This is a genomic window from Bacillus sp. ISL-7 (assembly GCF_018613065.1).
Window position 1 is genome coordinate 1 of the sequence record NZ_JAGGQW010000050.1, and the last position, 57,671, is coordinate 57,671.

The 57,671-nt window shown below is 38.3% G+C and carries 56 protein-coding genes, 1 pseudogene and 1 other annotated feature (1 of these 58 running past the window's edge); of the genes and pseudogenes, 16 read left to right on the forward strand and 41 right to left on the reverse strand.

Features of this window, described 5'->3' with window-relative positions; genetic code table 11:
* Window positions 1-187: 187 nt before the first annotated feature.
* The gene (gene corA, locus J7E66_RS20520) at window positions 188-1,138 is read left to right on the forward strand and encodes a magnesium/cobalt transporter CorA (protein ID WP_215003247.1); all 951 of its coding nucleotides are present in this window, start codon (window positions 188-190) and stop codon (window positions 1,136-1,138) included.
* A gap of 36 nt (window positions 1,139-1,174) precedes the next feature.
* On the opposite strand, the gene J7E66_RS20525 is transcribed toward corA, so the two are convergent.
* Window positions 1,175-1,486 (reverse strand): hypothetical protein, encoded by a 312-nt coding sequence (locus J7E66_RS20525; RefSeq protein WP_215003249.1) that lies wholly within the window; start codon window positions 1,484-1,486, stop codon window positions 1,175-1,177.
* 229 nt (window positions 1,487-1,715) lie between these two features.
* Here J7E66_RS20525 and J7E66_RS20530 point away from each other — a divergent pair, with 229 nt between their 5' ends.
* Both J7E66_RS20530 and J7E66_RS20535 read left to right on the forward strand, forming a co-directional pair.
* Window positions 1,716-2,756, forward strand: coding sequence for a M42 family metallopeptidase (locus J7E66_RS20530; protein WP_215003587.1), 1,041 nt, complete (start codon window positions 1,716-1,718; stop codon window positions 2,754-2,756).
* Between the two features lie 130 nt (window positions 2,757-2,886).
* A complete protein-coding gene (locus J7E66_RS20535; RefSeq protein ID WP_215003252.1) occupies window positions 2,887-3,102 on the forward strand; it encodes a twin-arginine translocase TatA/TatE family subunit in 216 nt (71 codons plus the stop codon).
* A gap of 389 nt (window positions 3,103-3,491) precedes the next feature.
* Here J7E66_RS20535 and J7E66_RS20540 read toward each other — a convergent pair whose 3' ends face one another.
* From J7E66_RS20540 to hmpA, 7 genes are all read right to left on the reverse strand, one after another.
* On the reverse strand, window positions 3,492-4,055 hold the full coding sequence (locus tag J7E66_RS20540; protein ID WP_215003254.1) for a hypothetical protein: 564 nt from the start codon (window positions 4,053-4,055) through the stop codon (window positions 3,492-3,494).
* A 332-nt stretch (window positions 4,056-4,387) separates the two neighbouring features.
* Window positions 4,388-4,756: a VOC family protein gene (locus J7E66_RS20545; protein WP_215003255.1), complete on the reverse strand. Its 369-nt coding sequence runs from the start codon at window positions 4,754-4,756 to the stop codon at window positions 4,388-4,390.
* 162 nt (window positions 4,757-4,918) lie between these two features.
* Window positions 4,919-5,899 (reverse strand): ABC transporter permease, encoded by a 981-nt coding sequence (locus J7E66_RS20550; RefSeq protein ID WP_088086820.1) that lies wholly within the window; start codon window positions 5,897-5,899, stop codon window positions 4,919-4,921.
* Window positions 5,892-6,806, reverse strand: a complete 915-nt coding sequence (locus J7E66_RS20555) for an ABC transporter ATP-binding protein (protein ID WP_215003257.1) — start codon at window positions 6,804-6,806, stop codon at window positions 5,892-5,894. Before J7E66_RS20555 ends, J7E66_RS20550 begins: the two co-directional genes overlap by 8 nt.
* Window positions 6,807-6,819: 13 nt before the next feature.
* The gene (locus J7E66_RS20560; RefSeq protein WP_215003259.1) at window positions 6,820-7,593 is read right to left on the reverse strand and encodes an SGNH/GDSL hydrolase family protein; all 774 of its coding nucleotides are present in this window, start codon (window positions 7,591-7,593) and stop codon (window positions 6,820-6,822) included.
* Window positions 7,594-7,781: 188 nt separating this feature from the next.
* Window positions 7,782-8,390: a DedA family protein gene (locus J7E66_RS20565; protein ID WP_215003261.1), complete on the reverse strand. Its 609-nt coding sequence runs from the start codon at window positions 8,388-8,390 to the stop codon at window positions 7,782-7,784.
* Between the two features lie 189 nt (window positions 8,391-8,579).
* Window positions 8,580-9,794, reverse strand: a complete 1,215-nt coding sequence (gene hmpA, locus J7E66_RS20570; protein ID WP_215003263.1) for an NO-inducible flavohemoprotein — start codon at window positions 9,792-9,794, stop codon at window positions 8,580-8,582.
* 304 nt (window positions 9,795-10,098) lie between these two features.
* Here hmpA and J7E66_RS20575 point away from each other — a divergent pair, with 304 nt between their 5' ends.
* Together J7E66_RS20575 and J7E66_RS20580 are read left to right on the forward strand one after the other, a co-directional pair.
* Window positions 10,099-10,947, forward strand: coding sequence for a DegV family protein (locus tag J7E66_RS20575; protein ID WP_215003265.1), 849 nt, complete (start codon window positions 10,099-10,101; stop codon window positions 10,945-10,947).
* Window positions 10,947-11,534 carry a YdcF family protein gene (locus J7E66_RS20580; protein ID WP_215003267.1) on the forward strand — a complete coding sequence of 196 codons (588 nt, stop codon included), beginning with the start codon at window positions 10,947-10,949 and terminating at the stop codon, window positions 11,532-11,534. The genes J7E66_RS20575 and J7E66_RS20580 overlap by 1 nt, the downstream gene beginning before the upstream one ends.
* Before the next feature lie 95 nt (window positions 11,535-11,629).
* On the opposite strand, the gene J7E66_RS20585 is transcribed toward J7E66_RS20580, so the two are convergent.
* Both J7E66_RS20585 and proS read right to left on the reverse strand, forming a co-directional pair.
* Window positions 11,630-12,196, reverse strand: a complete 567-nt coding sequence (locus J7E66_RS20585) for a GNAT family N-acetyltransferase (protein ID WP_215003269.1) — start codon at window positions 12,194-12,196, stop codon at window positions 11,630-11,632.
* 322 nt (window positions 12,197-12,518) lie between these two features.
* A complete protein-coding gene (gene proS / locus J7E66_RS20590) occupies window positions 12,519-13,949 on the reverse strand; it encodes a proline--tRNA ligase (RefSeq protein ID WP_215003271.1) in 1,431 nt (476 codons plus the stop codon).
* 78 nt (window positions 13,950-14,027) lie between these two features.
* Window positions 14,028-14,244 (reverse strand) — a binding site (T-box leader).
* Window positions 14,245-14,397: 153 nt separating this feature from the next.
* Here proS and J7E66_RS32345 point away from each other — a divergent pair.
* Both J7E66_RS32345 and J7E66_RS20595 read left to right on the forward strand, forming a co-directional pair.
* Entirely contained in the window at window positions 14,398-14,529 is a 132-nt protein-coding gene (locus tag J7E66_RS32345; protein ID WP_285289238.1) for a hypothetical protein, read from the forward strand.
* A 166-nt stretch (window positions 14,530-14,695) separates the two neighbouring features.
* Window positions 14,696-15,589: a cupredoxin domain-containing protein gene (locus tag J7E66_RS20595; protein WP_215003273.1), complete on the forward strand. Its 894-nt coding sequence runs from the start codon at window positions 14,696-14,698 to the stop codon at window positions 15,587-15,589.
* A 60-nt stretch (window positions 15,590-15,649) separates the two neighbouring features.
* Here the strand turns inward: J7E66_RS20595 and J7E66_RS20600 are convergent, their stop codons facing one another.
* The 3 genes from J7E66_RS20600 to J7E66_RS20610 form a co-directional block, all read right to left on the reverse strand.
* Window positions 15,650-16,912, reverse strand: coding sequence for a sensor histidine kinase (locus J7E66_RS20600; protein ID WP_215003275.1), 1,263 nt, complete (start codon window positions 16,910-16,912; stop codon window positions 15,650-15,652).
* Window positions 16,913-16,921: 9 nt separating this feature from the next.
* Window positions 16,922-17,593, reverse strand: a complete 672-nt coding sequence (locus J7E66_RS20605) for a response regulator transcription factor (protein ID WP_215003277.1) — start codon at window positions 17,591-17,593, stop codon at window positions 16,922-16,924.
* Between the two features lie 127 nt (window positions 17,594-17,720).
* Window positions 17,721-18,686 carry an efflux RND transporter periplasmic adaptor subunit gene (locus tag J7E66_RS20610; protein ID WP_215003279.1) on the reverse strand — a complete coding sequence of 322 codons (966 nt, stop codon included), beginning with the start codon at window positions 18,684-18,686 and terminating at the stop codon, window positions 17,721-17,723.
* Between the two features lie 515 nt (window positions 18,687-19,201).
* Between J7E66_RS20610 and J7E66_RS20615 the strand changes: the two genes are divergently transcribed.
* A complete protein-coding gene (locus J7E66_RS20615; RefSeq protein ID WP_215003281.1) occupies window positions 19,202-20,686 on the forward strand; it encodes a TerD family protein in 1,485 nt (494 codons plus the stop codon).
* A 44-nt stretch (window positions 20,687-20,730) separates the two neighbouring features.
* On the opposite strand, the gene selB is transcribed toward J7E66_RS20615, so the two are convergent.
* Window positions 20,731-22,614 (reverse strand): selenocysteine-specific translation elongation factor, encoded by a 1,884-nt coding sequence (selB, locus tag J7E66_RS20620; protein ID WP_215003283.1) that lies wholly within the window; start codon window positions 22,612-22,614, stop codon window positions 20,731-20,733.
* 379 nt (window positions 22,615-22,993) lie between these two features.
* Here selB and J7E66_RS20625 point away from each other — a divergent pair, with 379 nt between their 5' ends.
* The 4 genes from J7E66_RS20625 (at window position 22,994) to J7E66_RS20640 (ending at window position 27,180) form a co-directional block, all read left to right on the forward strand.
* Complete coding sequence (locus tag J7E66_RS20625) at window positions 22,994-24,298, forward strand: Nramp family divalent metal transporter (RefSeq protein ID WP_215003285.1); 1,305 nt, start codon at window positions 22,994-22,996, stop codon at window positions 24,296-24,298.
* Window positions 24,299-24,526: 228 nt separating this feature from the next.
* Window positions 24,527-24,973 (forward strand): hypothetical protein, encoded by a 447-nt coding sequence (locus J7E66_RS20630; RefSeq protein WP_215003287.1) that lies wholly within the window; start codon window positions 24,527-24,529, stop codon window positions 24,971-24,973.
* 199 nt (window positions 24,974-25,172) lie between these two features.
* Window positions 25,173-26,828 carry an FAD-binding dehydrogenase gene (locus J7E66_RS20635; protein ID WP_215003288.1) on the forward strand — a complete coding sequence of 552 codons (1,656 nt, stop codon included), beginning with the start codon at window positions 25,173-25,175 and terminating at the stop codon, window positions 26,826-26,828.
* 34 nt (window positions 26,829-26,862) lie between these two features.
* Window positions 26,863-27,180: a putative quinol monooxygenase gene (locus J7E66_RS20640; protein WP_088086802.1), complete on the forward strand. Its 318-nt coding sequence runs from the start codon at window positions 26,863-26,865 to the stop codon at window positions 27,178-27,180.
* Window positions 27,181-27,285: 105 nt separating this feature from the next.
* Here J7E66_RS20640 and J7E66_RS20645 read toward each other — a convergent pair whose 3' ends face one another.
* The 7 genes and pseudogenes from J7E66_RS20645 to J7E66_RS31900 all read right to left on the reverse strand — a co-directional run.
* Window positions 27,286-30,423 carry an AAA family ATPase gene (locus J7E66_RS20645; RefSeq protein WP_215003290.1) on the reverse strand — a complete coding sequence of 1,046 codons (3,138 nt, stop codon included), beginning with the start codon at window positions 30,421-30,423 and terminating at the stop codon, window positions 27,286-27,288.
* Window positions 30,420-31,565: an exonuclease SbcCD subunit D gene (locus J7E66_RS20650; protein ID WP_215003292.1), complete on the reverse strand. Its 1,146-nt coding sequence runs from the start codon at window positions 31,563-31,565 to the stop codon at window positions 30,420-30,422. The genes J7E66_RS20645 and J7E66_RS20650 overlap by 4 nt, the downstream gene beginning before the upstream one ends.
* A gap of 197 nt (window positions 31,566-31,762) precedes the next feature.
* Window positions 31,763-31,963 (reverse strand): cold-shock protein, encoded by a 201-nt coding sequence (locus J7E66_RS20655; protein ID WP_007083969.1) that lies wholly within the window; start codon window positions 31,961-31,963, stop codon window positions 31,763-31,765.
* A 449-nt stretch (window positions 31,964-32,412) separates the two neighbouring features.
* Window positions 32,413-32,766, reverse strand: coding sequence for an ArsR/SmtB family transcription factor (locus tag J7E66_RS20660; RefSeq protein ID WP_088086799.1), 354 nt, complete (start codon window positions 32,764-32,766; stop codon window positions 32,413-32,415).
* Between the two features lie 20 nt (window positions 32,767-32,786).
* Complete coding sequence (locus J7E66_RS31890; RefSeq protein WP_251033041.1) at window positions 32,787-33,203, reverse strand: STAS domain-containing protein; 417 nt, start codon at window positions 33,201-33,203, stop codon at window positions 32,787-32,789.
* Window positions 33,169-33,303 carry a SulP family inorganic anion transporter gene (locus J7E66_RS31895; protein WP_251033042.1) on the reverse strand — a complete coding sequence of 45 codons (135 nt, stop codon included), beginning with the start codon at window positions 33,301-33,303 and terminating at the stop codon, window positions 33,169-33,171. Before J7E66_RS31895 ends, J7E66_RS31890 begins: the two co-directional genes overlap by 35 nt.
* Before the next feature lie 7 nt (window positions 33,304-33,310).
* Window positions 33,311-33,539: pseudogene (locus J7E66_RS31900) on the reverse strand (SulP family inorganic anion transporter); the annotation flags it as partial.
* A 1,117-nt stretch (window positions 33,540-34,656) separates the two neighbouring features.
* Here J7E66_RS31900 and J7E66_RS20670 point away from each other — a divergent pair.
* On the forward strand, window positions 34,657-35,451 hold the full coding sequence (locus J7E66_RS20670; RefSeq protein ID WP_215003294.1) for a TIGR00266 family protein: 795 nt from the start codon (window positions 34,657-34,659) through the stop codon (window positions 35,449-35,451).
* A gap of 59 nt (window positions 35,452-35,510) precedes the next feature.
* On the opposite strand, the gene J7E66_RS20675 is transcribed toward J7E66_RS20670, so the two are convergent.
* The 7 genes from J7E66_RS20675 to J7E66_RS20705 form a co-directional block, all read right to left on the reverse strand.
* Complete coding sequence (locus J7E66_RS20675; protein ID WP_215003296.1) at window positions 35,511-36,503, reverse strand: hypothetical protein; 993 nt, start codon at window positions 36,501-36,503, stop codon at window positions 35,511-35,513.
* The gene (locus J7E66_RS20680; protein ID WP_215003297.1) at window positions 36,500-37,375 is read right to left on the reverse strand and encodes an ABC transporter permease subunit; all 876 of its coding nucleotides are present in this window, start codon (window positions 37,373-37,375) and stop codon (window positions 36,500-36,502) included. Before J7E66_RS20680 ends, J7E66_RS20675 begins: the two co-directional genes overlap by 4 nt.
* A 148-nt stretch (window positions 37,376-37,523) precedes the next feature.
* Window positions 37,524-38,984 (reverse strand): DUF4153 domain-containing protein, encoded by a 1,461-nt coding sequence (locus tag J7E66_RS20685; protein ID WP_215003299.1) that lies wholly within the window; start codon window positions 38,982-38,984, stop codon window positions 37,524-37,526.
* Window positions 38,985-39,054: 70 nt separating this feature from the next.
* A complete protein-coding gene (locus J7E66_RS20690; RefSeq protein ID WP_215003301.1) occupies window positions 39,055-39,690 on the reverse strand; it encodes a DUF1700 domain-containing protein in 636 nt (211 codons plus the stop codon).
* Window positions 39,671-40,018 (reverse strand): PadR family transcriptional regulator, encoded by a 348-nt coding sequence (locus J7E66_RS20695; protein WP_168243163.1) that lies wholly within the window; start codon window positions 40,016-40,018, stop codon window positions 39,671-39,673. Before J7E66_RS20695 ends, J7E66_RS20690 begins: the two co-directional genes overlap by 20 nt.
* A 118-nt stretch (window positions 40,019-40,136) precedes the next feature.
* The gene (locus tag J7E66_RS20700) at window positions 40,137-40,310 is read right to left on the reverse strand and encodes a hypothetical protein (protein WP_215003303.1); all 174 of its coding nucleotides are present in this window, start codon (window positions 40,308-40,310) and stop codon (window positions 40,137-40,139) included.
* A 149-nt stretch (window positions 40,311-40,459) separates the two neighbouring features.
* The gene (locus J7E66_RS20705; protein ID WP_215003305.1) at window positions 40,460-41,902 is read right to left on the reverse strand and encodes an amino acid permease; all 1,443 of its coding nucleotides are present in this window, start codon (window positions 41,900-41,902) and stop codon (window positions 40,460-40,462) included.
* A 498-nt stretch (window positions 41,903-42,400) separates the two neighbouring features.
* Between J7E66_RS20705 and J7E66_RS20710 the strand changes: the two genes are divergently transcribed.
* The gene (locus J7E66_RS20710; protein ID WP_215003307.1) at window positions 42,401-43,819 is read left to right on the forward strand and encodes a sigma-54 interaction domain-containing protein; all 1,419 of its coding nucleotides are present in this window, start codon (window positions 42,401-42,403) and stop codon (window positions 43,817-43,819) included.
* Window positions 43,820-44,395: 576 nt separating this feature from the next.
* Here the strand turns inward: J7E66_RS20710 and J7E66_RS20715 are convergent.
* Entirely contained in the window at window positions 44,396-45,427 is a 1,032-nt protein-coding gene (locus tag J7E66_RS20715; protein ID WP_215003309.1) for a VanW family protein, read from the reverse strand.
* A gap of 361 nt (window positions 45,428-45,788) precedes the next feature.
* Here J7E66_RS20715 and J7E66_RS20720 point away from each other — a divergent pair, with 361 nt between their 5' ends.
* A complete protein-coding gene (locus J7E66_RS20720; RefSeq protein ID WP_215003311.1) occupies window positions 45,789-46,955 on the forward strand; it encodes a polysaccharide deacetylase family protein in 1,167 nt (388 codons plus the stop codon).
* 87 nt (window positions 46,956-47,042) lie between these two features.
* On the opposite strand, the gene aspA is transcribed toward J7E66_RS20720, so the two are convergent.
* Together aspA and J7E66_RS20730 are read right to left on the reverse strand one after the other, a co-directional pair.
* Window positions 47,043-48,461 carry an aspartate ammonia-lyase gene (gene aspA / locus J7E66_RS20725; RefSeq protein WP_215003313.1) on the reverse strand — a complete coding sequence of 473 codons (1,419 nt, stop codon included), beginning with the start codon at window positions 48,459-48,461 and terminating at the stop codon, window positions 47,043-47,045.
* Between the two features lie 42 nt (window positions 48,462-48,503).
* The gene (locus J7E66_RS20730) at window positions 48,504-48,929 is read right to left on the reverse strand and encodes a MarR family winged helix-turn-helix transcriptional regulator (protein ID WP_215003315.1); all 426 of its coding nucleotides are present in this window, start codon (window positions 48,927-48,929) and stop codon (window positions 48,504-48,506) included.
* A gap of 228 nt (window positions 48,930-49,157) precedes the next feature.
* On the opposite strand from J7E66_RS20730, the gene J7E66_RS20735 reads away from it, so the two are divergent.
* Window positions 49,158-50,372: an MFS transporter gene (locus J7E66_RS20735; RefSeq protein ID WP_215003589.1), complete on the forward strand. Its 1,215-nt coding sequence runs from the start codon at window positions 49,158-49,160 to the stop codon at window positions 50,370-50,372.
* Between the two features lie 48 nt (window positions 50,373-50,420).
* Here the strand turns inward: J7E66_RS20735 and J7E66_RS20740 are convergent, their stop codons facing one another.
* From J7E66_RS20740 to J7E66_RS20785, 10 genes are all read right to left on the reverse strand, one after another.
* Window positions 50,421-51,305, reverse strand: a complete 885-nt coding sequence (locus J7E66_RS20740) for a YitT family protein (protein WP_215003318.1) — start codon at window positions 51,303-51,305, stop codon at window positions 50,421-50,423.
* A 239-nt stretch (window positions 51,306-51,544) separates the two neighbouring features.
* A complete protein-coding gene (locus J7E66_RS20745; RefSeq protein ID WP_215003320.1) occupies window positions 51,545-52,270 on the reverse strand; it encodes a sirohydrochlorin chelatase in 726 nt (241 codons plus the stop codon).
* Between the two features lie 24 nt (window positions 52,271-52,294).
* Entirely contained in the window at window positions 52,295-52,894 is a 600-nt protein-coding gene (gene cysC / locus J7E66_RS20750) for an adenylyl-sulfate kinase (RefSeq protein WP_215003322.1), read from the reverse strand.
* Window positions 52,895-52,910: 16 nt separating this feature from the next.
* Window positions 52,911-54,059 (reverse strand): sulfate adenylyltransferase, encoded by a 1,149-nt coding sequence (gene sat, locus J7E66_RS20755; protein ID WP_215003324.1) that lies wholly within the window; start codon window positions 54,057-54,059, stop codon window positions 52,911-52,913.
* 5 nt (window positions 54,060-54,064) lie between these two features.
* On the reverse strand, window positions 54,065-55,162 hold the full coding sequence (locus J7E66_RS20760) for a sulfate permease (RefSeq protein WP_308162556.1): 1,098 nt from the start codon (window positions 55,160-55,162) through the stop codon (window positions 54,065-54,067).
* Window positions 55,163-55,170: 8 nt separating this feature from the next.
* The gene (locus tag J7E66_RS20765) at window positions 55,171-55,887 is read right to left on the reverse strand and encodes a phosphoadenylyl-sulfate reductase (RefSeq protein WP_215003328.1); all 717 of its coding nucleotides are present in this window, start codon (window positions 55,885-55,887) and stop codon (window positions 55,171-55,173) included.
* Between the two features lie 78 nt (window positions 55,888-55,965).
* Window positions 55,966-56,121 (reverse strand): YezD family protein, encoded by a 156-nt coding sequence (locus J7E66_RS20770; RefSeq protein ID WP_285289242.1) that lies wholly within the window; start codon window positions 56,119-56,121, stop codon window positions 55,966-55,968.
* Window positions 56,122-56,308: 187 nt separating this feature from the next.
* The gene (locus J7E66_RS20775; RefSeq protein WP_215003330.1) at window positions 56,309-57,400 is read right to left on the reverse strand and encodes a GerAB/ArcD/ProY family transporter; all 1,092 of its coding nucleotides are present in this window, start codon (window positions 57,398-57,400) and stop codon (window positions 56,309-56,311) included.
* Window positions 57,401-57,421: 21 nt separating this feature from the next.
* Window positions 57,422-57,631 (reverse strand): hypothetical protein, encoded by a 210-nt coding sequence (locus tag J7E66_RS20780; protein WP_214712941.1) that lies wholly within the window; start codon window positions 57,629-57,631, stop codon window positions 57,422-57,424.
* A 9-nt stretch (window positions 57,632-57,640) separates the two neighbouring features.
* On the reverse strand, window positions 57,641-57,671 hold the 3' end of the coding sequence (locus tag J7E66_RS20785; protein WP_215003332.1) for a Ger(x)C family spore germination protein. The gene runs 1,232 nt beyond the window's last position; the window shows 31 of its 1,263 coding nt (coding positions 1,233-1,263); its start codon lies beyond the right edge, outside the window; the stop codon is at window positions 57,641-57,643.

Sequence of the window (57,671 nt, forward strand, 5' to 3'; positions counted from 1 at the left end):
CTACTTGACGGGTGGCACTTCAATATAGAATGCCTCCTTTTTTCCTTTAAATCCCTCAATTAATAAATGGACAATAAAGACAGGAAAACGCCTTATATAATTTTGAAAATTGAACAATAAAAGTTATGATAAGGTTATACATATTATCTTTTTATGGAATGATAATCGAACGAACTAAGGAGTTAACATGATTAGAACAATTGCGATTTCCCAAACTAACCAATTGAAACCAGACCTTTCAATTGAGGAACTGATAAGTGGAGATTTTAAATGGTATTGGATTGATTTTCATCAGCCAACCACTGAAGAAATCGAATTCCTAAGAACCCCTCTTTCCTTTCACCCACTAGCCATTGAGGATTGTATCCATACTTTACAGCGACCAAAGCTTGATTATTATGAAGATCACACTTTTTTAGTTACACAAGCACTAAATCAACAGATGATTACTCGGGAAGAAATTGATTTCTTTCTTAGCAAGAACTATATAATTACTTTTCATCATAAATTTTCAACTGAAATTGAGGAAGTATGGAAACGTTGTAATTTGTCGACTAACATAGAAACGTGGGATCCATCCCATGTTTTTTACCTTGTACTTGATAAAATGGTTGATAATTATTTCCCACTTGTCTATCAAATTGAAGATCGGTTAAATGAAATTGACGAGAATTCTAAAGGAAGATCCATGGAGGCATTGCTCGAGGATTTATTTGACACTAGACACCACCTCCTATCCTTGAGGCATACCATTACACCGATGCGCGATCTAATTTACAGGGTCCTAAGTTCTCAGCGAATGACTTCCATACAGAGGAAAAGGGAATACTATTCTGATATTCATGACCATTTATTAAAATTAACAGAGATGATTGAGGCTAACCGTGAACTTACCACGGACATCAGGGATAGTTATATTTCGATAAATTCCCATCAAACAAATCATGTAATGAAGGTCCTTACCGTTATTACCACGATTTTCATGCCGCTCACCTTTATTGCAGGTCTATATGGGATGAACTTTCATTATATGCCTGAGTTAACATGGAAATATGGATATTTCGCAACCATTGGGCTGATGATTATCGTAGCGATCGGTATGTCAGTTTGGTTTAAGAAAAAGGGATGGTTTAAATAAAAAGACTAGCTGCCGCTAGTCTTTCTTGACCTCTACTTATTTCCACTCTTCAAAGTCAACGGTGCCCCCTGTTAAATCAATCGTGTTGCGCTCACACTTATAATAGGTTTTCCCATCCTTTTCAAAAATTAGATTCTCATACGTATAGACCTTTTGTCCGTTTGGAAGATGAATAACCACCTTTGGTCCCGGGGTTTCAATTGGTGCTTCAATTTGAATTGTGTTTTGATAGAAATAACGAAAAACAAAAAAACCGGCGGTTAATACAATACAAGCTAAAATGAAAAAAAATAGACCCTTAAAGGATGATTGCTTCGGCTTAGAGTGGTATAATTCGGCTCTGGTCAACTTTTTCTCCTCCCATTGGTATATATTCAATTAGTTTTTTAAATAGTTAGAATAGTTCCATTCATGCCCATACCGTCATTTTTTATTCCTATTTAAAAAAATTTAATACTTGTTAACCTATGCATCACCCAAGGAAAAGTTGATAATAATCGTATCTAAACACATCATTTTCGTAATTTTGTATAATATTAGTGAAAGAAAACAGAAAGGGGTATTTGCTTTGTCTACTATAAATCCACAAGAAACGTTAAAATTAATTACTGACTTGGTATCCATTCCAAGCCCATCAGGAAACACAAATGAAGTGATTACCTTTGTTGAAAATTACCTTGCTGACTTACAAATCAAATCCTATAGAAACCGTAAAGGCGGTTTAATCGCCACAATTGAGGGAAAAGACTCTAGGAAACATCGGATGTTGACGGCCCATGTGGATACTCTTGGTGCGATGGTAAAGGAAGTAAAGTCAAATGGTCGATTGAAAATTGACTTGATTGGCGGATTTAAATATAACTCGATTGAAGGAGAATATTGCCAAATCGAAACCAGCAGCAGCAAAAAATATTCTGGAACCATTTTGATGCACCAAACATCAGTCCATGTTTATAAAGATGCTGGGAAAGCTGAGCGAAACCAGGAAAATATCGAAATTAGAATTGATGAGAAAGTACATACTGCTGAGGAAGTTCGTGCATTGGGAATTGAGGTCGGTGATTTTGTTTCCTTTGACCCACGTGTAGAAGTAACACCAAGCGGATACATTAAATCCCGCCATTTGGACGATAAAGCAAGTGTGGCCATTCTTCTGCAATTAATAAAGAAAATTAAGACTGAAAATATTACCTTACCCTATACAACCCATTTCTTAATTTCTAATAATGAGGAAATCGGATACGGTGGAAACTCAAATATCACCCCTGAAACGGTGGAATATTTAGCGGTCGATATGGGAGCAATGGGCGACGGACAATCGACAGATGAGTATACTGTTTCGATCTGTGTGAAGGATGCAAGTGGACCCTATCATTATGAGTTGAGAAAAAACTTAGTTCGACTAGCAGAAGAAAACAATATCCAATACAAATTAGATATCTATCCTTTTTATGGCTCAGATGCCTCAGCAGCGATCCGCTCTGGTCATGATATTGTCCATGGTCTAATCGGACCTGGCATCGATTCATCACATGCATTCGAGCGTACACACGAATCTTCCATTGATAACACGTCCAAACTACTGTATCATTACATTCAATCTGATTTAATCCGATAGGACTATTAAAAGCTAGTGGCGAGTTCACCGGTTTTTTTTTTACAAATTACATTTAGATTTTGAATAATTAAGGATAAAAAGGTATAATAAACACTGGTTTAACTAGCATTCATCACTAGGAGATGAAAATATGTTTTCTAATATTGGTGTACCAGGGTTAATTTTGATTTTAATCGTAGCCTTAGTTGTCTTCGGTCCAAACAAGCTGCCTGAAATTGGCCGTGCTTTCGGCAGATCAATTCGCGAATTTAAAAGAGCAACTGATGGAATTGCTGACGAAATAAAGGAAGAGATAAAAGAGGAAATCAAAGAGACTAAACAAGAAACAATTAGTTTAAAAAAATAAGTTTTATAACTTATTGTCGTCAATCATAGGTATTTTCTTGCATCATTAAAAACATCCAAAAAACATCCCCATCAACTGATTGAGGAGGATGTTTTTTTGGATTTATTTTTTAGTAAATGCTTGAAATTGATTCATTAATTTTTGCCTGGATTTTGGATTACGAAGTAAATATGCAGCACCTAGTGCAACGGTGGTCATCATTAAATTTTTCCTTCTCATTTCAAACCTCCTCGGAATTAATCATTCTTAAATATTCCCTTTAATAAGTTATTTTAACAGCAGTAATTATTGACATCTTGTCATCATGAAGAGGTTGAATAATTGAAGATTGAACTGTTTAATCAAAGAAAAAACTAATCCCTTTGAATTAGTTTTTCTACAGAAGCTTATTACTTTTTCAGTAATTCTTTGATTTTTTGATTATGCTGTTTTGTGTGATCTAACAGTTGATTTAGAAGTAACACGGCCTGTTTGTTGTCTTTCTTTTCAATGGCATTCCTTAATTCATGGAATGTCCTCCAATGTGACATTTCTTTTCCGCCATGTGCCTGTTTTATAAATTCCTCTTTTGTTAACTTACCTGCATCAAATTGTTTTTTTAGTTCTTCTATTTTCGCCATTTTTTCTTTTTTCCATTGCTCACGTTTTCCAGCATTTTCAGGACTCATCCATTGGTTACTTAGTGTTTTCTTTTCCGCAAGGACTGTTGTCCACTCGCCTTTTTTATCCGGAGTATACTGGTCTACCCATGAAAGAATCATTTTCTCTCTTTCTGCCATCTTTGCTTGCCAATCTTTATGCATCATATGATGCTCTCTGCCCTCTTTACAATCACAAGGTGCTTTTTCCCTTTGGCCCCCATTATTGGTGTCAGGCACCGTTTGGTTTGCTCCAGCCATTCCAGGCACAGACAATAATAATCCTAATGATAAAAGTATCATTTTAAACTTCATAATGATCTCCTTCCGATTCATATAATTAGTAAAATAAACCTTTTTTTAACGGTACGGAATTATCATTCCCAATTGGTCAAAAAAAATTTACCATTTTGACAAAAATTTAGATATAAAACACTTGAGATTTTATTTGGATTATTGTATTCTAAAAAAAGAGAAGATATGTGAAATATTTCACAAGAAAAGAAGAGTCTTTGCTCTATTTCTCCCCCTGCTGGAAATTGAATAGAATCATCCCTATGAAATTATGCCTTCAATCCCCCAATTTAAGGCATTCAGCCCCAATCCAAATTCTGGAGTGGGGCTGTATTTATATCTAAACGTAATTTCTAGAGCCATTCTAATAATTCAAGTCGATTGCCAAACGGATCATGTAAATGAATTCTGCTCGCTCCTGGAAGTAGATCGTCCTCTGTATATAAAACTCCCTTTTCACGTAGATGACCTTTTAATTCCTCGATATTTTCTACCACTAATGCAGGATGTGCTTTTTTAGCTGGCGAAAATGGTTCCTCTACCCCAATGTGAAGTTGAAAGGTCCCGAATTCAAACCAAACCCCGCCGCGTTTCTTTAATTCTGCTGGCTTTTCTACTTCATTTAATCCCAGAATTCCATTGAAAAACTCCCTCGCGGTTTCTTCACAGCCCTTTGGGCCAGCAAGTTGAATATGATCGATCTTTTTTATTGCAAATGACATAGACACTCCTCCATTTGTCAATTATCCTCTATAATTTTATTAATTTTATAATATTCTTTCAAGTTTGAACTTTCGTTATTAGGTATAAATAAAAAGACTATTCCCGATGATACGGAAATTGCCTTTTTTTCTAGCTCTGGCGCCTAGGGGCTGGAGCTTTTCTTAATAAACATCTCTTCTAGTAAAAACAAAAAATGAAACGAATAAGGCAACTGCCCACCACACAAAGAGGATTTGGATGGAAAATGAAAGATCCATGCCTTCAATTGGAGGTGCTGTTCCTTTCATATAATCGGTTAACCGTAAATTAACCATAAAAAAGTACTTGGCAGATTCCCAGGAAGATACCATGTTCGTTAATATAGCTCCTGAGATTAAGGAGGCAAGCATGACACCCATGCCGGCAGCCGTACTACGAATCAAAACCGACAGCATAAAGGATAAGGTACCGACGACAATAGAGACAAACCAGACCAGTCCAAAGTCCATTAATAAAAATTTCCATTGCCCCATAAGTTTGACTTCTGAAGTATTTAAGCCTGTTTCGGTCACATTAAATCCTGTTAAAATGGGTGCTCCCCAACCTTTGTATCCAAACACCAACCCAGAAATCAAATAAGAAAGGATTCCTGCGATCGCAATAATTAAAGAAATGGCTAAGCAAAGCGTCAAATATTTACTTAAGAGTACCTTCCATCGTTTGACCGGCCTCGTCAATAGCAGTTTAATTGATCCTAAACTGTGCTCGGATGAAACCAAATCACTGGCAATGACCATGACCATTAATGGAATAAAGAGATCAATCGAGTTTTCTAAGAAAATCCTCATAAACGTTGGTGCACCAGGCTCAGAAGGATTAATATCATGATCCAGATAATATTGTTGCTGCTGCAGGGATATTTGCAGTTGTTTCTTCCATTCATCAGTAATCCGACTACTGCTCAAACGATTGGTCGTATCAACAATTTGCTGTTGTAAAATTGTTCGCCAGTCACTGGTTCCCAATTTTTCTCGTTGTGTTTGAACTTGTTTATATTGTGCATATGTAAATAACATGACAAGGACGCCAATAATGATGGCAATAACAATAAGCCGCTTCTTGGCAATCAGTTTCATCATTTCATTTTGAATCAATTTATTCAATCGTGTCACCCCCCGTAAGTTCGAGGAATAAATCTTCCAGGACTGGCATTTTTCGATTCATTTCAGTCACAGCAATTCCTGCTTCGACCAACTGCTTATTCCATAGAGGTATCTTTTGTTCATTAAATTCTGTCAGTATGGTACCATCTTCTGTTACATCAATTTTGGTTAACGAACTTAATACTTCCTTACCCTTCTCAAGAGGATGAACCTGCCAAACGACTCTCTCGCGATTTGCCAGCAGATGATGGACAGTATCCGTTCGTATAATCGTCCCTTTTGAAATAATCGCGACACGGTCACACAAAAGTTGAATTTCGCTTAGCAAATGACTGGAAACTAAGACGCTTAAGCCTTCATCCTCTGCAAGAAACCTGATAAATTGTCTCATTTCACGGATTCCTGCCGGATCCAATCCATTGGTTGGCTCATCAAGAATCAGCACTTTTGGTCTCCCTAATAAGGCTTGAGCAATCCCAAGACGTTGTCTCATCCCTAAGGAATAGGTTTTTACCTTATCATGAATTCTTTCTGTTAAACCAACAAGTTCAGTAACCTCTTTAATTCGTTGTTCTCCGATTCCTTCGAGCATTCTGGCAAAATGAAGGAGGTTATTATACCCGGAAAGATAGGGATACAATTCCGGATTCTCGACAATACATCCAAGATTGGTCATTGCCTCTTGAAAATTCTCTTCTATATTCGCGCCACAAATGTGAATGCTGCCGGATGTGGGTTTAATTAATCCAACAAGCATGCGGATCGTCGTTGTTTTCCCTGCTCCATTTGGGCCTAGGAAGCCAAATACCTCTCCTTCCCGTAAATCGAAAGTCAATCCCTTGATAATTTCCTTTTTGCCAATTACTTTTTTAAGATTTTTTACAGATAGTGTAATTTTTTTCTCCATCGAATTCCTCTCCTTACCAGGTAAGCAATGAGGCTACCCGTTCGGCAATTAAACGATACCCTTTTGAGTTTGGATGAAACTTGTCGGAATATAAGTAGTCATTCACCTTTAACTCAAACAAGTCGAAGGTTGGTACAAACACGATTTTTGGAAAAGAGGCACTGACTTCTGCACTATCGTAATTCCAGTGGCGGACCACTTTCGACATCTCTTTTCCCTGCTCTAATTCAATAAATGGATTATACAAACCAATGAAAAACACATTGGCATTCGTATTGTTTTTACGTATTTGCTCAAAAACAAACTTCAAATTATCCAGGTATTTCTTCTCAATCGCTGCAATATCTTTAGTTTCAAAATCGCTTAAGCCTTGCCCCCCGCGGAACAAGTCGTTTCCGCCAATCGTCACTAGGACAATATCAGCCTTTTGAATTTGGCGCCCTACTTCTGTTTCCTGTACTTGCTTCCTAAGAGATCCAGATCTTTGTCCATTGATGCCAAGATTGGTCAACTGTACCGGACGCTTTGTTTTTCCCTTGATTTCATCAATCAAGACACCCACATATCCTTTTCCTGTTTCATCGCCTGTTCCTCGAGTTAACGAATCACCTAACGCCACGATGGTTAACCCCTTTTTATTCTCCACCTTGGAAACGGTTTTTGCTTCTGGAACCTTTTCAGGTTTCCCAGCATAAAATTCCCCTACCGCCCAGCCAAGCCCGATCAGCCAGAGGAGGCAAAATAATACAGCTATGCCCGTGATCGAACGAATGACATTTTTATTCATTAAATAACATCCTTTCTGGCCATTTCTCTATTTAATTTAATCATAGTTGAGATATGAATCAAACTTTCAAGGACCATATATCGTATAAAATACATAAAGTTCGAAAATTGTTAACTTCTACAACTATTTTCTCTAAATAAAAATCAAAGGAACCGTTGAGAGGACTCCTTTGATCTTAATTTGTTCTCCTATTTGGTTCCTGTTTCTATAACTACATTCCTTAATTTCCTAATCCCATAAATAATTACAATTAAAATGACAATAACTACGCTAGTTAAACTTAAATATTTCCTGATGAGCTCAAAAAAAACTTCCCATTGAGGACCAAGTATTTTTCCTAAAGAGATAAAACTAGAAACCCAAATCGCTGACCCAAGCCCTGTATACAAGGTATAAACTCTAATTGGTAAATGTGTGATCCCTGAAAAATAACCGATAAAATGCCTAAATACTGGAATAAATAAGGCAATGATTAATACTTTATTGCCATATTTTCTTAACCAATTTGAAATTGAATTCAAACGATCTGGCTCTAAATGTAGCCGCTTCCCATGCTTTTCAAAAAAATGAATACCAAGCTTACAGCCTACCCAATAGGAAAGCAACATTCCTAGTGTACAACCAGCTGCAGAAGCGAGTATACTTCCAAACCAATTAAGCTTTCCAATAAAGGATAAAAATCCTGCATATGCCAACATTGCTTCCATTGGAATCGGAAGTGCAAAAATACCTAGAGTAATGGAAAGAAAAAGAACAACATACCCGTACTCGTTCATGATCGTCGTTAAAAAATGCAATAATGTTAGCTCCTTTCCTAAAAGGGATATTTGGCATTGAAATGGCATTCATTCTTATTGGTATTTTAACCAAACTTCTCTAATATAGTTATCGACTTGTAGATTCAAATATATATTTTTTAAAAGGCTGTTCGTAAGTTCACTACAAAAATAAAGCCGACTTCTATTAGAATTCGGCTTGTTTCTCTGTTATTCTTCTAAATTCCCCATAGGACCAAAAAATTCAAAGTGAATTCTTTCTTGATTTACCCCTAATTCTTTTAATGAACGATTAATAGCTTTCATAAATGGAACAGGTCCACAGAAATAAAAATCGGCGTCCTTGGTTGTAATATTTTCCTTCAGCCACTCACGGGTTACATAGCCTTCAACATCAAAGCGGTTATTCTTGCGATCCTCTTCTGTTGGTGAATCGTAAAATAAATAGGAATGTACGTTTTCAAGCTTTGATACCTCTTCTACTTCGTCTCTTAGTGCATGTACATTCCCATTCGCAGCTGCATGGACAAATGTTACCCTACGTTCTGGCTGGACTTCAACGACTGTTTTTAACATACTCATCATTGGTGTTAAACCAACGCCGCCACTTAGTAACACAACAGGAGTATTTTTCTCAGTATCAAGAACAAAATCCCCCGCTGGAGCACTTACTTTTAAAATATCTCCTTGGCTCACTCCATTGTGTAAGTAATTAGATACCATGCCGTCTGGGTTTGCAGTTCCCGCTTCGCGTTTAACACTGATTCGGTAATAGTCTTTACCTGGAGCATCTGAAAGGCTGTATTGACGAATATGTATGTACTTTTCACCAGCCATTTCTAGCTTGATACTAATATACTGGCCAGGGGTAAAAACGGCAATTCCTTTGTTGTCTTCTGGTTTTAAGTAAAACGAGGTGATCACTTCACTCTCAACTACTTTACGGTCAACAATAAAGTTGCGGAAACCCTTCCAACCACCATGTTGATTTTCCGTTTCATCATATAATTCTGCTTCTACACTGATAAAAACATCTGCAATTACATTATACGCTTGGGCCCATGCCTCAATAATCTCGTCTGTTGCTGCATCACCTAATACATCCTTAATCGCTAGCAGTAGATGTTTGCCGACAATCGGGTAATGTTCTGGCAAGATGCCAAGGCTTCTATGTTTTTGTGCAATTTGCTTCACTACTGGAAGAATAGCTTCCAGATTATCGATATACATGGCTGCGGCATATACCGTTCCTGCCAATGCTTTTTGCTGTCTGCCTTGTTTTTGATTAGCATGATTAAATATATTTAATAATTCAGGATGGTTGCCAAACATCAATTGGTAAAATCGAGTTGTAATTTTTTCCCCATGTTTTTCTAAAACAGGTACAGTTGATTTGATTATTTCAATCGTTTTTTGATCTAACATATTAACACTCCCTATATATTTCACTGTTTCCATAGTGATTATATGATATTTAACGCACGAAATAAGTGATTTAAATCACAGACTACTATTTTTAATAATTAGAACTAGGAACTTTTCGTGTTTCTCGCCTAAAAACTTCACAAAGTTTTCATATTTTAACATGACAAATATAACTTGTTGGTTAATATTCCTTCTTGTAATGTTGAATCTAGTTATCAAAAACAAATGGAATAAAACTAACATGTGTAATGATCAATATTAGATCAATAGAAATAAGAGATTTCACTGGAGGAAGAGGAATAACATGAATGCAGCAAAAATTGTATGGATTACTGACACAACGGCTTCGCTAAGCAAAGAGTTTATCGAGCAAAATAATATACATGTAGTTCCACTTAACATTGTAATTAACCAAGAATCCTACAAGGAAACAATAGATATTACACAAAAAGAGTTTTATGAGCGAATGAAACATGAGGATTCGAAATTTCAAACCTCCCAGCCTGCCCTGGGTGATTTTGTGGAACTTTATACAAGGTTAAAGGAAGACTATGACTACGGAATAGCCATTCATGCTTCCAGTCTCTTATCAGGGACGTTTCAAACTTCAGTAATGGCAGCAGAAATGGCTGATTTTAAACTATTTCCCATTGACTCCCTGACTGGTTCCTACCCTCTTTCTTTTTTAATAAAAAAAGGGATCGAACTTGTGGAAAAGGGATGTGAGAGTGGTGAGGTTGTCGCAGAATTAAATGCACTACGCGACAATACACGCTTATATTTAGTTCCCTCAAATCTGGACCAACTCAAAAAAAGCGGCAGAGTATCCGGCGGCCAAGCAATACTAGCTTCATTATTTAATATAAAGCCGATTTTAGCGATTGAAGACGGTGGCGCAAAGATTAAAGATAAGGTTCGCACCGAAAAAAGAGCGATTTCATGGTTGATTAATCATTTACAAACAGACTTGGAAACAAAGAATGTTAGAAAAGTTGCTATCGTTCATGCTAATGATATCGAGAGAGCTGCCTTGCTTGAACAATTAGTCAACGAAACATTCCCTGATATCCAAACCGAATTAATGATGCTGATTCCTGTGGCAGGTGTACACACTGGGGTAGGAACGCTTGGACTTTCGTGGGTTTGTGAATAATGAAAAATAAGAAAAGAGTGTTATTGTTGTTGGGAGTTTTTGCGGCCTTAGGTTTAATTTACATTGGCATATTACAAATTAAAATTAGTCAATATAGTCATAAAGAAGTACCTAAAAATGCAGACTATTTGATTGTTCTAGGGGCAAGGGTTAAAGGAACCGTCCCTTCCTTGGCGTTTGCGAGTAGAATAAATACAGCTGCGAAATATTTAAAGAAAAACAAAGATACTCTTGTCATTGCTTCTGGTGGAAAAGGACCTGGTGAAGATATTTCCGAAGCGGAATCCATCAGGAGAGAACTTGTGAATCAAGGAATTAATGAGACTCGGATTATCTTAGAAGATCAATCAACTGATACATATGAAAATATTAATTTTTCGAAAAAGCTTATTCCCGAAGGTGCCAAGATTGGTCTTGTCGTTACAAATAATTTTCATCTCTACCGGGCAGTCTCAATTGCCCGTGATTATGGTCTACAGGTGCAGGGACTCCCCGCAGAAACACCATGGATTGCTGTGGTAAAATCCTATTCCCGCGAATATTTGGCGATTACTAAATTCTATCTTAAAAGATATTTCCTTGAATAATTTCGAGATTTGATATCAAGTGTGAAAGAATTAATCGGTTTTTCATAATAAAAAAGAGTACTGAAATTCAGTACTCTTTTCTAATGCCAAATATCTCAACTATTACTAGTTTTTGCATATACACACGTATCTCTTAAATCTTGGCCATCTGCAGACATTTCATCATTTCTAAAAATGCCTTCTAAGGTAAACCCTAATCGTTCAGGAATGGCCCGACTTTTGATATTTTTTGAGTCACAACGAATTTCAACCCGTTTTGCATTGAGTTCAGTAAAGGCAAATTTCGTTATCGCATCTGCCGCCTCCGTTATATACCCCTTCCCGCTATAGCGCGTATCAATCCAGTAACCTATTTCAACCTTTGGGATATTCCAGTTGATCCTGTGCAATCCAGAAGAACCGATGAATTCTCCTGTTTCCCTATTAAAGATATGTAACCTTAAATCCTCGCGGGTTAAAAACTTAGCATGTGCTTCACGCATATTTACTTCTACATCTTCCTCGGTTTGCTCGTGATGGGCCCAAGGCATCCATTCTTTGATTTCATTTAACGAAGACTGCATTGCTTGGTACACCACTTTACCATCTCCGGGCAGAGGCATACGTATTAATAATCTTTCTGTGTAAAATTGATTTGGAAAGTCTAGTAGTATTGGTTTCATAATCTTGCCCTCCTTCTGAATATAAATAATTCGCTGCGATCATTGTTCATTCCTTTTTTCAAAAAAAAATATGGAGGAGCCGATTCGCTGATAGAATGGGAATATTCGCTGATTGAAAAGACCGCTGATACGCCGAAAGTCAAATTCGCTCATTATACATTGAAATTCGCCCATTGAACTAATAAATTCGCTCATAAAACCAAGAAATTCGCCCATTCAATCGAAAAATTCGCTCATAAATTTAATTTCCTTCACAGTTGCAGCACAATATATAATAAAAAAGACCCTTCCCAACAAGGAAGAGCCCGAAAGTTTGCTTTTTTTAGTATGCTTTTGCCCAATAAACCATTTTATTGGCTTCTTTTCCACAGCATACACATTTGTCAGATACTTTTTCTTGCTCGAATGGCAAACATCTAGATGTTGCCCCAGCATCTTCTTTAATTTTTTCCTCACATGCTAATTCACCGCACCACATGGCCTTGATAAAACCTGGTTTTGCTTCGAGTGATTGCTTTAACTCATCAAGTGTTACAGCAACAGTGGTTCTTTCTTCACGATGAGTAAGTGCTTTATTATATAAATTTGTTTGAATTTCATCTAATAACTCAACAAGCTTCGTTTCTAATTGGTCCAGTGGAACAAACACTTTCTCTAATGTATCGCGTCTTACTAGGACCACTTGCTTGTTTTCGATATCTTTAGGTCCCACCTCAAGACGGACTGGAATACCTTTCATTTCATACTCATTGAACTTCCAGCCTGGCTTTTTATCACTAGCATCGATCCCTACACGTACAACACTTGATAAAGTCTCTTTTAACTCATAGGCAAAATCAAGAACGCCTTCTTTATGCTGAGCAATCGGCACAATCATCACTTGAGTTGGCGCTGCTTTTGGAGGAATCACAAGGCCGCGGTCATCGCCGTGCACCATGATTAAGGCACCGATAATCCTTGTTGTGAAGCCCCAAGAGGTTTGATGCACATATTGGAGCTTTCCTTCTTTGTCTGTATATTGAATGTTAAATGCCTCAGCAAATCCTGTGCCGAAGTGGTGAGATGTACCCGACTGTAATGCTTTTCCATCATGCATTAAGCTTTCTATCGTAAAAGTAGCCTTTGCACCTGCAAACTTTTCTTTTTCCGTTTTTTGTCCTTTTACAACTGGAATCGCAAGGATTTCTTCACAAACTGCGGCATAAACATTTAGCATTTTAATGGTTTCTTCCATGGCCTCTTCGTCAGTTGCATGCGCGGTATGACCTTCCTGCCATAAAAACTCTAATGTCCGTAAGAATGGACGGGTTGTTTTTTCCCAACGGACCACGTTTGCCCATTGGTTATAAAGCTTTGGCAGATCTCTGTAAGAATGGATGATGTTACTATAATGCTCGCAAAAAAGAACTTCTGATGTAGGACGGACAACTAATCGTTCTGCTAATGGTTCAGACCCGCCATGTGTGACCCAGGCCACTTCTGGTGCAAAACCTTCAACATGATCTTTTTCTTTTTGCAGCAAGCTTTCAGGAATAAACAAAGGCATATAAACATTTTCATGCCCCGTTTCTTTTATACGGCGATCCAATTCATTTTTTATATTATCCCATAAAGCATAACCATATGGTCGAATAATCATCGAGCCACGAACACTTGAATAATCAATTAAGTCAGCTTTTGTTACCACATCGGTATACCACTGGGCGAAATCATCGTCCATTGCAGTTACATCTTTTACAAAATCTTTTGCCATGTTTGACACCTCATTAAATTTTTTTAAATAAGTAACGGTCGCTTCCGCTTTTCTACACAAAAAGGCCTTGATCCTCAAAAAAGGGACCAAGGCCTGGCGGTACCACCCTAAATTCATAAAGCAAAAAGCTTTATACACTTTCCATGATAACGGACATTATCCGCATGTATCTTCATATGTATCCGATACAGAACTCAGAGGCAGGTTCAAATGACCGTCTTAAGAAACCTCGCACCATTGGTTTCCTCTCTTGGTAAGACCTTTTCACTTTACTAATCCCCGTCACAGTTTCAATAGTATTTTTGAAAATTATATATTTCATTATAAAAAAAGTCAATTTTTTTTATGGAATATATTGCTGATGCCAGCAATTTTCCTTCAAATTTACTTTAAACGTCTAAATAAATCAGTTAAAATGCTAGTAATTAGAAAAAATGGGGTGGCTTACTTGGAAAAAGAAAAGGATGATCTCCAACAAGAGGAAGAAGAAAAAGAATTTCTACTTGAATATTTCAAGATGCAGAATGAGGCCATGAAAAGAATTTTTAAAAATACCCTTGATAAAGAAAATAAAGAATAAAATCGATCTCCTACTATTCCATATCCTAATTTAACCTCATTAATATTCATAAAACGTTCATATTAATCACTAAAAATACAAATTTGAATGGGTTATTTCCATTTATAATACTCATATGTTGTAAATTATTTAATAAATAAATCATACACATCTGAGGAGACATAAAATGAATATTTTTGCGATTATTTCGGCAATTGTAGTTGCCATCGGTACCGGATATTCCATTTATTCTGTTTACCGTCATAAAAATAAGCTAGCCAATACATCTGGGATTATGATTAGTATGGTCATTGCTGTTATCACAGGCTTACTGACCGGCAGTATCATTGGCATCATTTCCGGTGAGATTTTTCTAGTAGTCGGAGTCAGTATGATTATTGGTTTCGTCGTAGGTTTCTTAGCTGGACACCCCGTTGGGATATTAGCCATCCTTATGGGATCAATTTCTGGTTTAATGGGCGGGATCATTGGAGCTATTCTCGGTGCCTTTCTTCAATTTATTAATCCTACTATTTTACTTGGAATCTTGTTAGGTTTTTATATTTTAATTATCGGATTCGTGATCATGTATATTTTCGTGGAATCGAATAATAAATTATCCCTTGATACACAAGAGCTCTCACCATTTGCGATTATCGCAGGAGGCGTTGTGATAGTATCATTATTTTTATTTATGTATAGCAGTGATATGGTCGAAATTCCGGGTCAAAGTCAAACAACACAAACAGGAACTCAACAAGCTGCATCTAGTCAGAAGGTTCCAAAAACGGAAGTTGATGTGACAAAGGAAAGCAAGCCAATTGTAAAGATGGAAGTAACCACACAGGGGTATACACCTAATGTTATTCGAGTTAAAAAGGGTATACCAGTAGAACTAGAAATTAAAAATCAATTGGATAGTAGTAATTGTATATCCACATTTATGATTCCTCATTTTAATATTAACAATGTCAACCTAAAAACTGGAACAACAAAACTAACCTTTACTCCGGATAAGTCCGGAGAATATACCTTTAGCTGCGGGATGCAAATGTTTAAAGGGACAATTATTGTTGAATAAGAATCTCCAAAAGCACACAACAACTTCGTCGTGTGCTTTGTGTTTAGAAAAAAAGCAAATTCAATATTTTTGGGTTTTTGGAAAAGTAATTTCAATTGTTGTCCCTTTACCAAGGGTGCTTTGCACCTTTGTTTTTCCATGATGTTTCTCAATAATCCACTTGGCAATCGAAAGGCCCAATCCTGTTCCCTCGGCAGCCGTTCTAGCTTTATCGCTTTGATAGAAGCGGTCAAAGATTTTAGGGATATCCATTTCAGGAATACCAATTCCGTTATCTTTTACTTTAAGGAAAATAGACGAATGAGTATGTCCGCAAGCTAGCAGGATCTCTCCTCCTTCCATTGTATATTTCATCGCATTGTCCAATAGTATGACGATTAGTTGATGAATTCTGGCTTTATCACCAAAAAAAGTAACAGGTTCAGCTGCTTCTATCCGAAATGATTTTTCTTGATACATAACAATTTCTTCGTATTGTTGATGGATTTCTTTTAAAAGTTCATTTAGATGGAACGTTTCCTTTTTCACTTCAATTTGGTTAGAGTCCGATCTCGCCAGTGTCAATAAGTTGGTGACTAATTTGGAAAGTCGCCTGGATTCATTTGAAATCGTTGATACATCAAGAATTTTATCCTGTATTGTTGCAGCGGGAGACCGAAATAGTAAATCCGTTTTTGCTTGTATGACGGCTAATGGGGTTCTTAACTCATGCGAAGCATCGGAAACAAATTCTGTCTGCTTTTGCCAAGCCTTTTTAATCGGTACAAGTGCCTTTCCTGCTAAAAAATAACCTGAAGCAACTGCACAAATGATTCCAACTCCCATACCAACCAGCATTATCAACAAGAGTCTTTCGAGTAATTTTTGTTCAGAGTTTACATTACGGATGAATTGGACAGTGATTTTTCCTAGTTGAGGATGATCCACTTCGAAGGCAATATACCTAAACGAAAAATCTTCTACATCAACATCCTTTAAGGTATTTAATGTTTTGGGGCGAATCAGCTTCTCATTATCTTGAAAAATCTCAGAATCACGGTTTTGTTCCAACAAGTGCTGATTATTTTCATCCCAGATTAGGGTCAATATCCGGGGATCTTTCCTGATAAATCTTGGAATAGGCCCCCCATCGTCCTCACGAATTTCACCTGGTCCCTCCGGCTGCTTTTGAAAATGTTCAATCGATTCATAGAGCGATTGGTTTACATCCCTATATAATTTATTCTCCGTGTAAAAATAAATTACGCTTCCGAGTGCGCTGATTAGTACAATAAAGACTAATGAATTTAAAAATGTCAGCTTTATGAGTGTTTGCCGAAACATGAGATGCCCCTATTCTTCGTTCAACATGTAGCCTACGCCACGAATGGTTTTAATATCGATATGATAGCCTGACGGTTCTAATTTTTTACGGAGGTGGTGCATGAATACCTCAACTATAGCGATTGTTGTATCAGAATCAAAGCCCCATACACGGTCATAGATTTGCTCTTTCGTTAGGATTGCGCCTTTATTCTGAATCAGATATTCTAATAACTCATATTGCTTTGCCGTGAGTTTCAACTGCTCACCATCGACGACAATATCTCTTTCCTTCCCTAACAATTCAATGCCGCGAAATTGAATGGTTTGATTGGTAGTTAAGCTGCCGCTTCTTCTTAACAAGGCACGGATTCTGGCTTTCAATTCTGCTGCTTGAAATGGTTTAACTAAATAATCATCTCCACCGCTATCTAAGCCTTTGACACGATCTTCGAGGGAATCTCTTGCAGTAAGGAATAAGACAGGAATCTTTAATCCTTCCTTTCGAATCGTTCGTAAAACTTCGAACCCATCAATCTCTGGAATCATGACATCTAGTACAATCACATCATGGATGTTTTGCATCGCTAAAAATAAGGCATCCTCACCATTGGATGCTTGATCCACTTCAAACTCATCTGATAAAAGCTGAACAATCGATTCCAATAAAGGAAGATTATCCTCCACAACTAATAAGCGCATTTTCGATCTCTCCTAAGTTGGTATCTAAAAATAATTATATAGCAAATAAAGCGATCGTAACATAGGACATGTCCGCTGTTTACCTTTCATTTAAAAGAGGTGTTTGGGAAGCTAAAATTACCTCCTGTTAGTTTCCACCTCTACCGCCAAATTGTCCTTGACCTCCAAAGTTCCGGTTCATTCCGCCCAGGTTTCCGATTCCACCAAAAACACTGCTTTGGGAATTACTACTTGAATTATTTGACGAGCTCGCTTTTGCTAATTGAGGTAATTTTACTGTTTCTCCTTCCGATACTCCTTTTGTTATTTCCACATAATCTTCATTTGCGATGCCTGTTTGAACTGTATTTTTCTCCGTTCCTGAGGTGTTACTATCTGTGCTCTTCGAATTGACTATGACATATTTCTTATTGTTTGATGTGTATACAGCATCAAGTGGAACATAAAGGGCATTAACTTTACTTTCTGTTAAGATTCTTGCTTCCGCACTCATCCCGACTTTAAGTTGATCTGGTTTATTAATAGAAATGGTAACATCAAAAGTAGAGACTCCGTTTGATGTTACTCCGTCTTCAGAAATTGCAGATACTTTACCAGTAAATACTTGATCAGGAAACGCATTAATGGTTAGGTCAACTGGCTGATTCTTTTTAATTTTGGATATATCAAGCTCATCAATTTGAACCACGGTTTGTAATTGCTTATAGTTTGTGACATGGGCAACAACTTGTCCATTTGTTACTGGCTCTCCTGCGGAAACTGCGATTGTCGTAATAACCCCAGTGGCGGGCGCTGTTATAGGGTCACTTCCATCTGAAAAAGTAATTAACTCATCTCTTTCGGTTACATTCTCCCCCACAGCTGCAAGTACTTCATCAACTTCATTATTATTAAACGTTGTTTTAATATCTTCACTCGTTACCGCTTGAACTGTCCCCGAACCACTAATGTTGACGTTTAACGTCCCTTTTTGAACAACTGCTGTTCTGATTTGCGCTGACACCGTTTGTGTACCTAACTTTAATGAATCCCATCGATTACCAACGAAACCAACAACGAGTACACAACCTACAATAATTATCCATTTTTTCATCTAAACTTGCTCCTTTTCCGTCCTGAATTCCCCCCAGGAAGCCAAATAATCTAATCTACACCCATTATTATGTTTATTTCTTAACTTTTCCTTAAAAGATAGTAAGTTTTGAGGAAAACAATAAATTGAACAAATAGAGTCAAGCTTTTTTGGGTATTAAGTATGCATAACGATTTGGATTCCATTTCAAAAGCGGATTATTCAAGAACTAGCCTTATACTCACTTGTTGTGCTCCCACTGTTTGTACCTGTTATGGTAAAAACATTCGGCGAGGCCAATTGGTGGCCATTTAGAAAAAATAATGATAGTGCAAATCATATAAACTAATTAATGCATGCTGATCAAATGGATTAGCGTGCTTTTTTATAGCTTTATTTTTGAAACTTTTTCACTCTTGTCACGTACATAAAGTGTGGTATAAACAATGAAGAAACTTATCTGTCATGAAATTTTTCCCTTTTTCAAAAATACATTTATAATGTACATATGAAAATAATCAAGAGGAGTGAAAAAAGTGGGTGTTACACTTAGCAAGGGGCAAAAAGTAGATTTAACAAAATCTCACCCTGGACTGCAAAACGTCGTTGTCGGCTTGGGTTGGAACATTAGTCAGCAAGGGTCCAATTTTGATTTAGATGCTTCTGCATTTTTATTAGGCCAAACTGGGAAAGTGAACAGTGACCAGGATTTTGTATTTTATAATAATCCGTCAGGTGGAAATGGCTCCATTATCTATAGCGGTGACAATCGAACTGGTGCAGGAGCCAGGGATGATGAGCAGATCAGGATTGATTTAAACAAGGTTCCTTCCCAAATTCATCGGATTGCTTTTACAATTACGATCCATGATGCGCAAGCGAAACGGCAAAATTTCGGACAAATTTCTGATTCTTATGTGCGTATATTTAATGAGCAAACAAATGAAGAATTATTGAGATTTAACCTTGGACGGGATTTCACGGTTGAAACAGCAATTGTGGCAGCGGAGCTCTACCGTCATAACGGTGAATGGAAGTTTAATGCAATTGCCAGTGGTTTTCAAGGGGGATTAGCTGCTTTATGTGGTAACTTTGGTATTACCGTTGACGACCCACCTGCAAGTGTGCAAACAACGCCGCCTTCTCAGCCAACAAGTTACCCATCAAGCACTAATTCGTATCAACAGAGTAATCCATATCAACCAAGCCAAACAAATCCTAATTTTTATCAACAAAGTAATTCATATCATCAAAACCAATCAAGATCAAATTCGTATCAGCAGCAGCCCATTCATCTTCAGCCAGAATCATCTTATCAGCAGCAGCCTGCCTATGGATATCCGACACAGTCCTATCCTGCTTCAACAAATTCTAACCAATCGTATGGTGGAGATGATATCATTTGTCCACGTTGCCATTCCTCAAATGTTCGGACAGGAAAGAAAGGGTTCGGTCTTGGTAAAGCAGCAATAGGCGGGTTAATCCTTGGTCCTGTTGGTTTACTAGGTGGTTTTATTGGAAAAAATCAACTAAAGTTCTCATGTAATAGCTGTGGCAACAACTGGTCCCCTTCGCAAACAGATTATGCGGAGTGGGCAAGCAATCAAAAGAAAAAAGCACAAGAACTATTTAATCGATATAAAAGCCAGGATGTACTCGAGGCAGTGGTCGCAGCCTGTGCATTAGTGGCGATGGCAGACGGATACTTGGATGCTTCTGAACGCCAGAAAATGACTGAATTCGTCCATCAAAGTGAAGAATTACGAGTGTTTGATACAAATAAGGTCCTCCAAAAATTCAATATGTTTGTTTCTAGAATAGAAAATGATCGGATGCTTGGTCGTGCCGAGGCATTTCGTGCCCTTGGAAAAATCAGAACCAAGCCAGAAATTGCTCGTCTTGTCGCTCGTTATTGCATCGCCATTGGCTATGCAGATGGAAATTTTGACAACAATGAAAAACAAATGGTTAGCGATATCTGTCGTGAACTCGGCCTAAACCCTACAGAGTTTCTATCTTAAAAAGAAAAAAGCCTCTTTCCCATCCAAGGATTGAGGCTTTTTGGCTATTTTTTCCAAAATCGCCTATTTTCCACTCGCTTTGTAAGTCCTAATGCATCTAATTTTTCTAAAAACGGAATCATGTATTTTCGTGACAGTTCAAGAACATCTTTTGCATCCCCGACCTCAAATTCAGAACCTGTATGGCTGCGCAGTTTCTCCACGGCTTGTTTAAATATTTCCCCATGATAGGCAAACTGTACATCCAACTGGATAAGAAGTTCTTCCTCTTCAAGAAAGCGTCGTAAATCAGCTTCAAGATTGTCAGGAATACCGGCATCAGCAAAATATTCCTTTAGGTTACGAACCTTTAATCCGTCCCTCTGCAATCCATTAATTAGATTTTCAGTCCGCTTCGCCCAGTTTTTTGGTACATGTGGTACAAAACTTGCCAACGAAACAAACTGTCCTTTTCTGTTAAAAATGTGATTTGTCATTCCATTTTCCACCACATAATCTAGCAGTGATTTAGGAAATCTTTTTTGCATCGTTTGCAATAGCTCTGCTTTATTGATCCCTATCTTCATCGAATGTAGTTGATGATAATCCTGCAATCTATCAAAGATATCTTCCTCTATCGAATCGATCAACTGCTGGAGTGTATATTCTTTTCCATCATATAAAACAAATTCTGCTTCCGATAAGTGCTCAATTAAGGTAGCTTCATCTAGGGAAGTTCGTTTGATCAACTCATGTAGGGGCAAACTTTTCGCTTCCATTAAAGCAGCAGTAATTCGCTCCTTCGGTGTGCCGACTTTTTTCTTTTCAAGATCATTGATGGTTTGATTGCCGAACCGGTATTTATCTCCGCGTGGGTCAATCACCCACCCCCCGCCAATCGTCTCTTGCGGGCTTGGCCTGCGTAGAATAAAGCGGTCACCTCGTTTTGTAAGAATTTCATCCTCAAGCCTCAGTTGGCAAAGGATTTCACCATTTTCTTCCTTGATTTCATTGCGGTCAAAAAAGACAATCCGCCCCATTACCTCAGCTGTTCCAAGATGAAGCTTAATTGGCATCCGCTGTTTAACCATATGCTCTAGGTCCTCAACCACACGAATAGCAACATCCAAAGTCTTCGTAACAAGGAAATGTTCAGACGATACAAGCACATCTCCCCGTTCTACCTCGTCCTTTGAAACACTTGAAAGGTTAATCGCCGTCCGTTGTCCAGCATAGGCCTTCTCGGCCGGATTATGATGTACTTGAATCTGCCGCGCTCTAACCTCAATACCTTTTGGCATAATCTTAAGTGTTTGTCCCTCTTCGATCGTTCCTTCATAAACAGTACCTCGAACCACAGTCCCCTGACCCTTAACCGTGAATACTTGATCAATCGGCAGACGGAAGGCCCCTTTTGCATCTCGCATTTCTTGTTCTTTTAACATTTTGATGATTAATTCTTTAATTTCTTCAATCCCTTTTTTGGCAAGACTGTCTACTAAAACAAACGGCGCAGCTTCAAAGACGGTCCCAGAAAGTTCCTCCAAAATATCATCTTTCACTAGCTCGATAAATTCTTCTTCAACCCGGTCTATTTTTGAAATAGCGATCAAACCATTTTTAACTCCTAAAAATTTCAAGATATCCAAGTGCTCCCTCGTTTGCGGCATAACACCTTCGTCTGCTGCAACGACAAGTACTACTAGATCTATCCCAGCTACACCAGCTATCATCTGCCTGATAAACCGTTCATGTCCTGGAACATCTATTACAGAAATTTGAATTTCATTATCTTCATATAAAGGCGCAAATCCGAGTTCAATTGAAATTTGACGTTCCTTTTCTTCTTTTAAACGATCTGTATCTACATTAGTTAACGCTTTCGTTAACGACGTTTTCCCATGATCTATATGGCCTGCCATACCAATCGTAAAATATCTTTTTTCCAATTTTGCCACCTACTTTATCGTTCTTCCATTCTACTCTAGCCTTTATAGCTCTATTGTTCAAGAGTAGATTTTGCGACATCTACTCTTATCTTTCAATCAAAAAATTTAAAGGAATTTAGGAGTTTCCTTGAAAAAAACTCTCTGAAATAAAAAAACCAGAAATTCATCTGATTTTGTTATTTCACCCGTTCATTTAATGCTAAGAACCGATAAAACACTATTAATAATGATTGAACCTAATTAAAACCTTTTTTAGCAAAAGCTACACAATTTACCCGAAATTTTGTATAATAAAAATATAGTTTTGCGCAGAGGCAACTTTTATTCATTAGGGAACAAATATTGTACTTATTAAAAATGAAAGAAAAGGTGATATCTTATGAGCCACTCAAATTTACTTGCAGTAGACAAGGCTCAAGCAGCGGAACACCGAACTGTTTCTGCCGCTAGAGATGCCATAAATGGGAAAGTAAAAGGTATACGGGCATTACTACCGTTTCTAGGACCGGCCTTCATTGCTTCCATTGCATATATAGATCCTGGTAATTTTGCAACTAACATCCAAAGCGGTGCCCGTTTTGGTTATAAAATGCTTTGGGTCATCGTATTAGCTAATCTAATGGCCATGCTTTTACAGAACATGTCTGCAAAACTTGGCATTGCCACAGGCAAAAGTCTTCCTGAATTGTGCCGAGAGAATATGCCCAAATGGCTTACCATTATTATGTGGATTGTTTCTGAGTTAGCAGCAATGGCGACCGACCTTGCCGAGTTTTTAGGCGCGACACTTGCATTAAATTTACTCGCGGGCATACCAATGCTGTTTGGAACGATCATAATTGGGGTCGTCACTTACCTTATTTTAATGTTAGAGAAATATGGATTTCGTCCGCTTGAAAAGTTTATTGCAGCATTTGCCGTGCTGATTGGTTTATGTTATTTAGTCGAAACTATCTTTTCCAAACCAAATCTCGCTCAAATAGCCTATCACAGTGTTGTGCCCTGGCTTGGCAATAGCGAGAGCCTGATGCTAGCAGTTGGTGTAATCGGTGCCACAGTTATGCCGCATGCCATTTATTTACATTCAAGCTTAACACAAGGACGAATCGTTCCTCGAAATGATAAAGAAAGAATCAAAATTCAAAAATTTAGCACGAAAGAAATATTTATTGCGATGACTTTAGCCGGCTTTATCAATTTATCAATGATGTACATGGCCGCGTCTGTTTTTAATACTACTGGAAACAGTCAGATTGCCGACATCCAATCAGCCTACCATACGCTAACACCGCTCCTCGGCTCTGCAGCAGCTAGTGTATTTTTGATTTCCTTACTCGCCTCAGGACTATCAAGTTCTGTAGTCGGTACAATGGCCGGCCAAGTTATCATGCAGGGATTTGTAGGCTTTACCATTCCAATTTGGGTCCGCCGTCTAGTAACTATGCTCCCAACAGTCATCATTGTTGCCATGGGGGTCGACCCGACGCGAACACTTGTTATCAGTCAAGTCGTTCTAAGCATTGTGTTACCATTTCCGATAATTGCTTTAATCTACTTTACGCAAAAAAAAGAGTTCATGGGCGTGTTAACGAATAAACGAATCACAACCATTGCTTCCGCTCTTTTTGCGATTATCATTATGGGATTAAATATTTGGCTGGTCGTACAGACGTTTTTGGGCTAATTTATGGATTAATAGTGACGTTAGATCCCATAGGTGTTAAACAATAAAATATATTGACGTGTGCATTTGCACACGTCGTTTTTTTCGTTTAAAAAGGGATCATTTTAATTACCAAGTTTTTCTCTTAAATTATAAATAAACAGGCTAATTTATTAGGACAACATCATTCCATGATACATATAGATGCAGTATAAATATAATTAATTATTTTAAGGGGGAAAATTTTTTATGAATAAAGACATCATGAAATGTTTTATAGGTAAAGTAATCAGAATTGATCGAGGTGGACCAGAATCCAGAATTGGGATGTTACTGGATGCAAGTGACAATCTTATCGTCCTTCTCACGGAAGAAGATGGGGTCGTTTACTTCAAAACATCTCATATTAAAAGTTTTACAGATAATATGAAGGAGCAGATGGAATTCAACATTAAAGTTCCAAAAGATTTCAAGTTTAAAAAAGCTGCTAATTTCCAAGACCTTCTTGACACATTGAAATTAAAATGGATACAAATTAATCGTGGCGGTCCTGAGAAGTTAGAGGGAGTACTCTGTGAGGTAAATAAAGATTTTGTTTTTTTGGTCAATAATGGGGAAATAGTGCGCCTTTCTATGTCCCACATTAAAAGTATTAGTTATGGAGTAAAAATTGAAAAGGCAAAATCCAAAAAATGAAAGATACGTCATTAATAATGATAAGAAGAGGATGAGCCAGATGAATCATTTTCTCATCCTCTTCTTTTGATTTTTCAATTCGTCAATGGATTCTACCTCCAAAATCCTATGTTAGCTATGTTATACTTAATTATATTGATTTTTCAGAAAATAAAACAACTCAATAGATAAGTACCTTTAATTAACCGGGGGGATTCATTTGAAATTTGACGTGATCGTGGTTGGTGCAGGTTTAGCTGGTTTAGTGGCTACGGCTGAACTGGCTGAAGCTGGAACAAAAGTGCTGCTATTAGACCAAGAACCCGAAGTGTCTATCGGTGGACAGGCTTGGTGGTCATTTGGAGGTTTGTTTCTCATCGATTCTCCCGAACAGAGAAGAATAGGTATACGGGATTCGCGGGAGCTTGCTTGGCAGGACTGGTTAGGAGCGGCAGGGTTTGATAGAGAGGATGATGAGGATTATTGGGGTAAAAAGTGGGCAGAAGCCTATGTTGATTTCGCCGCAGGTGAAAAACGTGAATGGCTATCAGGGATGGGCGTTCGTTTTTTCCCTGTTGTCGGCTGGGCAGAGCGTGGCGGATATACTGCTGAAGGCCATGGAAATTCAGTGCCCCGCTTTCATATTGTATGGGGAACCGGTCCCGGCCTGGTTAAGCCATTTGAGGCTAGAGTCAGACAGGCAATGGCGAAAGGTCTTGTCGATTATCGCCCTCGCCATCGTGTGAATGAATTAATAAAGGAAAATGGTGCCGTAAGAGGTGTCGGGGGAGACATACTTGTACCAAGTTCCGCATCACGCGGTGAAGCAAGTTCCCGTGAGGTGATTGGAGATTTTGAGTTTCATTCATCCATAGTAGTGGTGACAAGCGGCGGTATTGGTGGAAACCATGAGCTTATTAGGAAAAATTGGCCTGAGCGGCTCGGCGATGCGCCTAAAAATATGATTTCCGGAGTACCGGAACATGTGGACGGTAGAATGCTTGGAATAACGGAGAAAGTCGGCGGACGTATCGTCAATCGCGACCGGATGTGGCACTACACCGAAGGTATTAAGAACTGGGACCCCGTTTGGCCGATGCATGGTATCCGTATCCTCCCTGGTCCATCCTCACTTTGGCTCGATGCAAAAGGTAAGCGTTTTCCTGCGCCAAACTTTCCCGGATTTGATACCTTGGGAACCCTTGAAGCAATTATGAAGTCCGGCTACGACTACTCATGGTTCATTTTAACTCAGAAGATTATAGAAAAAGAGTTTGCCTTATCAGGGTCTGAACAAAATCCTGATTTGACAGGAAAAAGTATAAAAAAAGTATTAGCCCGTATTCTTCCCGGGCCCACTGCACCAGTAAAAGCCTTCATGGATAAGGGCGAGGATTTTGTTATTGCGAATACCCTTACAGAACTTGTTGATGGAATGAATCAACTTACAGGTGAAAACTTACTAAATTTTACCGAAATTGAAAGGCAGGTTCTAGCTCGAGACCGGGAGATAGAAAATAAATTTACAAAGGATCTGCAAATTACCGCTATGCGGGGAGCCCGATATTATCTTGGTGACAAACTGATAAGAGTCGCATCCCCACATAGGATTCTCGATCCAAAGATGGGCCCATTAATCGCGGTTCGTTTAAATATTGTCAGTCGAAAAACGCTGGGCGGACTACAGACTGATTTATCAGGCAGAGTCCTCGATGCATCAGGAATTCCTGTTCCAGGACTATACGCAGCTGGAGAGGTTTCAGGGTTTGGCGGAGGTGGAATTCACGGCTATCGCTCGTTGGAAGGAACATTCGTCGGCGGCTGTTTATTTACAGGAAGACAGGCTGGACGTGCAATTGCTAAAGAATTATCATAATTAAGATGAGAATTTTATTAAAGGAGGTGAAAATATGTCATCATTAGTTTTTATGGCACTTTATCGTCCAAAACCAGGAAATGCAGAGGAATTGAAAGAAGTTCTTAAAGTACATATCCCAACATTAAGAGAAGAAAATTTAATTACTAACAGGGATTTACTAACTCTTCAAGCAGAGGATGGGACGATTATCGAGATCGCTGAATGGGTGTCAACGGAGGCAATTGAAAAAGCACACCAATCGGCTGCTGTCATGGCCGTTTGGGATAAAATTGGTTCCTTAGCAGAATTAACTAGCCTTTCAACACTTGCTGAAGCTCAAGAACGGTTTCCTAATTTTAAGCCTTTATGAGTAATGGATATTTTTAAAGTTCTTAGAAAAACACAAAAAGCAGTGTGATTTCAAGCCATTAAAATCACACTGCTTTCAGCTTGGCCATGGAAGGCTACCAATGCATTAATTGGTAAACATAAATTCCGTCCTGCTGCCCGTCTGGTCTGCCATGACCTCTAGTCTGACATCAATTCGTTCTTTTAGTTCTGGAACGTGCGAGATAATTCCAACCAAGCGGCCGCTGCTCTGAATATCCATTAATGCTTCAATTGCCTGATCCAGGGACTCAGGATCCAGCGTACCAAAGCCTTCATCGATGAACATCGTTTCTAGCGATACCCCGCCGGCATAATTTTGAACTACATCTGCCAGACCTAGTGCCAAAGATAAAGAAGCTTTAAAGCTTTCCCCACCCGATAATGTTTTGACATGCCGTTCCTGGCCCGTATACTGGTCAAACACGAGCAATTCCAAACCGCTTTGCGTATTACCTTTGGATCGATCGGTTTTTCTCAGCAATTGAAAACGGCCAGACGTCATTTTTCGTAAGCGACCGTTGGCTTCTCTTAAAATATCATCAAGAAAAGCCGCCAGCACATACCGTTCAAAGGTAATTCGGAAGTTATTTTGACCCTTAGCAATTTCATAAAGATGGCCAATTAACTTGTACCGTTCTTCCAGAACTTTCATCTGTTCATTCAAGCTTTCTACCCGGCTGTAAATTTCTTCGTTGTCCCGTTTTTTTACAAATAAATTTGTGCTTTGATGATTAAGTGCCTCGATTTCGCCAGTAATTTTCACTAACTCTTGCTTTAATCCCTCAACATCAGGTGTTTTCACGTCGATTAACAGTTCAGTAAGTTCTTTCAAACGGTCAGAAACCGAGCGTACTTCTTCACGGTAGCTGCGGATTTCTGCTTCAAGGCTGCGAATCTCTCCTTCTGTCCGTTTGGAAGCAGCATACATACCGTATTTTTCAAAGCCCTGCTCTGAAAGTTTGTTAATAAAGATTTCCCTTTCCGTTTCGAGCTCTTTGTGTTTACTTGCATGGTGTTTCTCTGCATCTAGTAATCTTGCCGTTTCATTGGAAAGTTTTTCTTTTACTGCCTGGAAGCGCTGCTGTGCTTCTTCGAGCTGTTTAATTAGTATTTCTTGGCGGCTCCGGGAGACAGATACAGCCTTTTCGTATTCCGCTTCCGAGCGAAGATTTTCGGGAATGACTTTCATCATCCGTGAAAGATTGGTCTTCTTTTCAGTGAATTGCACCGTTAACTCATTCATTTGAGCGGAAACCTGATGGATGGTGTTTTGTACCTTAATTTTTTCAATTTCTCTTTTTTCTATTTCCAACCTAACCTTATCAAGCTGTTTAATCTGTTCAGCAAGATTTCCTTGAATCTGAACAAGCTGGTTCCTTGCGGTGTCAGCCTCAATTTTTGCATGAGGTAAATCAGATTCTGTAAAATCTGGCCGATACGTACGTAATTCTTGCAATATTTCAGTTACAGCTGCACTTTGTGCTGCTTCAGCTGACTGACTTTGGTAAAAAGCAGCTTCATCTGCTGACTTTTCTTTTTCCCATTTGGCAGATTGAGCCTTAGCTGCCTTCATTTCCTCTTCAGTAGGAATACTGTCATCGTGTTGGATGGCAGGTGATGGATGATGCTCTGAACCGCAAACAGGACAGCCTTGACCTGATTGAAGCCCTGCTGCTAATATCGCTGCCTGCCCGTGCATCCATTTTCCCTCTAAATTTTCAACCATTGCTCTGGCATCAGCAAATCTAGCCGTCGTATTTTCATAACGGGCGGTGATCGCCTTTAGATTTTGTTCAGCCTCTTGATGTTTTCCGAGCAGAGTGTCATATTTTTCATAACGGTCAAGTTCAGCCTTTATTTTTTCAATTCTTCCCTCATTTTCTAAATAAGTCAGCTTTCCTTTTTCGATTTCTTCTTTCTGCCGATTAAGGAATCCTATTTGTCCTACTAGTTGTTCAAGTAGTTGTTCGGACTGCATATGCTTTTCTTTCGCAGTTTTTAGTTCAGTATCCTTGTTTTGCGTCACTTTAAGCAATGCGGCAAACGAATAGACATCCTCTTTCATATTTACTAATCGATTCAGCTCATCAAGGGCCGTCTGGCGCTCACCCTCTCGTCCAAGCTCCCGTTGCAGCTGTTGCTCATGCTGTTTTAAAAGTCCATCCAATTTTTCCATTTCCATCTGAATCGACTTCAAATTTCCCTCAAGTTGATCAACTTCGCGTTTTAAACGGTGGCACAGCTCCTCCTGCTTTGCTAAAAGGGCAGCCTTTTGTGCAAGTTGAACCTGCTTTTCTTTTTCAATAAATACTTCTTCTTGAGAAACTAGGCTGTCCTTTTGCCCCTTTAATTCCTCTTTCATTTGCAGTTGTTTTAAGATCGCTTCTGCTTCAAAAAGCTGCCCCTTAAGTTTGTCCTGTTCCTGTACCTTTCCTTTTAATTGGTGGTTCAGTTGTTCCAACGCTACACCCATGCCGGAAATTTCTGCTTGTAAAAGTGGCATAATGATCGTGTCATTTACAGAATCCGCATCCAGATACCCACGAAGCTCTTCATTTGTTACCGAATGAATGCGTCGAATTGCTTCATTTCTTGATTGTATCTGGTCTTCAACAGTCCTTTTTAACTCCGTTGCTTCTTCCTTTAACTTATCTTCTACCATTTTATATAACTGGGTATGGAACAGGCGCTGCAGGATCACTTCTTTATCCTTACTATCTGAGGTAAGGAGTTTACGGAATTCGCCCTGCGGAATCATTAATATTTGCCGGAATTGATTCGCATCAATAAGCATAATTTCCTTAATCTTTTCCTCAACATCATTGATTTTAGAAGCCAGCAGCTTCTTCTCGCCATTTTCTGTCCACATATATAACTCAGCTTTGGCACCTATTTGTGTATAGCCATCACCTTTTTCTTTCTTCTTCAACTGCTGAGGTGACCTTGTAATCGAATACGCTTTGTTACGAAGTGAAAAATCAAGTGAAACTTCGGTTAATACCTCATCCTTCGCAAACTGGCTGCGAAGTTCGGGACCATTACGGTCTTCTCCACTCGCTTTTCCATAAATCGCATAACTAATTGCATCAAAAATGGTTGTTTTCCCGGAACCGGTTTTACCAGAAATGACAAACATCGTACGATTGCCCAGAGCGGTAAAGTCGATTACTTCATTTCCTGCATAAGGGCCGAAAGCTTGCATCGTCAGTTTTAAAGGTTTCATTTCAATCCCTCTTCCCTAAGCACTTTTTCAATTACATCAGTCATTGCCTCTTTTTTATCCAGCGAAAATTCAGAGGTTGTCATCTCTGAGTAAAATTGTTCAAACAACTCAAGTTCCGACTTTTTTTCACTTCGAATAGAAGTGAAAGATTGTTTCTTCTTTAAATCGGTAATATCCAGTTTTCTTTCAAGATGGAGGACGTTCGGATACACTTGACGTAACTTATTAATCGGATCGATTAAAGCACCTTCATCAAGGAGAGTGATTTTCAAATAATCATGGACGGTTTCTTTTTCATAAAAATAAGGATCAAGTAATTCTTCAAGATGTCCTTCTATTTCACGCATATCATGTTTAGGTTTAAGCGATCGATAACGTTGTGTAAAGTTACCTTTTTCATCCATTTCAATAATGGAGATCGACTTTCTTTGTTTTGCTTCCGAGAAGGAATATTTTAAGAGGGAACCAGAATATTTCACTTTGTGATGGTTAATTGCCTCTGGACTGTGTAAGTGACCCAGTGCGGTATAGGAAAACGGTTCGAACAATTCGGCTCCAACACAACCTGAGCCGCCTACGGATAAGACTCGTTCAGAATCCGAGGTTTGTCCACCTAAAACAAAGGCATGTCCAACCAATACATTGGGCTCGTTTGGGTTAAGGTGTTCCTCCATTTTTCCAATCAGTGCTTTCATCGCTTCTTGATGGGTATGGATCGAATTATCTTGGAGTAGTTGACGGACCATCCCTGGCTCTGCATAAGGAACAAGATAGAAGTTTACTCCGTTTATTTGCACAGGAGTGAAGCTTGTTGATAATTTTCCAGAAAGATAAAATTGGCTGTGCTTATACCATGAACTGCCAAAGGAAAGTCTCTCTGCACTATCGTGGTTCCCTGCAATGGCGACAACCGGTGTTTTCAATTCGACATTTATTTTAAAAAGCATTTCATCAAGTAATTCCACGGCATCGGTTGGCGGTACCGAGCGATCATATAAGTCTCCTGCGATGACAACGGCATCAGGCTTTTCTTCAGCAACAATGGCCACAAATTGCTCTAGTACTTCGCGTTGATTCTCTGTCATATAGACCCCATGGACTAATTTTCCTAAATGCCAATCAGCTGTATGGATAAATTTCATCTGCTCACCCCAATTTTTTAATCTGCATCTTTTCCAATACTACTATTATAACAAAATACTTTCAGATATGAGCTTGGAAATGCTAGCAGATTACTGGAACAATGGGTATTTTATACTAGAGGTTATTTGAAGGGAATCTATAAAAATGCAAAAAACAGCCCGGAACCTAGTCCGGGCTGTTATAATAGATTACAATATTATTTTTTAGTTACGTTAGCAGCTTGTGGTCCACGAGCTCCTTCAACTACTTCGAAAGATACTTCTTGACCTTCTTCTAAAGTTTTGAAACCTTCTGTTTGGATTGCAGAATAATGAACGAATACGTCGTTACCGTCTTCAGCTTCGATGAATCCAAAACCTTTTTCTGAGTTAAACCATTTTACTTTACCGTTTTTCATGAAAAAAAATCCTCCTATTGGCTTATACACTTAAGCCATGTGTAAATTCACCAAATTACAACGTGATAGCTTTACCTTCATTTCCTCATCCAAACATCGGTTAAAACTTTGAATAAGCTTGTAATATAAATCTAATCTCGTGCAACGGCTGATTAAATTTTAGCATTCTAATAGCCTAAATGTCAATAAAGGACAGAGCAAGATAAACCTACATACTTCTACATTTCCCCCTTATTTTCTTCGGGAATTTCGAGTCAAATCGACACCTCTTCAATAGGGACCATTCCATTCAAATGGAAAGATTATTAAACTCAAACTTTGCAACAATTAATTCCTTTAATGATGTCCTTCACAAGTAATTCCAAACCTATATAGGTTAGAGATGGGAAATCCGCAAACAGCTTTTTAACCCTTTTCACTGAAATATAAGAAAAAAATACCGAAGAAAATTAATTCTTCGGTATTGCTGGCTCTTCCTCATCTTCTTTAAACTTGTCTAGTATTGTGATCGTATCCACGAGATGATTGTTAAATATTTGCCTTGCTACTGCTAACAATTCGATGATCATCGGGTCCTTTAAAGTGTAGATAACTTTGTTGCCCTCTTTCGTTCCAGACACAATATTCTTCGCTCTTAGAATAGTTAACTGCTGTGAAACTGCCGAGCCTTCACTGCCAACAAGGGTTTGAATTTCATTTACATTCTTATCCCCTTCGGCAAGTAGTTCTAAAATGCGGATTCTCAAGGGATGGGCTAATGCTTTGAAAAATTCCGCCTTAAATTGTTGCATTTCAAGATTCAAATTGTCCACTCCTATGCTTTTTAGAAAGTAGCCGTAAGTTTTGGTCTGCTTCCTTCTACTGCCTCCGCAGCTGATAGCTTTTTGCATTCTCTAAATGCGTAATGCTTACAGCCTAGGCACTTATTTTTGTTAATATGCTCAAGTGCATATTGGATGGCTTCACCCATATGTTCAAAAAAATGTTCCTCGCCGATTATTTGATATAATCTAGTCCTTTTCAAGACATTTACCGGCTGCTGATTTAAACCCGATATCATAATTATACCAGTTTCAGAAAAATGACGAACAATACTTGATAACGTTGCTTCTCCGGTTGTATCCATTAATGGCACTTTACTCATTCGCAACAATAGGATTTTAGGTCGATAATTTATTGTGCTCATGATCGTCTTTTCAAATGTTTCAGCAGCTTTTAATATTTGTCGCAGTTCGAGCAATCGCACCTGTTGCTGGAATTCCGCCAAATAACGGCGTAATCATATTGGCAATTCCTTGTCCGATTAATTCTTTATTGCTGTTGTGCCTGCTATTGGTCATTCCATCATAAAATGGGAATAAACGCTCCAGTCGGTCCGCCTATTTGATACTTCGATCCGCCAAATAAGGAGATAAGAATCCCTGCAACAATAGATTCCATATTCTGGCTTCACTCCTGAAGCAATAGCAAAAGCCATCCCAAGTGGAATTGCGATTACCCCGACAATCAATCCTGAAAGGAGATCCTTTGGTACACTCCTTAAGGAATAATTATGGAATCTTTTGTCAATAAACATATATATACCCTTCTTATCTTCTTGTTTTTGTATATCTGATTATTTGAATATATGGTAATTTAACTAACATAGCAAGTACTTTGTTTTAAAAAAGGAAAATTTATATTTAATAAAAACTACTTGTTTGATTCACAAGGGCATGTTACAATAGCAAAGCGATGAGCTGAGTTGTGTAAGTCGAGAAACATTCCTTTTTGGAGCACATGTGGAGTGTGGTTTTTCGCCTCAATACGCAAAAGACGTCTGTGTAAACAGGCGTCTTTTTATGCTGTCGAAAAACTTTCGATAGCCTTTTATTTTATTCCTTTCTTTAATAATTCGCTGCGTTAATTTTTTATAATAATAAATATATTGGACTTTCAATTAGTCTGTTGATTTGCGCTCCAGTCGCTTCGCTTTCCGCGGGCGTGCCGGGGAGCTTCCTCGGCGCTAAAGCGCCTGCAGGGTCTCCCCTGCCCTGTACTCCCGCAGGAGTCTTCGCGCCTTCCTCTCCAATCAACGGTGTATTATTCAATTTAATCTCTTCAACTCATATAAAAAATATGATCTTTTTTAAAAGAATGCCGCTTCTTAAATTCGCTCATAAAACAAGAGATTCGCTCATAAAAACCCATTATTCGCTCATTGAAACGAAATATTCGCTCATAAAACTCTAAAATTCGCTCATTGAAGGGAAAAAACAATTAATATACCATGAATGTTCTAATGTTTAAGTGTAATTTTACACAAAATATCCTTTTTAATTATCTGCTCATTGATATATAACAACATTATTTTCGAAAACAGCAAAAGAATATTAAGAATAAGTGTGAAATCAATGTTTAAGCCAAATGAGTTTAGCCAAATCGCCGAGGAGGCTCCCGGACCTCCCCGCGGAAAGCGAGTGCCCGGAGCGGAAATCAACAGGCCTATTAGCAGGACCATCAATTAATAAAGATCGGAAGTTTAGATTCAAACAAAATAAAAAATGCCAAGAAAATGACCATTTCTCGACAATATTGAAGATGTCTGTGTAAACAGGCGTCTTTTTATTTTTATTTTGTTAAAATTAGCACTTTTTTCCTAACTTTTTTATAATATATATAGATTTGCCATTATAAAAAGTGGAGGGAAAAGTATGAATAACCACGAAATAGATTTTAAAATCTATGGAGACGACATGCAGTTTGTTGAAGTAGAGCTCGATCCACAAGAGACAGTTGTTGCTGAAGCAGGAAGCTTTATGATGATGGAAGATGACATACATATGGAGACTATTTTTGGTGATGGCAGCGGCACGAGTGCCGGAAGCGGACTTATGGGTAAGCTGTTCGGCGCTGGTAAACGGGTACTTACCGGTGAAAGCTTGTTCATGACTGCCTTTACCAATAACGGTATTGGCAAAAAACGGGTGTCGTTTGCTTCTCCTTACCCTGGTAAGATTATTCCGATGGACTTAAGCCAATTGGGAGGAAAAATTATCTGCCAAAAGGACGCCTTTCTTGCTGCTGCTAAAGGGGTTCAGGTCGGGATTGAATTCCAACGAAAAATTGGCGCCGGCTTCTTTGGCGGCGAAGGATTTATTATGCAAAAGTTAGAAGGTGATGGGCTCGCTTTTGTTCATGCAGGTGGAACGATTATAAAAAAAGACCTTTTGCCAGGGCAGTCACTGCGCGTGGATACAGGCTGTTTAGTGGCGATGACAAGCAGTGTAAATTATGATATCGAATTTGTAAAAGGAGTTAAAACAGCCTTGTTTGGCGGAGAAGGCTTGTTTTTTGCCACACTCCGCGGTCCCGGTTCCGTTTGGATTCAATCCTTGCCATTTAGCCGTCTGGCAAGCCGTGTTTTTGCTGCGGCACCTTCACGTGGCGGGGCAAAAGACGAAGGCAGTATCGCAAGAGGAATTTTTGATATGTTTAATGGTGACTGATATGGAGGCGGGATCAATTGATTCCGCCTTTTTAATGTCTAACTACTAATTTACCCAAGCTATAGTTTTTGAACAAACTCAAATTTTTTTGAGGAATGGGATTCCATCTTAGGAACCTTTCCCTTTGTTTCTTTCTTTTTCACAACCCTTGAACCATATAGGCTCTCTTCTAGTTCTTTCTTGATCAAATTCACGATGACTATGACAACAAAAAATCCAACCACGGGACTTAAAATGGACCACGGGGCACGAATAAATTCACTATAATTTTGTCCAATTAATCCTGCCCATTCATTGGAAAGTGTGGCCGGTTTTGGCGGTTCTTCAAACCCTAACACTCCTCCCCGATTTCTCCCACCAAGAAACATTCCAAACAAACCAAGCTGCATTGTAATATGAAGGGTGCTTATAAACTGTTGGACAGTAAATAATAGCCCGTAAGAACGTATATACGGCATCAATTGCTTTCTTACAATATGTAATTTGCCAGCCCCCATTAACTTAGAGCTTTGCACAAAGGAGGTTTTTAATAATCCATCGGTTACATCGGCGGCGAAAATCGTAACCGATGGAAATCCGATAAATACGAGAATAATAATTTGATAGGTAACAATAGAAGAAATGGCTACATCATTAAAATCACCCACAATCGGTATCATTAAAATTATCGCAATCAGGATCGATGGGATATAACGAAAAGTTAGGAAAAAGTCTTTAACATAAATTTTTAAGAATGGCGCCCATAGTGATAGGAAAATTCCGAATATTCCACCAAGGATTACTCTTAATAAGGCGACTCCAAATGCCGAGATTAATGTAAATTTTGCACCGTAAAGTAATAGCCAATGCATATCCTCGCCATTCTGATTAGTCCCCATTAAATGTTGTGCTGATGGAGGAAACGGTGCCCTGCCAAGTATTTCGCCCTGTTCATTTTTTACCAGCACCTGATGATTGTAATCTTTTGGCCCGTAATAAGGGTACAAAATACTCATTAATAAGAGAATCAAAAGCAACGTGGAGCCAATAATAGTTTTTTTATATTTTCTCATAAACTGACTGCCTCCCTCCCTTTGATTAGCTTTGATATCAACCATCCCACAGCTTCCATTACCAACAGTGGTATCGATAACATTAGTAAACATATAACGAGGGAAGCAAAATCTCCGCCCATAAAAATAATCTTTAGAAATTGCTGAGTAAACCCATTAATATTAAACAAAAATTCAACTAGATAAATATTGGATAATAATACCCAAATGATCGTCCGCAGCTGCAAGATTAAGAGTGGAAAAATGTTTCGCATGATGTGGACGAGTATGGTTCTAAGTCTGCCCATCCCCTTTGCCCTAGCATAGAGAACATATTGCTGGATTTGTTCCTCATTGATGACATTAATCAGAAACTGCAAGAATAGGAAAAAAGGCAGAAAGGATACAGTCATGATTGGAACAAAATAAGGCTTATGACCAAATATCCCATAGAGTTGTAAAAACTTTAATCCCGTCGTTTTATATAAAGTAATAATAAAAAACTGAAATAAAAAGATTACTAGTAAATCAGGAACAGCTTCGAAAAAATTGATCCCACTTTTCATTCGATTTTTTGCTTTTTCTGGTGAGAGCATAATTATTATTGCCACAATCATAGCAAGAAAGATTATAAAAAAAAGGCTGATCAGTAGAATCGTCATCGTGTACTGATAACTCTCGGCTATTTCTAATTTCTTGAAAAAAGCTATGTATTGATCACCATTAAATTCCACTAAAAATTGAAAATCCGACTTCAGATTGATCCATAGTGTTTTAAAATTAATCATGACATGCTCTTTTCCAATCCCTAAAAAGGAGGGAAGATTAAAAATAAACAGAAAGCCCGCTAGTATTAATCCAATTCTGATAAGAGCCCGAAATAAACGTTTCATATTATCCCACCCAAAAATTTTATTCTAAAAAAATACAGTTCTTTTCCATTTTTGCATTTAATTAGTAATTTTGCAATATTCCTAATTTATTCAGATTAATAAATATCAACTAAAAGACGATCCGGATCATCGAATCGTCTTCTATTTACTAGTTTATATCCAACTTCTTAAGTTCAGAGAATGCCTGCTCTCGTTTTAGATTATACGATTGCCACGGCAAGCTTTCAGCAAGTGCTTCCTTTTTTCGCTCTAGTAATATTGTTTTTAGTTCAGGTATATTCTTATCTTTTTCATAAAGGTCTATTAAGCCTAAAACCCCTCTATATGACAAGTTATTAAGGTAATGAACATCAATTTTCCCGCTGGTCTCGTAACGGTTCATATTTTCTTTCACGACGATTTTATCCAAGTCAATAACTGTAATCGCTGTATAGTAGATTAATGAAGTAATAAAATAAAAGTGAAATAACGACAGCTTCTCCACCCAAATCTTCACTAGTGTATACGTAAAGATGACGACTAGGAAAATCATAAACGAATGCACCAGCACCCTAGTGAACGTAAACCCGTACGCGTCTTCATACATACTTAACCGTAGGAAGGCGGAACAGAGCATTACAGAGCTCGAAAGGACGAGGATGGTTAGCATGATTTGCGTCGCTCTCCGCATGAAACTTGTTGCACGATTAACAAAGGTTAACACGATTACCGTAATCGATAAATTGATGAGTGTTACAAATAAGAGCTCGAAAAATCCTTTTCTAGCATATTCAGCAAAGGTAAAATCCGCTTGTAATGTTCCACTGAAAAAATACCTGAATTGTACGACCGTAAACAAAAGATAAACGGCATTGATGATGACAAGAACCGTGATTGTTATAATTCCATCCATCTGAATCCGTTGCTCATTTGACTGTTGTTTGATTACGTTCATATGTCTGTTATATAGGATTTGCATAAATCCAAAGAAGGCGGCGGTTAAGATTAGCATAACAATTAGTCTCATAACACGTTCAACAGTAATGACTTGGAACCATTGTGGAATGCCGCCAATTAATTGCTCAAACTGAGAATCTGCCGAAATTAGTAAATTCAATACGACAAGGAGGATTGGCAGTGAAATCGCTATCCCAAGGATTATTTTTTTCCATACTAAAAATTTGTCCTTATTAACACCTTGTTTAAAGCCCTTTCCAAACAAGGCAGCGAAACTAGCATTATATTTTAGTGCTTGGATTAACTTAGTAAATACAAAAGTAACCAAGGTTAGTTTATTCCATTGAAAATTATTCGGACTGGTGATTAACACTAAATGAAAGATAACTAAGGCAGGGATCACCAGTATATTTAAAACATAAAATAGCACGTTATTATTTAAAAAATAACTGGCTGATAGCAGCCAAATACAACAAAGAATTAGATAACCCAATCGTTGATGTGAAAATTGAAAGCGTCGGTAGCGCCAAATAAACACCGAGTAAAAAACTGAAATAAACACAAAATAGGAGATCCCTATCTCACTGCGAAAGAAAGCTTCTTCACCTAAAATTCCAAGCAATAAACATAAGACTAAAAAGATCCAATCAGATTTAGTAATTTTCATTTCCATCTTCATCCCTCTTTTTGTATAGAAATTCTATATATATAGTTTTACTAGGTAGTTAAGCAAAAAAAACTGCTTATATCGACGCCTTTCTCCCCCATCGATAGCCAATCCAACTGACCGGGTATAGGATGATGGTAAAAATGATACAAGCTATAATAAATGTTTTGGTTAATAACGGGGCAAACCAAGAATGTGGAATAATATGAAAAACTGTTAGGATCATTAATAGCAAATTAGGAATAAGCGATAGTAAAAACGTTTTTCTAAGGAGCACTCTTCCATTATGCCCAAATCCCTTTCCGATTTCATATCCTAATAAGGCCCAAAAAAACATATACAAAACAGCAATTAAGGTTGGAATCGAGGTTAAGTGATTCCATGTAACTGAAAGCCATTCCCACGGATAGATATTGTGAGCCAAGGTTAGTAAACTGCCTCCTCCAAAAAAAAGAACATTTAAGAGGATAAACACCCATTTCATATTACTTGGAGTGACAGAAAACTCTTCTCTCCACACCTTTGCAATTTCTTTAGGGCTGCCAAGCCGGGATACAATCAGGTCAAAAACCGTATCCTCATCCTGACATTCCGATTCCATTAAAATTTCATCGATATGTGACGCATATTCACGGAGAATCTCCTCTTTATCTAATTGAGTTCCCAGCCCTTTTGCCAGTTGTTCAAGAAACCTATTCTTCGGCCGTTCCATGCTTCGATCTCCCTATCACTTTGTTCATCACCTTAACAAAGTCCTGCCATTCACGTGTTTTTTCACCTAATAATTCCTTCCCAGCCGTGGTTATCTTGTAATATTTTCGTGCTGGGCCCTTTTCCTGCTCCTGCCAATAACACTCAATGTACTCTTGCTTTTCAAGCTTGTGAAGTGCCGGATACAAGGTTCCTTCTTTAACACTTAAGTCATTATCACTGCGCTGTTCAAGCTCTTTTACTAATTCATAGCCATACATATCCCGTTCGTTTAATAATTGAAGCAGGATTAATGAAGTACTGCCTTTCACTAATTCGCGGTTAAACATTTAATCACCTACCTAGATATATTAGGTACATAGAAATTCTATAACAAAGGAATTGTATTGTAAAGAGCTTATAAAAAAATAGTGGTAATTTTTTAATCACCACTACCTAAAATTAATCCTATTTTACTCTTCCGTTATTTCTCAGAACCTTAATGTTTTGGTCACGTTCTCCACCATCAGATAATTCCTCTGAAAACTCATGTTTTGCTTCGTTCCCAACTAATTCACCTTGCTTGATTGTCTTCTGTGGCAAATTATTATTGGGTGCCGACTGTTCATTCCATTTTCCCATCTTCATCACCTCGATAAATAGTATTTGAATATTGCTTTAATTTATCCTCCGCATTATATTTAACCATAAAAAAACTGCACCCCTTATTGTTAGATTAGTGTCCAACAATTCGGGTGCAGCCCAATTTCAAGCGTTTTTAACATGGTAAACTAAATAATCATTTTTTTATTTTCATGCAGTTGTAATTCTTGTTCACCTTCACCATCTTGTTCGCGGTTCTTTTTAATTCTAAAATGATAAATTAAATAACAGGCTGCTACAAACGGAACCCCAAGATACAGAGCCAAACGCTGTTCTGAATCAAACGCTAAACTTGCCAATACAATAATGTTTAAGGTTAAGGCAATGATTGGCAGAGCTGGAAAAAGTGGCGTTTTGAATTTAAGATCCTTTACATTTCCGCCTTCGCGGATGAATTTTCTACGGAAGGCAATTTGTGAAGCTGTGATTGAAATCCAACCGACCTGGGCACCTAATCCTGCGACGGAAAGCAGCCAAACAAATACTGTTTCTTCGGCAAAGAAACCTGACAGTAAGGATAATAAAGCGATCCCGATCGTCAAAACAAGCGCGTTGATTGGTACTCCTTGTTTATTTACATTTGCAAGTGCAGGACTAGTCATTTTCTCTTTAGACATGGCATACAACATTCGTGTTGCTGCATACAGTCCTGAGTTTGCAACAGAAAGTAACGCCGTCAGAATAACAAAGTTCATAATGTCTGCTGCATATGGGATTCCAATACTATCAAACACGACAACAAATGGACTTTCCACGACTCCAGCTTGTTTCATAGGAATTAAACTGGCTAATACAAATATCGCTAAAACGAAGAAAAATAGCGTTCTCCAAACTGTTTGTTTAATCGATTTCGGAATGGTCTTTTCAGGTTCTTCACTTTCGCCTGCAGCAATCCCGATTAATTCTGTGCCCTGAAACGAAAAGTTAACTGCAATCATTGTAATAATTAAGGCAGAAAAACCATGTGGTAATAAACCATGTGCAGTGAAATTAGAGAAAAACGGTGCTGGTTGTCCACCTTTCAAGTGAATTAAACCAAACATCGCCGCTCCACCAAGAACGATAAATGCGATAATAGCAAATATTTTAATACTTGAAAACCAAAATTCGGTTTCGCCAAACGCGCGTGCTGAGAGTGCATTCAGTGAGAATAATACAACAGCAAAAATCGCACACCAAATCCAAATAGGGGAGTGAGGAAACCATCTTTGCATGAGTTGTCCTGCAGATAATAACTCCAATGCTACAGTTACAGACCAGCCTAACCAATAAAGCCATCCAAGTGCAAATCCAGTTCCAGGACCAATAAATTTCGTGGTATACGTTTGAAATGAACCAGATACCGGCATGGCAACAGATAATTCACCGAGACATAGCATGGTTAAAAACATGATCAAACCGCCGACAATATAAGAAAGAATAGCACCCGTTGGTCCTGCTTGGCTAATCGTGTAGCCTGAACCTAAGAAAAGACCTGATCCAATTACCCCACCTAAAGAGATCATAAATAAATGTCTCGACTTCATCGTTCTTTTTAATTCATGATTTGAATTATTTTCTTGCAAATTCATAAAATATCCCCCTTTTCCCCTTAAGGAATGCGCTTTCAAACCTTTTTAACACAAAATAATAGGATAATTTTCTACCTAAACTGGCAGCTCTACAAATTAAACCTTTTGCATTAGAAATTATACGGAAATAGTAGCCTATTTTCAAGAGCTAATACTAGCTAATAATTTCTAAATTATCGCTATATTTCAAAATATTAAAATGCAAGTTTCATGCCAAAATTAATAAGCCGATTTGTGAGCATTTTTTGAACAAATAGGCAAAATATTTTTGCATGATTAATAAATATTTTGCACCTATACCGCCAAAATATTTTTTCCACAAAAAAGGAAAGAATATTTATCTAACAAAAGTTACCAAATTGAGAATTAATCTGACAAACGCCAATATTCTTTGCAAATTTTCACGGTTTTTCTACAAAACTGCAAAACTATTTTGCATTATTACGTTTTATTTGGTTAAATAGGTGCATAAGGGATAAAACAAAGGGAATGAATCATATGGAGAAAACTATACAAAACGCCAATTACTTACTTTATGTAAATCGAATGTATAAACGGATTTTGGACGAGGTGGATGTTGGTGTCCATGCCGTAGATGAGACGGGAAAAACGATTATATATAATAAAAAAATGATGCAAATGGAATCGATGGACCTTCATGACGTTATTGATAAAAACCTATTAGATGTGTTTATGTTTAAAGATGATCAATCTAGTACTCTTGTAAAAGCGCTGCACGAAGGAAAAAAAACAAGTAACGTAAAACAAACCTATTTTAACAATAAAGGTCGAGAAATTACGACAATAAACAATACTATCCCAATTTATTCGGAAGAAAAACTCCAAGGAGCAGTTGAAATTGCCAATGATGTTACAAAACTAGAGCGATTAATTAAAGGCAATATGAATAAAGGATCAACCCGATACACGTTTGATAAAATCATCGGAAATAGCCGTGCCATTAAGGAAGTAATCGAATCTGCTAAACGTGCTACCCGAACTTCCTCCTATGTTTTGATTGTCGGAGATACAGGTACCGGGAAAGAACTTTTTGCCCAAAGTATTCACAACGGGAGCGGGCGATTATCTGCACCATTTATTTCTCAAAACTGTGCAGCCCTTCCTGATAATTTAATCGAAAGCCTCCTATTTGGGACAAAGCGTGGTGCCTTCACGGGTGCTGTCGATACCCCCGGATTATTTGAACAGGCCAATGGTGGAACACTTTTGCTAGATGAGATTAATTCATTAAATTTAAATCTTCAGGCAAAGTTACTTCGTGTTCTTCAGGAAAAGACCATTCGGCGAATAGGTGATACGAAGGATACACCTGTTGATGTACGGGTTATTGCCAATATGAATGAAGATCCGATCGATGCTATTGCCAATAATCGGATGCGTAAAGATTTATATTATCGGCTTGGAGTCGTAACTATTTTTGTCCCACCCTTAAAAGATCGCAAGGAAGATATACCATTATTAGTCCAAAACTTTATTGAAAAATACAATGAACTTTTTCAGATGAATGTAAAAGGTTTGTCAGAGGAAGTTAAACAGTCTTTCTTTGAGTATGACTGGCTGGGCAATGTTCGTGAGCTTGAGCATATTATTGAAGCAGCTATGAATATTATGATCGATGAAGAATGGATCATGTACACCCATTTACCCTACCAATATAGAAACAAAATGCAGATGAAAGAAAGAATGATCCCTCTTTCTACAGTTGATAACTTTATAAAAGAAAATGCAGAGATAGCTGTTCCCTTAAAACAACAAATGGAGTTATTTGAAAAATCTTATATTGACCATGTATTAACTAAAAATAATTTTAATGTTTCTAAGTCAGCCCAACTACTTGGACTAAGTCGGCAAAGTTTACAGTATCGAATGAAGAAATTAAATATTTCTGGGAAATAGGATGTACATGATTTTATAAAGGTGGAGAGCAATGATGCTTTCCACTTTTTTTATTTCCATTGTAAAACCATTCACAAAAATGACTGTATTTACATAAAATTATTATAGAAAAGTATTGAAGTTTGATAAATGGAAAATTGTATATTTCAATCGTTTCCCTATTTGCAATAAAATAATACAAGCATAATAATTCCATTTTTTCTCCATACTAAGAAGAAAAAAGATGAGGTGAATAAAATGGGACTACTCAACTCTTTTAACCAGTGGAAAGAGACTAAATACCAGAATCATGTCTCGAATATGAAAGACCAGGGCAAATGTCCTGATTGTTATGGTCGAGGCTATACCGTGTACCCTTATAATGAATTTGCATACTTTAATTCGTTTGAATGCCCGGGATGTCAAGGCAGTGGTCAATATACAGATTGGGAGGAAATGAGGTAATACCGTAAAACGGTAATCAATTAAAAATAAACAAAAAATCCCTTCCTCAAACCCGTTTTCCCGGTTCAATGAAGGGATTCTGTCTGTCTTTAATGGCATCTTTTCATGTGGCAAACTTCACATTCTTACTAGCTAGATACCCTTCTTTACTTGGTCTTGGTAGGCTGTTGATGTCCTTACCTCTACTGTTAGAGACCCATTTCTTACAATTGCCTTTAATATTAAAGGTACACCAGATGTATTTTGAAATCTAAAATCTTTGCCGCCATAGGATACGGTAGCATCTCTTCCTTTTGGCACGTAACCGACCTTTAAGGAATGATGATGTTTTTCTACATAAGTTACAGCTAGTTGATCGATTGCATTATACAAAGTAGAAGAAGTTTGGCAAATGCCTCCGCCATATCCTTCGACTAATTTCCCGTAATTAATCTCTGCTGCTTTTTGGTACCCGTGCCCCGCATCACTTGGGCCAACAGTCGTATTGAATGAGAAATAATCATTCGTTCCAAGGATGACATTATTTATCGCTTCTGCCGATAGTTCAATATTTTTCGTTCTCCCCACAACACCACTATTAAAATAAGTAGTATATGAGGCAATTACCACTTCATCTAAATGGGCCGCGTCTTCGTTTTTATATCCACTCGCATTAATATATAAAGGAATCTCTACATCGCCGCCTTTTTCAGAAGCCAGCATAATCTTTTCAGCCAATTCTTCTTCATCAAGAATTGTTTGAGGTGTTCCTTTGATCACCTGACCATTTCCATCCAGTTTATCAAGAACCATTCGTTTGTCGTACCCAGGTGTCGATTCAGTTCCCCGCGCTAATTCTCTAGTCAATTTAGCAATTTCAACTTTATAATTTTCAGGATTCGTTATATACCCTAAATCCTTCGTATTAAAAGTTTTTACCTTGTCTTTTGTGTTCGGATCAATAATATTTACATATACAGGCCTTGCTTCTTCCAGTTTTCGTTCTTCTTCACGTTTCTTTGTTTCTGCCAGTTTTTTTTCTTCTTGTAATTTTTTCTCTATTACAATCTTTTGTTGAATTTCTGCTGCCTTTGCCTCTTTTTCTTTTGCGGTTTGTTCCGAACATCCAGTTCCTATTAAACAAACTGCTACTAAAAGTGAAATTACCCAATTTTGCTTCGCCATTTTATCCTACTTGACCCCTTTTTTTATAGCTCTATGCCCTTTTATAAATAGTTAGACGATACCCAATGTATTTTGTTTCATATGACTCTCCTATTCTATTCCATTTTTATTTACAATTTCCTGCAAAAAAGTTGGAAATAATAATATAAAAATAATAAACAAAATGAAGTTTGTATAAATCGTAGGCTTTTTTTAAAGGTGCGTGGCATCTAAGCCCATTTCCTCATATGGTATAATTAAAGCAGAAATCAATTATATATCAATACCACTTTAGTCCCCTCTTCGACTTCAGCACCAAATTATTCCTTGTACTAAACGATTTCTGCACCCTGGTCAGAACGAAAATTAAGGGGGAATTACCATGACAGAAATCTTAATACTTGTTAGCATTCTTTTATTTTCAGTATCTCTTGTTTTAGGAGTAATTTCACATGCCCGTCGAACAAGAGGAAAAGGAATTTATTATACTCTCGCAACAATATGTTTGCTATGCGTTGTTTTCCTATTGTTTTTTCACGATAGGAACCTGCCTGCCCTTAGGAGTGGAGAAACAGTTGATTCTCCTAAAACAGAGATACCTTCAGGTTCCGGACAAAATAATGGAACCGATTCAGGAAATGAAAATCCACCCGACATTGTAAACCCTCCATCCGAAGAACCTGCAAAAGAAGAACCTAATCAACCTAACCCTACTACTCCCGCACAAATTATTGTGGGTAATAACGAAACAGTTGACTACAAGGTCGTTAAAGGCGATACCTTATTCTCCATCGCCAAACGAGCAAATGTGACTGTAGAAAAAATAAAGCAATGGAACCGTCTCCCCTCCGATGTCATATATGTGGGTCAAATATTGAAGCTTTATGGGAAGAATGTAGAGCCGGCACAACCTGCAGATCCACCAAAGCAGGATCCCCCACCTACAACAGCTTCATCTGTGATTATTTCAAACGGCAGCCTCCAGCAGAAAAAAATCGCATTAACTTTTGATGCCGGTAGTGATGCAGTGGGCATTAGGATACTCGATGTGTTGAAAAAGTATAATGTCAAAGCCACCTTCTTCCTTACTGGTAAATGGGTTGTGAAATATCCAAACCTCGCCAAAAGAATTGCCGATGAAGGACATGATATAGGTAACCATTCTTATTCCCATCCGGACGCAGTAAAAACGACAGCTAGTGCATTTAAAAAGGATATCATCAAAGCTGAAGAAGCAATCAAGAATGCAACGGGAAAATCACCCCAGCCTTATTTTCGCTTTCCATTCGGATCATATAATTCATCCGCTCTTAAAATAGCTGGCGAAGCTGGGTACCCGTACAGCATCCAGTGGTCACTGGATACGATAGACTGGCAGCAGCCGGCTACTGGGGTAATCATCTCCCGGATTAAAACTGGAGCAAGCAACGGTGACATCATCCTCATGCATATCGGCGGAATAAATACCCCGGATGCTGTTAATCAAGTAATCCCATGGCTAAGAGCCCAAGGGTACCAACTGGTTCCATTGAGCGACTTATTACAGTAAAAAAAATGGTGCCTGACACTCCATTCGTAAATGTTCCGGTGTCAGGCACTCCTTATTTAAAAGAATAATATTTTTGTAAAAAGAACTTTAATCTTTTTCTAAAAGAGCAGCACCTGCGATTCCCGGTTTGGTCATTTCATATATATTCAAAATAAGATCTAATTCTTCTTCGCTTAGGACATCATATTTCAGGCATAATTCACGAACAGACTTGCCAGTTAAAGTAGCTTCTCTAGCGATTCTCGCTGCCACTTCATAACCAAGGTGTGGATTAACCGCTGTAATAATACCTACGCTTTTTTCAACATTCTCTTTTAAGCGAGCCTCATTAGCTTCAATCCCTACAAGACAATGATCCGTAAATGATCGGAATCCGTTGTTCATAATACTAATAGATTGAAGTAGGTTAAAGACTAATACAGGTTCCATGACGTTCAATTCAAGCTGGCCTGCTTCTGAAGCTAGACAAATGGTATGATCGTTTCCAATCACCTGAAAGGCGATTTGATTAATCAGTTCCGGCATAACAGGGTTTACTTTTCCAGGCATGATCGAAGATCCTGGCTGACGGGCTGGAAGGGAAATCTCAGCAAGGCCTGCACGAGGACCTGATGCCATTAACCGAAGGTCATTAGCGATTTTAGACATGTTCATCATACACACCTTTAAAGCTGCTGAAACTTCGGTATAAGCATCCGTATTTTGCGTAGCATCAACCAAATGTTCTGCATTGACCAACGGTAATCCACTGATTTCTGTAAGCTGTTTAACCACATCTAGTATATATTTTGGGTCTGCATTTAATCCTGTTCCAACTGCTGTTGCTCCCATGTTCACTTCATATAAATTCCCCCGTGAAAGATGGACCCGTTTAATATCCCGTTCAAGCACTCGAGAGTAAGCCTCAAATTCCTGACCTAATCGAATCGGAACGGCATCCTGAAGATGGGTCCGACCCATTTTAATAACGTTTTCAAATTGCTTAGCTTTATCCTTAAAGACCTTAAGCATATCCTGCATAGTCGCTAGCAATTTTTCAAGTAATCTGAGTGTTGCTATATGAATAGCTGTAGGAAATACATCATTCGTTGATTGCGACATATTAACATGTGTATTGGGACTTAAATGCATATAAGCACCTTTTTCATGACCGAGTAATTCTAGTGCACGGTTGGCAATCACTTCATTAGCGTTCATATTCATTGATGTCCCTGCTCCACCTTGGATCGGGTCAACGATAAACTGATTGTTCCATTTACCTTCAATCATTTCATCAGCTGCTTGGCTAATAACGTTGCCAAGTCCACTATACAGCCTCTTCGTATTCATATTGGCAATTGCAGCCGCTTTTTTAACCATCGCAAGCGCTATTATTAAATCTTCATGAATTCGATAACCTGTAATTGGAAAATTTTCAACTGCCCTAAGTGTTTGAATACCATAGTAAGCATCTGTTGGTATTTCTTTTTTTCCTAAGTAGTCTTGTTCAATTCTTTTAGTGTCCATAATTATCTTCTCCTACCCTTTATAAAAAACAGTTATAAAAATTTAGGTATTAAATGACTGATTGAATTTTTCCAAAAGTATCCCGAATAATTTGCGTTCCTCATCAGTCCAGTCTTCTAATAGTTCGGTAATTCGCTTCAAACGTGCCTGTTTATAATCGAATAATTCATTTGTACCCTGTTCAGTTAACTGAAGAGTGTAAGCTCTCCCATCCAATGGATCGGGAATTCTATACAAATAACCTTTATGCTCTAAAGCTGCTGCCTGTCTACTGACTGTAGATATATCTAGCTTGAATTCCTCCGCCAAAACTTTAACCCCCACTGCCCCCTTCGATTTGATGCGGCGAAGGATTAAATAGGCAGATCTATCAAGATTCCCGAATTTTTTATTGTTCGAAATTGAAGTAGTTCGGCGAATCAGAATTGCTAGTTCAAGTTCGATCATTTCTAATGAATGTTCATCCATTTCTTTCCTTCCTCACTGTCAACCTTATTTCATATAACAAATATGATAACATATGTACTCTATGATATGTAATCTCAACCTTACATTTATTGCAAAAGCACTATTGACGCAGTGGAAATTGATTGTATAATACAATTATATACTTTCATCATACAACTAATTCAAAAGGATGGAAACAAAAATACAGGGGGAAATTAGATGTCACCAAGATCAGAATCTAAATTAACAATGCAGCCACACAAATCGGAGGCAATCGGTAAAAAGGTTGGTTTACTTACCCAGCCAAAAGCAGTTTGGGCTGTTTTTTTTGCAAGTATTATCGCGTTCATGGGGTTGGGTCTTGTTGATCCTATTTTACCGGCAATCGCCGAACAATTAAATGCCACACAAACTGAAGTAACCTTACTATTCACCAGCTATAATGCCGTTATGGCAGTTGCCATGCTTATTACTGGGGTAATCTCAACAAGGCTTGGCATCAAATGGACGTTACTTTCTGGAATCGTAATCATTGCGGTATTTTCGGCACTTGGCGGTATTTCAAATGGTATTTGGACACTCGTTGGGCTTCGAGGCGGCTGGGGCCTTGGAAATGCACTGTTTGTTGCAACGGCTTTATCTGCGATCGTTTCCCTCTCAAATAGTGGAACGGCAAAAGCAATCATTTTATACGAAGCTGCAATCGGACTAGGGATTTCAGTTGGCCCGCTACTTGGCGGTTGGCTTGGCGCGATGTCATGGCGTGGCCCGTTTCTTGGGGTCGCCACCTTGATGGTTATTGCCTTTATTGGCCTTTTAATCCTAATGCCAAAAGCAACTGCTCAAAATGCGGTAAAAGCTCGCACTTCATTATTAGACCCATTTCGCGCTTTAAAGCATCGTTCACTGTTAGTGTTCGGTATTGCAGCTGCCCTTTACAATTTTGGCTTCTTCACCTTGCTGGCATATGCACCTTTCGTTATGGGCTTGGATGAACACGGATTAGGCTTCGTATTTCTTGGCTGGGGTATCCTACTGGCTGTCACCTCTGTATTTATGGCTCCAAAACTTTCCGAATGGTTTGGAACCATAAAATCGATGTGTATGATGTTAATCTTGTTTGCTCTCCTTTTGGTTTCAATGGGTATATGGACATCAACCCAGTGGGTGATCATTGCCGCTGTTATCCTAGCAGGTGCGTTATTAGGAAATAACAATACACTCATCACTACAGCCGTGATGAATGCTGCCCCCGTTGAACGATCAACGGCCTCTGCTGCATATAGCTTTCTCCGTTTTATTGGAGGAGCGATTGCTCCCTTTACTGCCGGAAAACTTGCCGAAATTTATAATCCAAGTGTTCCTTTTCTTGTTGGAGCAGGGTTTGTCATCGTTTCGGTCCTTTTTATCTGGGTTAATAATAAACATGTGAAGCATGTAGATGATATTGGTTTAGGCCACTAATACTAGTTGAAGGATCTGTGATTCATTTGCAGATCCTTTTATTTATTGTTAGTGAATATTCTTTTTCTTAAATCGGCCTCCTCGGACTTCTGAAATGTCTGCTATAGCTAAAAAGGCTGTTGGATCAATATCCTCTACAATTGTGGTTAATTTAGATTCTTCCAACCTCGTGATAATACTGAAAATGACCTTCTTGCTATCTCCAGTAAAAGCACCTTGACCCTTAATGTAAGTTACCCCTCTTCCCAGTCGGGCATTGATAGCATTTCCAATTTCTTCTGCTTCATCACTAATAATCCAAACAGATTTGGACTCTTCTAATCCTGCAACAACAGAATCTATCGCTTTAGATGCAATAACATAGGCTAACAAGGAGTACATTGCCCGGTCCCAACTAAACACAAAACCGGCAGCTCCTAAGATAAAGATATTGATAAACATGATGATCTGGCCAACTGAAAATGGGACCTTTTTAGTGATCACAAGTGCCAATATTTCTGTCCCGTCTAACGCTCCGCCATTTCGGATGACGATTCCTACACCCATACCCAGAATCATCCCTCCAAAAACAGTAGCAAGGAGAATATCATCAGTAAAAGCTGGAATCGGGTGGAAAAATGATACAAAAATAGATAAAACGATTATTCCATAAACAGTAGAAAATGCAAAGGTTTTCCCCATCTGTTTATATCCCATATAAACAAAAGGTAAGTTTAATATGAAGATGAAGATCCCTAATTTCCATCCAATTATATGGGCAAGCATAATTGAAATACCTGTAATGCCGCCATCAATAACATGATTAGGAACTAGAAAAATTTCTAACCCGGTAGCCATAAGAATGGCTCCGATTGTAATAGCGATGGTTCGAAGAATAACTTTTCGAAGTGGTAACTTGCGGTGTTGAATTTTTTCATTCATAAGTTCTGTCACATAATCACATCTTTTTCGTTAGATTTTACCATTTTATTATCCCCTGCTTTAGCCTCTCTTCTATTAGATTTATTTATGTAAGAGATATTTACATTTACACCTTTATTATAACATTTATCCTATTAAAAAGTGAACTTTAGTTCATGTTTTGAGATCATTTATATAATTTGATTCCAAAGAAATAGCTAATAATCCATTGGACTATTAGCTAATGTGCATTTACAATAATCAGAGTATTTTTAACATTCTGCAACCCGCTCAATGATGATATCCTCAATGACTCGATGTTTGCTAAGCGAACCTATGTGGATAATTTGCTGACCTAGATTTTGTCTCATGCTGACCTTTTGATCGACTTCCTTTAAAAGTAGACCGGAAAATAATAAATAAGGAACAACGATTATTTTTCCAGTTGATTTTTTGGAAATAACCTCAAGACCTACTGGGAACTTGGGCTCAGCAGCAGCCAAATAACAAACAGAAACAAGTTTCGTCCTAAGGCGTTCCTGAATCCCTTCAGATATCTGTGCGAAGGCAGTGTGAATGCTCAGGTCACTGCTTCCTCTTCCAACAATTAAAATGGAATCCTCCGAAGATAAATCTACGACAGTGTTCCTAACGAGTTCAGCAATTCCATCGAGAATCCTCCCCTGGACACCAAAAGGATTCCTTATTTTCACTTCGATATTCGGAAACCGCTTCTGAAGAGAAGTCAGTGCTTGAGGAATATCTTCTTTAATGTGACCTGCTGACAACAAGAACAGGGGAATGACTGTAATTTCCGTCGCTCCCCTAATCACACAGCGCCGAAAGCCTTCCTCAATACTTGGTTCGGTCAACTCTAGAAAGCTCATTTCCTGAATGGAAACATCAATTCGTTCCATTACTCTATGTATGAAGGAATTTGCTTCTGCTGCTCCTTCTTTTGAGCGTGTGCCGTGGCCAATGTAAAGAATCCCTCTCATTCTCGCTGCTCCTTTATTCATCATTTAGATAATTTTTTTATCTCTTAAATAAGCAAAGACTTGTTCCACTGCCTCTTCCACACTTACCTGATCAGATCGGAGGGTGATTTCCGGTTGTTCTGGCGCTTCATAAGGTGAATCAATTCCCGTGAAATCTTTAATTTCGCCACGACGCGCTTTCGCATAGAGTTGCTTGGGATCGCGACGTTCACATTCCTCGATTGGACATTGGACAAAAACTTCAATAAATTCACCGTCTTCAAATAAAGCCCGCACTTGCGCACGATCAGAGCGAAATGGTGAAATAAAGGCGGTGGTCACCACTTTGCCGCTGTCGACAAACAACTTGGCAACTTCGCCAATTCTTCGGATATTTTCAGTTCGGTCATAATCGGAAAAACCAAGATCCTTGTTTAAACCGTGGCGAATATTATCACCATCGAGGACATATTCATTGATCCCCTGACGGAACAATTCGTTCGATACAGCATTTGCGATAGTTGATTTTCCCGATCCTGAGAGTCCCGTAAACCAGAGTACACAGCTTCCGTGACCATTTTTTTCACGCCGAATTTTTTTGGAAATAGATGTTTCATGCCAAGTAATATTCGTTGGTTTAGACATTGATTTATTTTCCTCCTTACACGGTTGCTTTTTCTTTCATTCCCTCGATTAACACTTCAACAACTTCTTTGCGGCTGAAGGTAGCCGGTGGAAGTACTCCTGCTCGCAGCATCTCTCTTACCTTTGTTCCAGAAAGAATCACTCTGTCTTCCTTGCTATGCGGACAAGTTTTATCAGAAGCCATTCCTTCGCATTTATTGCAGTAGAAGCTGTGTTCAAAGAACAAAGGCTTGATACCAAGTTCTTCTTCTGTGAAATTACTGAAAATATGCTGGGCATCGTAAGTTCCGTAATAGTTTCCAACTCCTGCGTGGTCACGACCAACAATAAAATGAGTGCAGCCAAAGTTTTTACGGGCAAGTGCATGGAAAATGGCTTCCCTTGGTCCTGCATATCGCATAGCTGCTGGATATACACCAAGTTGAACTCGTTCGCTAGGATAATAATTCTCAAGTAAAACGCGGTAACTTTTCAAACGGACATCCGCAGGGACATCATCTGACTTTGTTTCGCCTACAAGCGGGTTGACGAACAAGCCATCGACTGTTTCAAGGGCAGCTTTTTGAATGTACTCATGTGCACGATGAATAGGATTTCTTGTTTGGAAACCTACAACAGTCTTCCAGCCCTTTTCTTCAAAAATAGCCCGTGTTTCCTTCGGTTCAAACCACACATCACCGAATACTCCTTTTTCGGCTTTTTTTACGAGTACAACTTCCCCAGCAACGTAAACAGGTCCTCTTTCGTAAAGCCGTTTCACACCAGGGTGGGCAAGTTCTTCTGTTTTATATACTTCAAGTGCTTCTTTATCTAAATCAGGTTCATACCATTCTGAAACCCTAATAACACCATAGACTTCCTTGTTAAATGAAAGTTTGTACTCTTCTCCTTCCACAAGTGTTTCAGCAACACCGTAAGATACGGGTAAGGTTACAGGGATAGACCAGATGGTATTGTCTGCTAAACGCATATTGCTCACGACAGATTCATAGTCTTTTTGTCCAAGAAAGCCCTTTAAAGGACTGAATAATCCGATACCAATTAATTCTAAGTCACTTAATGCAATCGCATCAATTTCAATTTCCTTTTCGATAGTGGTTAGATCGTAATTGGGGTCGAATGCTTGAATAAGTTTTCCTCCATGAGGTTTTGGTAAGTATGACATTTTGATCAACCTTTCTCTACAAATTTTAATTTATTCGCTACTTTTGTATTTGGGACTACTACCTTCGAAGGTGTTTTCTTCATTAGGAACATCACACCAAAAACGGAGATTAGAACACCTATCATTGCAATAATTGGATAGAAGTTCTGTTCAATCACCAATTGAATAATGGTGTATGAAAGCACCATCGATAAAACAGGAGAAACAATCCAAACAGTTAGTAGTTTAACCACGATATCCTTTTTTAGGACTGCCTTCCCATATTTAGCATAGCCAATTCCGATTATGGAGGAAGTGGTAATTTGCGTTAATGGGACCGGAATTCCAAAAAGAGAGGCAGCAGTAACAATACTTGCACCAGTACCAGAAATTACACAACCTTCTTCTATCCTGAGAGTCGTTATTTTTTTCCCATTGGTTTCAAGCACTCGGTTTCCGAGAAAGAATGCACCGAGTGCAACGGCTAGACCGCCCCAGATGACCGCATCTCCCTTATGCATTAATCCTGCGGCAACAAGTGGTCCAACTGCATTTGCTACATTATTCATTCCAGCGGAGAAGGCTTCAAACAAGCCCATAAGAACAACTATGATTGCTAATATAGGACCAGCTTTTGACTTATCCATCCATGTTTTAATGAATGGTCGCCTCAACAGTGATGCAGCCAAAATGGCAATAACAAATGCAGCAAAAGGAGTAAGCAGCCAAAACATTGCTATCCACAAAACCTTGCCTACAAAAACCGATTGATAGACTACACCAGCTCCAATAACTGATCCTACTGCCACTTCGCTGGTCGAAAGAGGAATCCCAAAAATGTTGGCAAGGAATAATGATAATGCTGCTGAGGCAAGCACAATCAAGGCAATCGCCGTCGTAAATGTACTGCTAGGGACAATCCCGCTCCCAATAGTCTTTACGACTTCCTCTCCACCTAGCCAAGCACCTAGGAAAACTGCAATGGCACAAAGAGCCAATGCCTTTCTTTTTGCTATTACACCGGCTCCATAGGATATACCCATCGACGCTGCAGCACCACTAGCACCAATATTTACTGCAAAAAATAATCCTATTGAAACCGCAATTATGGTAAGCGTAGGAATGACCTCCTTTACTTAGAGTGCAAACCGCACTCCGTTTTACTGCTTCCCGTCCAACGCCCATCTCGGGAATCACCATTTGTTCCGACGGCCTGTGTACATGGGAAACAGCCAATACTTGGATAGTTTTGATCATGCAATTGGTTATAAGGGAGGTCTCTTTCCCTGATGTACGACCAAACCTCATCCCACGTCCAATGAATTAATGGACAGATTTTTATATTTTTAAATTTATCATCTTTGTTAACGAATTGCGTATCCTTCCTTGTTGGCGACTGTTCTCTCCGAAGACCTGAAATCCATGCATCTTTTGGAGTCAATGCCTCGCGCAGAGGGATGACCTTTCTGATTTGGCAGCATTGGTTTGGATCACGTTTCCATAATGCCGAGCCATATTCTGCTGCTTGTTGGTCTAAACTCAAATCAGGGGTTTTTCGCTCGATTTGTAACTCTGGAAAACGAGCTTCAATCTTATCAATCACTTCATACGTTTCAGGAAAGTGGAGCCCTGTATCTAAAAAAACAATCTGAGCATCTTTTTTTACCTGATAAATCAAATCGATTAATACAATTGCTTCAGCACCAAAACTGGATGCATAGATAATTTTCCCTTCAGGATAATTGCTATATGCCCACTCTAAAACAGACCTGGCACCCTTTGTCTCATCCTGAATAGTGAAGTTTTCCGAGATTTCACTCCAATTATTATAAGTCACTGTTCTTGTCATCCTCTAGGGACCCCCTTTGTCAAAATACAAAAGCTGTCTCCCACCCAAAAAGGTGTAGACCGCCTCAAGTTTTTCTAGTCAGCGAATTTTATTTGATTGAAGACGAACCTTTTCATTTTTCTCAATTTGTACTATTTTTCCATCCTGAACTACTAGTGTAATAGATCCATATTTTAATGTGTCCAGCATACGTTCAATATGTTCCTTTACTTCCTGCCATTCTGAACCTTCCAGATGATTCGCCTCCCTTTAAAAAACTCATTGAATTGTTAAATTAAGATTAATCCTACCATACGCATAGGAATTGTCAATATAATTTATTATAATATTTAAAAAATCCTAGAGTGTTCCAAAATTAAAAAGAGGCATACATTCATTCGAATGTCTGCCTAGTCCTATCCAAGGAACTAAAGACCAGTTCTTATACCGTTTTTTTCTTTTTCAGCATCATTGTAATGAATAGGAATAGAAGTGGTAGAGCCGCTCCCATTAGAATATTTAAGGGGACATATGACTGAAACAGAAATTCATTTATTTCGGAATAGTTCTTGGCGAAAAGTACGGCACCTACACCGATTAACCATCCGAATGGAATGATAAAAGGTTTGTATGTATCGGTTTTGAATATTTGTGCGGTCCCAAGGCACAGCCCATAGAAGAATAAAGAAATACGTATCATTAATCCAACCGTCCAAAAGAGAATCGCAATGGCATCAAAGCGATTGATTACATCGCCTGCTTCAATATACCTTACTTCCGAAAAAGTAGGAAAAGCCATTTTCGCGGCTTCCTCTGGCCCAAATAGTGCTATAGGCCCTGTGATAGGCCCTAAAAAGAAGATCAATGTTAAAAGTGCGCTATAAATCCCTGTTTTCATTAGTTTTTTTGGATTTTGAACATACGGTAAAACCATTCCCATTATTGCAAATTCACCAAACCACCCCATTACGGTGAGCGAGCCCAAAGAAACGGGGTATAACCCGTTACCTAAAAAAGGCAGGAGGTTGGTATAATCCTTTTTTTCATTTATGGTTAAGATTACAACAGCCATGGCGAAAATGAACAAAACCGGCAACATCACCTGGTTCAATCTTCCTAATGTTTCAAGACCTTTATGAACGATATAGATTGATAATAGAAGAATCACCGTAATAAATGCCCACATTGGTGTTTCCATCATAATTCTTTTATAAGCCTCCGCGTAGAGTCTTGTTGCCAAACATGCCATGATAAAAAAATAAAACAAATATAGGAATCCCAGTATTTTCCCAATCCAAGAGAAATGCTGAAAAAGAATTTCAATTAAAGTTAAGCCTGGAAATCGCTGAGAAAGCTTAACCAACGAGACTATTCCAATGAGCCCCAGTGCACTTCCGAATATTCCTGCAATCCAGCCATCTTGCTTACTATGTGCCATCACAACCGTCAAAATAATTAAATGCCCGATGATCGTCAAAGAAGTGATCGCTAACATAGAAGTCTGAATATTACTAATTCTTCCCTTTTCAATCATAGGAAATTCCCTCCAATCATACTAAAACGGGCTTATTGTATTAAATAATTTTGATAAGGATGGAAGCTGGAATTCGTATATCAACACACCACCTAAAACAATTGCTAATCCCAGGATACCCATTTGAATAAACATCACTTTTTTCTCTTTCTTTTTCCAGGAAGTATATAGATGAAAAACTGTTGTGATACCTACTAGTATGATAAATAGTAAGAAGAATAACGTTTTCATTTTTTCCCTCTATTCTGATGTAGTTCCTTTTTGTAAGCCA

What these genes read in the sequence shown, in the direction of transcription:
- corA (WP_215003247.1), top strand. Translation starts at nt 188, where the DNA reads ATGATTAGAACAATTGCGATTTCCCAAACTAACCAATTGAAACCAGAC.
- J7E66_RS20535 (WP_215003252.1), top strand. Translation starts at nt 2,887, where the DNA reads ATGTTTTCTAATATTGGTGTACCAGGGTTAATTTTGATTTTAATCGTA.
- J7E66_RS20540 (WP_215003254.1), bottom strand. Translation starts at nt 4,055, where the DNA reads ATGAAGTTTAAAATGATACTTTTATCATTAGGATTATTATTGTCTGTG.
- J7E66_RS20545 (WP_215003255.1), bottom strand. Translation starts at nt 4,756, where the DNA reads ATGTCATTTGCAATAAAAAAGATCGATCATATTCAACTTGCTGGCCCA.
- J7E66_RS20555 (WP_215003257.1), bottom strand. Translation starts at nt 6,806, where the DNA reads ATGGAGAAAAAAATTACACTATCTGTAAAAAATCTTAAAAAAGTAATT.
- J7E66_RS20560 (WP_215003259.1), bottom strand. Translation starts at nt 7,593, where the DNA reads ATGAATAAAAATGTCATTCGTTCGATCACGGGCATAGCTGTATTATTT.
- hmpA (WP_215003263.1), bottom strand. Translation starts at nt 9,794, where the DNA reads ATGTTAGATCAAAAAACGATTGAAATAATCAAATCAACTGTACCTGTT.
- J7E66_RS20575 (WP_215003265.1), top strand. Translation starts at nt 10,099, where the DNA reads ATGAATGCAGCAAAAATTGTATGGATTACTGACACAACGGCTTCGCTA.
- J7E66_RS20580 (WP_215003267.1), top strand. Translation starts at nt 10,947, where the DNA reads ATGAAAAATAAGAAAAGAGTGTTATTGTTGTTGGGAGTTTTTGCGGCC.
- J7E66_RS20585 (WP_215003269.1), bottom strand. Translation starts at nt 12,196, where the DNA reads ATGAAACCAATACTACTAGACTTTCCAAATCAATTTTACACAGAAAGA.
- proS (WP_215003271.1), bottom strand. Translation starts at nt 13,949, where the DNA reads ATGGCAAAAGATTTTGTAAAAGATGTAACTGCAATGGACGATGATTTC.
- J7E66_RS20595 (WP_215003273.1), top strand. Translation starts at nt 14,696, where the DNA reads ATGAATATTTTTGCGATTATTTCGGCAATTGTAGTTGCCATCGGTACC.
- J7E66_RS20600 (WP_215003275.1), bottom strand. Translation starts at nt 16,912, where the DNA reads ATGTTTCGGCAAACACTCATAAAGCTGACATTTTTAAATTCATTAGTC.
- J7E66_RS20605 (WP_215003277.1), bottom strand. Translation starts at nt 17,593, where the DNA reads ATGCGCTTATTAGTTGTGGAGGATAATCTTCCTTTATTGGAATCGATT.
- J7E66_RS20610 (WP_215003279.1), bottom strand. Translation starts at nt 18,686, where the DNA reads ATGAAAAAATGGATAATTATTGTAGGTTGTGTACTCGTTGTTGGTTTC.
- J7E66_RS20625 (WP_215003285.1), top strand. Translation starts at nt 22,994, where the DNA reads ATGAGCCACTCAAATTTACTTGCAGTAGACAAGGCTCAAGCAGCGGAA.
- J7E66_RS20630 (WP_215003287.1), top strand. Translation starts at nt 24,527, where the DNA reads ATGAATAAAGACATCATGAAATGTTTTATAGGTAAAGTAATCAGAATT.
- J7E66_RS20640 (WP_088086802.1), top strand. Translation starts at nt 26,863, where the DNA reads ATGTCATCATTAGTTTTTATGGCACTTTATCGTCCAAAACCAGGAAAT.
- J7E66_RS20645 (WP_215003290.1), bottom strand. Translation starts at nt 30,423, where the DNA reads ATGAAACCTTTAAAACTGACGATGCAAGCTTTCGGCCCTTATGCAGGA.
- J7E66_RS20650 (WP_215003292.1), bottom strand. Translation starts at nt 31,565, where the DNA reads ATGAAATTTATCCATACAGCTGATTGGCATTTAGGAAAATTAGTCCAT.
- J7E66_RS20655 (WP_007083969.1), bottom strand. Translation starts at nt 31,963, where the DNA reads ATGAAAAACGGTAAAGTAAAATGGTTTAACTCAGAAAAAGGTTTTGGA.
- J7E66_RS31895 (WP_251033042.1), bottom strand. Translation starts at nt 33,303, where the DNA reads ATGACCAATAGCAGGCACAACAGCAATAAAGAATTAATCGGACAAGGA.
- J7E66_RS20670 (WP_215003294.1), top strand. Translation starts at nt 34,657, where the DNA reads ATGAATAACCACGAAATAGATTTTAAAATCTATGGAGACGACATGCAG.
- J7E66_RS20675 (WP_215003296.1), bottom strand. Translation starts at nt 36,503, where the DNA reads ATGAGAAAATATAAAAAAACTATTATTGGCTCCACGTTGCTTTTGATT.
- J7E66_RS20680 (WP_215003297.1), bottom strand. Translation starts at nt 37,375, where the DNA reads ATGAAACGTTTATTTCGGGCTCTTATCAGAATTGGATTAATACTAGCG.
- J7E66_RS20685 (WP_215003299.1), bottom strand. Translation starts at nt 38,984, where the DNA reads ATGGAAATGAAAATTACTAAATCTGATTGGATCTTTTTAGTCTTATGT.
- J7E66_RS20690 (WP_215003301.1), bottom strand. Translation starts at nt 39,690, where the DNA reads ATGGAACGGCCGAAGAATAGGTTTCTTGAACAACTGGCAAAAGGGCTG.
- J7E66_RS20695 (WP_168243163.1), bottom strand. Translation starts at nt 40,018, where the DNA reads ATGTTTAACCGCGAATTAGTGAAAGGCAGTACTTCATTAATCCTGCTT.
- J7E66_RS20700 (WP_215003303.1), bottom strand. Translation starts at nt 40,310, where the DNA reads ATGGGAAAATGGAATGAACAGTCGGCACCCAATAATAATTTGCCACAG.
- J7E66_RS20705 (WP_215003305.1), bottom strand. Translation starts at nt 41,902, where the DNA reads ATGAATTTGCAAGAAAATAATTCAAATCATGAATTAAAAAGAACGATG.
- J7E66_RS20710 (WP_215003307.1), top strand. Translation starts at nt 42,401, where the DNA reads ATGGAGAAAACTATACAAAACGCCAATTACTTACTTTATGTAAATCGA.
- J7E66_RS20715 (WP_215003309.1), bottom strand. Translation starts at nt 45,427, where the DNA reads ATGGCGAAGCAAAATTGGGTAATTTCACTTTTAGTAGCAGTTTGTTTA.
- J7E66_RS20720 (WP_215003311.1), top strand. Translation starts at nt 45,789, where the DNA reads ATGACAGAAATCTTAATACTTGTTAGCATTCTTTTATTTTCAGTATCT.
- aspA (WP_215003313.1), bottom strand. Translation starts at nt 48,461, where the DNA reads ATGGACACTAAAAGAATTGAACAAGACTACTTAGGAAAAAAAGAAATA.
- J7E66_RS20730 (WP_215003315.1), bottom strand. Translation starts at nt 48,929, where the DNA reads ATGGATGAACATTCATTAGAAATGATCGAACTTGAACTAGCAATTCTG.
- J7E66_RS20735 (WP_215003589.1), top strand. Translation starts at nt 49,158, where the DNA reads ATGCAGCCACACAAATCGGAGGCAATCGGTAAAAAGGTTGGTTTACTT.
- J7E66_RS20745 (WP_215003320.1), bottom strand. Translation starts at nt 52,270, where the DNA reads ATGAGAGGGATTCTTTACATTGGCCACGGCACACGCTCAAAAGAAGGA.
- cysC (WP_215003322.1), bottom strand. Translation starts at nt 52,894, where the DNA reads ATGTCTAAACCAACGAATATTACTTGGCATGAAACATCTATTTCCAAA.
- sat (WP_215003324.1), bottom strand. Translation starts at nt 54,059, where the DNA reads ATGTCATACTTACCAAAACCTCATGGAGGAAAACTTATTCAAGCATTC.
- J7E66_RS20765 (WP_215003328.1), bottom strand. Translation starts at nt 55,887, where the DNA reads ATGACAAGAACAGTGACTTATAATAATTGGAGTGAAATCTCGGAAAAC.
- J7E66_RS20775 (WP_215003330.1), bottom strand. Translation starts at nt 57,400, where the DNA reads ATGATTGAAAAGGGAAGAATTAGTAATATTCAGACTTCTATGTTAGCG.
- J7E66_RS20780 (WP_214712941.1), bottom strand. Translation starts at nt 57,631, where the DNA reads ATGAAAACGTTATTCTTCTTACTATTTATCATACTAGTAGGTATCACA.